Origin of the sequence: Dyadobacter sp. CY356 (genome assembly GCF_021440195.1) — a bacterium.
In the GTDB taxonomy this organism is placed as follows: Bacteria; Bacteroidota; Bacteroidia; order Cytophagales; family Spirosomataceae; genus Dyadobacter.
In genome coordinates, this window is sequence record NZ_JAJTSZ010000001.1 from 1,038,088 (window position 1) to 1,095,758 (window position 57,671).

The 57,671-nt window shown below is 40.7% G+C and carries 50 protein-coding genes (2 of these 50 only partly in view); 24 read left to right on the forward strand and 26 right to left on the reverse strand.

The genetic code is table 11. From position 1 onward, the window contains the following. From xth to LXL81_RS04375, 7 genes are all read left to right on the forward strand, one after another. Window positions 1-128: the 3' portion of an exodeoxyribonuclease III gene (xth, locus tag LXL81_RS04345; RefSeq protein WP_234645481.1), read on the forward strand. The gene continues 643 nt to the left of window position 1, outside the view; 128 of the gene's 771 nt are visible here — the last part of the coding sequence; its start codon lies off the left edge, out of view; its stop codon occupies window positions 126-128. Window positions 129-257: 129 nt separating this feature from the next. Further along, on the forward strand, window positions 258-515 hold the full coding sequence (locus LXL81_RS04350) for a hypothetical protein (RefSeq protein WP_234645482.1): 258 nt from the start codon (window positions 258-260) through the stop codon (window positions 513-515). Continuing rightward, window positions 515-799, forward strand: coding sequence for a hypothetical protein (locus LXL81_RS04355; RefSeq protein ID WP_234645483.1), 285 nt, complete (start codon window positions 515-517; stop codon window positions 797-799). Before LXL81_RS04350 ends, LXL81_RS04355 begins: the two co-directional genes overlap by 1 nt. Before the next feature lie 39 nt (window positions 800-838). Beyond that, a complete protein-coding gene (locus LXL81_RS04360; protein ID WP_234645484.1) occupies window positions 839-1,141 on the forward strand; it encodes a hypothetical protein in 303 nt (100 codons plus the stop codon). 380 nt (window positions 1,142-1,521) lie between these two features. Continuing rightward, window positions 1,522-1,812 (forward strand): hypothetical protein, encoded by a 291-nt coding sequence (locus tag LXL81_RS04365; RefSeq protein ID WP_234645485.1) that lies wholly within the window; start codon window positions 1,522-1,524, stop codon window positions 1,810-1,812. Between the two features lie 123 nt (window positions 1,813-1,935). Continuing rightward, window positions 1,936-2,409 carry an Hsp20/alpha crystallin family protein gene (locus tag LXL81_RS04370; RefSeq protein ID WP_234645486.1) on the forward strand — a complete coding sequence of 158 codons (474 nt, stop codon included), beginning with the start codon at window positions 1,936-1,938 and terminating at the stop codon, window positions 2,407-2,409. Between the two features lie 476 nt (window positions 2,410-2,885). Beyond that, window positions 2,886-4,094, forward strand: a complete 1,209-nt coding sequence (locus LXL81_RS04375) for an inositol-3-phosphate synthase (protein WP_234645487.1) — start codon at window positions 2,886-2,888, stop codon at window positions 4,092-4,094. 207 nt (window positions 4,095-4,301) lie between these two features. Here the strand turns inward: LXL81_RS04375 and LXL81_RS04380 are convergent, their stop codons facing one another. Together LXL81_RS04380 and LXL81_RS04385 are read right to left on the reverse strand one after the other, a co-directional pair. Continuing rightward, on the reverse strand, window positions 4,302-4,745 hold the full coding sequence (locus LXL81_RS04380) for a response regulator (protein ID WP_234645488.1): 444 nt from the start codon (window positions 4,743-4,745) through the stop codon (window positions 4,302-4,304). Window positions 4,746-4,928: 183 nt separating this feature from the next. Further along, window positions 4,929-5,729: an MOSC domain-containing protein gene (locus LXL81_RS04385; protein WP_234645489.1), complete on the reverse strand. Its 801-nt coding sequence runs from the start codon at window positions 5,727-5,729 to the stop codon at window positions 4,929-4,931. A 119-nt stretch (window positions 5,730-5,848) separates the two neighbouring features. Here LXL81_RS04385 and LXL81_RS04390 point away from each other — a divergent pair, with 119 nt between their 5' ends. Continuing rightward, window positions 5,849-7,570 (forward strand): FAD/NAD(P)-binding protein, encoded by a 1,722-nt coding sequence (locus LXL81_RS04390; RefSeq protein ID WP_234645490.1) that lies wholly within the window; start codon window positions 5,849-5,851, stop codon window positions 7,568-7,570. Window positions 7,571-7,646: 76 nt separating this feature from the next. Here LXL81_RS04390 and LXL81_RS04395 read toward each other — a convergent pair whose 3' ends face one another. Further along, complete coding sequence (locus LXL81_RS04395) at window positions 7,647-7,853, reverse strand: hypothetical protein (protein WP_234645491.1); 207 nt, start codon at window positions 7,851-7,853, stop codon at window positions 7,647-7,649. Between the two features lie 276 nt (window positions 7,854-8,129). On the opposite strand from LXL81_RS04395, the gene LXL81_RS04400 reads away from it, so the two are divergent. Together LXL81_RS04400 and LXL81_RS04405 are read left to right on the forward strand one after the other, a co-directional pair. Further along, on the forward strand, window positions 8,130-8,906 hold the full coding sequence (locus LXL81_RS04400; protein WP_234645492.1) for a response regulator: 777 nt from the start codon (window positions 8,130-8,132) through the stop codon (window positions 8,904-8,906). Between the two features lie 62 nt (window positions 8,907-8,968). Further along, entirely contained in the window at window positions 8,969-10,819 is a 1,851-nt protein-coding gene (locus LXL81_RS04405) for a histidine kinase dimerization/phosphoacceptor domain -containing protein (protein WP_234645493.1), read from the forward strand. A 43-nt stretch (window positions 10,820-10,862) separates the two neighbouring features. On the opposite strand, the gene LXL81_RS04410 is transcribed toward LXL81_RS04405, so the two are convergent. Then, window positions 10,863-11,591: an ankyrin repeat domain-containing protein gene (locus LXL81_RS04410; protein WP_234645494.1), complete on the reverse strand. Its 729-nt coding sequence runs from the start codon at window positions 11,589-11,591 to the stop codon at window positions 10,863-10,865. A 119-nt stretch (window positions 11,592-11,710) separates the two neighbouring features. Continuing rightward, window positions 11,711-12,619: a ThuA domain-containing protein gene (locus LXL81_RS04415; RefSeq protein WP_234645495.1), complete on the reverse strand. Its 909-nt coding sequence runs from the start codon at window positions 12,617-12,619 to the stop codon at window positions 11,711-11,713. Window positions 12,620-12,802: 183 nt separating this feature from the next. Here LXL81_RS04415 and LXL81_RS04420 point away from each other — a divergent pair, with 183 nt between their 5' ends. From LXL81_RS04420 to LXL81_RS04430, 3 genes are all read left to right on the forward strand, one after another. After that, entirely contained in the window at window positions 12,803-13,558 is a 756-nt protein-coding gene (locus tag LXL81_RS04420) for an MBL fold metallo-hydrolase (RefSeq protein ID WP_234645496.1), read from the forward strand. A gap of 195 nt (window positions 13,559-13,753) precedes the next feature. Next, window positions 13,754-14,509 (forward strand): oxygenase MpaB family protein, encoded by a 756-nt coding sequence (locus tag LXL81_RS04425; RefSeq protein WP_234645497.1) that lies wholly within the window; start codon window positions 13,754-13,756, stop codon window positions 14,507-14,509. 128 nt (window positions 14,510-14,637) lie between these two features. After that, window positions 14,638-15,324, forward strand: a complete 687-nt coding sequence (locus LXL81_RS04430) for a hypothetical protein (RefSeq protein WP_234645498.1) — start codon at window positions 14,638-14,640, stop codon at window positions 15,322-15,324. Between the two features lie 194 nt (window positions 15,325-15,518). Here the strand turns inward: LXL81_RS04430 and LXL81_RS04435 are convergent, their stop codons facing one another. Together LXL81_RS04435 and LXL81_RS04440 are read right to left on the reverse strand one after the other, a co-directional pair. Then, window positions 15,519-15,785: a hypothetical protein gene (locus LXL81_RS04435; RefSeq protein ID WP_234645499.1), complete on the reverse strand. Its 267-nt coding sequence runs from the start codon at window positions 15,783-15,785 to the stop codon at window positions 15,519-15,521. A 188-nt stretch (window positions 15,786-15,973) separates the two neighbouring features. Further along, window positions 15,974-17,320, reverse strand: a complete 1,347-nt coding sequence (locus LXL81_RS04440) for a Gfo/Idh/MocA family protein (protein WP_234645500.1) — start codon at window positions 17,318-17,320, stop codon at window positions 15,974-15,976. Window positions 17,321-17,587: 267 nt separating this feature from the next. Here LXL81_RS04440 and LXL81_RS04445 point away from each other — a divergent pair, with 267 nt between their 5' ends. After that, window positions 17,588-19,462 carry a M1 family metallopeptidase gene (locus tag LXL81_RS04445; protein WP_234645501.1) on the forward strand — a complete coding sequence of 625 codons (1,875 nt, stop codon included), beginning with the start codon at window positions 17,588-17,590 and terminating at the stop codon, window positions 19,460-19,462. Between the two features lie 140 nt (window positions 19,463-19,602). Here the strand turns inward: LXL81_RS04445 and LXL81_RS04450 are convergent, their stop codons facing one another. The 6 genes from LXL81_RS04450 to LXL81_RS04475 form a co-directional block, all read right to left on the reverse strand. Further along, window positions 19,603-20,034 (reverse strand): hypothetical protein, encoded by a 432-nt coding sequence (locus tag LXL81_RS04450; RefSeq protein WP_234645502.1) that lies wholly within the window; start codon window positions 20,032-20,034, stop codon window positions 19,603-19,605. 759 nt (window positions 20,035-20,793) lie between these two features. Continuing rightward, window positions 20,794-22,779: a M1 family metallopeptidase gene (locus LXL81_RS04455; protein WP_234645503.1), complete on the reverse strand. Its 1,986-nt coding sequence runs from the start codon at window positions 22,777-22,779 to the stop codon at window positions 20,794-20,796. A gap of 165 nt (window positions 22,780-22,944) precedes the next feature. Continuing rightward, complete coding sequence (locus LXL81_RS04460) at window positions 22,945-24,405, reverse strand: SusD/RagB family nutrient-binding outer membrane lipoprotein (RefSeq protein WP_234645504.1); 1,461 nt, start codon at window positions 24,403-24,405, stop codon at window positions 22,945-22,947. Between the two features lie 5 nt (window positions 24,406-24,410). Continuing rightward, window positions 24,411-27,734, reverse strand: coding sequence for a SusC/RagA family TonB-linked outer membrane protein (locus LXL81_RS04465; RefSeq protein WP_234645505.1), 3,324 nt, complete (start codon window positions 27,732-27,734; stop codon window positions 24,411-24,413). A 458-nt stretch (window positions 27,735-28,192) separates the two neighbouring features. After that, window positions 28,193-28,891, reverse strand: coding sequence for a LytTR family DNA-binding domain-containing protein (locus tag LXL81_RS04470; RefSeq protein WP_234645506.1), 699 nt, complete (start codon window positions 28,889-28,891; stop codon window positions 28,193-28,195). Then, window positions 28,888-30,555: a histidine kinase gene (locus LXL81_RS04475; RefSeq protein ID WP_234645507.1), complete on the reverse strand. Its 1,668-nt coding sequence runs from the start codon at window positions 30,553-30,555 to the stop codon at window positions 28,888-28,890. Before LXL81_RS04475 ends, LXL81_RS04470 begins: the two co-directional genes overlap by 4 nt. 109 nt (window positions 30,556-30,664) lie before the next feature. Between LXL81_RS04475 and LXL81_RS04480 the strand changes: the two genes are divergently transcribed. The 3 genes from LXL81_RS04480 (at window position 30,665) to LXL81_RS04490 (ending at window position 34,151) form a co-directional block, all read left to right on the forward strand. Continuing rightward, window positions 30,665-33,067, forward strand: a complete 2,403-nt coding sequence (locus LXL81_RS04480) for an outer membrane beta-barrel family protein (protein WP_234645508.1) — start codon at window positions 30,665-30,667, stop codon at window positions 33,065-33,067. A gap of 95 nt (window positions 33,068-33,162) precedes the next feature. Next, entirely contained in the window at window positions 33,163-33,654 is a 492-nt protein-coding gene (locus tag LXL81_RS04485) for a DUF6922 domain-containing protein (RefSeq protein ID WP_234645509.1), read from the forward strand. An 89-nt stretch (window positions 33,655-33,743) separates the two neighbouring features. Next, window positions 33,744-34,151: a hypothetical protein gene (locus LXL81_RS04490; protein ID WP_234645510.1), complete on the forward strand. Its 408-nt coding sequence runs from the start codon at window positions 33,744-33,746 to the stop codon at window positions 34,149-34,151. Window positions 34,152-34,250: 99 nt separating this feature from the next. Here the strand turns inward: LXL81_RS04490 and LXL81_RS04495 are convergent, their stop codons facing one another. The 3 genes from LXL81_RS04495 to LXL81_RS04505 form a co-directional block, all read right to left on the reverse strand. Further along, window positions 34,251-35,513 carry a M48 family metallopeptidase gene (locus tag LXL81_RS04495; protein WP_234645511.1) on the reverse strand — a complete coding sequence of 421 codons (1,263 nt, stop codon included), beginning with the start codon at window positions 35,511-35,513 and terminating at the stop codon, window positions 34,251-34,253. 126 nt (window positions 35,514-35,639) lie between these two features. Then, the gene (locus LXL81_RS04500) at window positions 35,640-36,221 is read right to left on the reverse strand and encodes a WD40 repeat domain-containing protein (RefSeq protein WP_234645512.1); all 582 of its coding nucleotides are present in this window, start codon (window positions 36,219-36,221) and stop codon (window positions 35,640-35,642) included. Between the two features lie 72 nt (window positions 36,222-36,293). Beyond that, window positions 36,294-36,644, reverse strand: coding sequence for a DUF6970 domain-containing protein (locus LXL81_RS04505; RefSeq protein ID WP_234645513.1), 351 nt, complete (start codon window positions 36,642-36,644; stop codon window positions 36,294-36,296). 334 nt (window positions 36,645-36,978) lie between these two features. Here LXL81_RS04505 and LXL81_RS04510 point away from each other — a divergent pair, with 334 nt between their 5' ends. Together LXL81_RS04510 and LXL81_RS04515 are read left to right on the forward strand one after the other, a co-directional pair. After that, window positions 36,979-40,155 carry a chemotaxis protein CheB gene (locus LXL81_RS04510; protein WP_234645514.1) on the forward strand — a complete coding sequence of 1,059 codons (3,177 nt, stop codon included), beginning with the start codon at window positions 36,979-36,981 and terminating at the stop codon, window positions 40,153-40,155. A 1-nt stretch (window position 40,156) separates the two neighbouring features. Further along, entirely contained in the window at window positions 40,157-41,170 is a 1,014-nt protein-coding gene (locus tag LXL81_RS04515) for a chemotaxis protein CheB (protein WP_234645515.1), read from the forward strand. Window positions 41,171-41,241: 71 nt separating this feature from the next. On the opposite strand, the gene LXL81_RS04520 is transcribed toward LXL81_RS04515, so the two are convergent. Further along, complete coding sequence (locus tag LXL81_RS04520; protein WP_234645516.1) at window positions 41,242-41,457, reverse strand: DUF6965 family protein; 216 nt, start codon at window positions 41,455-41,457, stop codon at window positions 41,242-41,244. 237 nt (window positions 41,458-41,694) lie between these two features. Here LXL81_RS04520 and LXL81_RS04525 point away from each other — a divergent pair, with 237 nt between their 5' ends. Beyond that, window positions 41,695-41,883: a hypothetical protein gene (locus LXL81_RS04525; protein ID WP_234645517.1), complete on the forward strand. Its 189-nt coding sequence runs from the start codon at window positions 41,695-41,697 to the stop codon at window positions 41,881-41,883. A gap of 135 nt (window positions 41,884-42,018) precedes the next feature. Here LXL81_RS04525 and LXL81_RS04530 read toward each other — a convergent pair whose 3' ends face one another. Next, window positions 42,019-42,642: a hypothetical protein gene (locus LXL81_RS04530; RefSeq protein ID WP_234645518.1), complete on the reverse strand. Its 624-nt coding sequence runs from the start codon at window positions 42,640-42,642 to the stop codon at window positions 42,019-42,021. Between the two features lie 517 nt (window positions 42,643-43,159). Here LXL81_RS04530 and LXL81_RS04535 point away from each other — a divergent pair. Together LXL81_RS04535 and LXL81_RS04540 are read left to right on the forward strand one after the other, a co-directional pair. Further along, the gene (locus tag LXL81_RS04535) at window positions 43,160-46,993 is read left to right on the forward strand and encodes a DUF748 domain-containing protein (protein WP_234645519.1); all 3,834 of its coding nucleotides are present in this window, start codon (window positions 43,160-43,162) and stop codon (window positions 46,991-46,993) included. Window positions 46,994-47,069: 76 nt separating this feature from the next. Next, complete coding sequence (locus LXL81_RS04540; RefSeq protein WP_234645520.1) at window positions 47,070-47,918, forward strand: sialate O-acetylesterase; 849 nt, start codon at window positions 47,070-47,072, stop codon at window positions 47,916-47,918. Window positions 47,919-47,935: 17 nt separating this feature from the next. Here LXL81_RS04540 and LXL81_RS04545 read toward each other — a convergent pair whose 3' ends face one another. Then, complete coding sequence (locus tag LXL81_RS04545; protein ID WP_234645521.1) at window positions 47,936-48,460, reverse strand: DUF4833 domain-containing protein; 525 nt, start codon at window positions 48,458-48,460, stop codon at window positions 47,936-47,938. A gap of 380 nt (window positions 48,461-48,840) precedes the next feature. Then, window positions 48,841-50,478 (reverse strand): carboxylesterase/lipase family protein, encoded by a 1,638-nt coding sequence (locus LXL81_RS04550; protein WP_234645522.1) that lies wholly within the window; start codon window positions 50,476-50,478, stop codon window positions 48,841-48,843. A 140-nt stretch (window positions 50,479-50,618) separates the two neighbouring features. Between LXL81_RS04550 and LXL81_RS04555 the strand changes: the two genes are divergently transcribed. Then, window positions 50,619-51,356 (forward strand): NrtR DNA-binding winged helix domain-containing protein, encoded by a 738-nt coding sequence (locus LXL81_RS04555; RefSeq protein WP_234645523.1) that lies wholly within the window; start codon window positions 50,619-50,621, stop codon window positions 51,354-51,356. 81 nt (window positions 51,357-51,437) lie between these two features. On the opposite strand, the gene LXL81_RS04560 is transcribed toward LXL81_RS04555, so the two are convergent. The 3 genes from LXL81_RS04560 to LXL81_RS04570 all read right to left on the reverse strand — a co-directional run bounded on the left by LXL81_RS04560 (window position 51,438) and on the right by LXL81_RS04570 (window position 54,730). Then, on the reverse strand, window positions 51,438-52,811 hold the full coding sequence (locus LXL81_RS04560; protein WP_234645524.1) for an exonuclease domain-containing protein: 1,374 nt from the start codon (window positions 52,809-52,811) through the stop codon (window positions 51,438-51,440). 36 nt (window positions 52,812-52,847) lie between these two features. Further along, window positions 52,848-53,273, reverse strand: coding sequence for a hypothetical protein (locus LXL81_RS04565; RefSeq protein WP_234645525.1), 426 nt, complete (start codon window positions 53,271-53,273; stop codon window positions 52,848-52,850). A gap of 371 nt (window positions 53,274-53,644) precedes the next feature. Next, on the reverse strand, window positions 53,645-54,730 hold the full coding sequence (locus LXL81_RS04570; RefSeq protein WP_234645526.1) for an imelysin family protein: 1,086 nt from the start codon (window positions 54,728-54,730) through the stop codon (window positions 53,645-53,647). A gap of 89 nt (window positions 54,731-54,819) precedes the next feature. On the opposite strand from LXL81_RS04570, the gene LXL81_RS04575 reads away from it, so the two are divergent. Continuing rightward, the gene (locus LXL81_RS04575; protein WP_234645527.1) at window positions 54,820-55,440 is read left to right on the forward strand and encodes a hypothetical protein; all 621 of its coding nucleotides are present in this window, start codon (window positions 54,820-54,822) and stop codon (window positions 55,438-55,440) included. A gap of 137 nt (window positions 55,441-55,577) precedes the next feature. Here LXL81_RS04575 and LXL81_RS04580 read toward each other — a convergent pair whose 3' ends face one another. The 3 genes from LXL81_RS04580 to LXL81_RS04590 form a co-directional block, all read right to left on the reverse strand. Next, window positions 55,578-55,979 carry a VOC family protein gene (locus tag LXL81_RS04580; RefSeq protein WP_234645528.1) on the reverse strand — a complete coding sequence of 134 codons (402 nt, stop codon included), beginning with the start codon at window positions 55,977-55,979 and terminating at the stop codon, window positions 55,578-55,580. Between the two features lie 87 nt (window positions 55,980-56,066). Further along, window positions 56,067-56,993 carry an AraC family transcriptional regulator gene (locus LXL81_RS04585; protein ID WP_234645529.1) on the reverse strand — a complete coding sequence of 309 codons (927 nt, stop codon included), beginning with the start codon at window positions 56,991-56,993 and terminating at the stop codon, window positions 56,067-56,069. A gap of 12 nt (window positions 56,994-57,005) precedes the next feature. After that, window positions 57,006-57,671: the 3' portion of an SDR family oxidoreductase gene (locus LXL81_RS04590; protein ID WP_234645530.1), read on the reverse strand. The gene runs 252 nt beyond the window's last position; 666 of the gene's 918 nt are visible here — the last part of the coding sequence; the start codon falls outside the window, past its right edge; its stop codon occupies window positions 57,006-57,008.

A 57,671-nucleotide genomic window follows, 5' to 3' on the forward strand; every position in this document is an offset into this window, starting at 1 on the left:
TTAGGATTGACCATTTTCTCCTGAGTCCGCAGGTTTTAGACCGTTTGGTTTCAGCTGGTGTTGATAAAGAAGTACGTGGCTGGGAAAAAACCAGTGACCACGCTCCGGTATGGATCGAGCTGAACTAAATACGAGCAATACCTATCTGGCTTTTTTTACCGCAGCTTTTAGTTCTTCCATAAAGTTTTCGGCATCCTGTGTTAGCCAATTTTGTGATAAATTTTGAGTATATTTGAGTTGTAATTACTACGATAACTATGCAAACCATCCGATATAATATTCGTAAGACAGTAGGCAATGCACTGACAGAACTACGGAAGCAAAAGCATCAGTCCGGATATCCTTTTATGGTTATTGATAAATTAGCTCTTCCTGATAGTCAAGCCTTTATGGAGTATCAGGATGGCAAAGTAGAGATCGTGGAATTCACAGGTGATTATAATGATTATCATCTGGTTGAAATACTTAATGAGCAGGAAGCGGTTGATTTCAGGTTAAAATACAATCTGGATTAATGCCCGATTTGTTTGTCATAACAGTAGCAAACGGGGCCGGGAAATCGACACTTGCCAAAGCACTTCTTCCTATTGAACTCTCAGAACTTGACGTATTTAATGGAGATAAATTCTTCGTTCAAAGACTGGCAGAGATTTTTCCTGCTAAATCTAAATCTCCAAAATATGCGCGGGATCTGGCGTTTGATGAAACTGTTCAGGCATTTGAGTCGCTCGTTGAAAACTCACTGACGAAAGTTGAATCTTTTGCATATGAAGGTCATTTCAGTTCGCCGGCTCCATGACGAACCATTGTCAGATTTAAAGAAAATAAGTATCGTATTGTGATGGTTCTTCTGATGGTTGAAGATTTATCTACATCGCTTAAAAGGGTTTCTGAAAGAGTAAAAACAGGAGGTCATTATGTAACCGCCCAAGAAGTAGAAAAAAACTATTTTGGCAATCTTCAACAAATAAATTTTCACCTTGAATTATTGGATGAGTTGATTGTAATTGATAACTCAACATCTATCTGGCCGGATCTCATAGCACATATTGCAGATGGTCAGTGCATATATAAAAACGCAAGGTTGCCGCAGTGGCTACTCAGAAACCTGGATAATTTGCATAAGTTGATTTCTTCTTAAAGTTCATCGCCTATGTCTGATAACAGTTTGATCCGTATCACAACGATTTATTCGAAATACGCTGTTCTAATTCAAAAAATTTAAACTTCTGCCAGACTTTAAATAAAATTCACATAAAGGTCTGGCTTAATAATGTATTTGACAATCATCTGTTGTGATTGATATCAATATCCCCAATATCATTCTCAAATCCCGGAAATCCTGATCCGAAATATTTTTTCAAAACTTTAAAGTAAAACGGGTCCCAGGATCGTCTACCATTTTAGAAAGGCAGAAAAGTTAAAAAATGCTGAGACATGAATTTACGCACTGCTGCCTTTCAGTAACTATAAGTCTAAAATTTCATTTTAAATCAAACATCAATTTTAAAAGTTAAGAACATGAAAAATAACTTTCGTTTCATATTCCCACGTCTTATTGGCGCCACGTTAGTCGTTGGTCTGGCTGCATTCGTCGTCACTACGCTATTCAAATTAATGCTGGGTGTTGTACTGATTGGCGGCGTAGTTGCCATGATTAAACGCGCCACAGGCAGACATCGAATGATGCCGGCTCACATTCGGAATGGCCAGTTCGGACACAACGAAATGATCAACATTGAAGGCGGAAATCCTTGGGAAGTACGGGCAAATGCAGTTCATAACACTGCTACAATCGTACCAATTAATTAATCAACAAACCAAAGTTCAATTCTCTTATGCCAGATTCCTGTGAGGAATCGAACGTGAAAGTATTGCCCTTTGGAAGAAAACAAAGACAATTTAATCAGATCAAAAAACTTAAAAATAAAAACCATGTTTAATCAACAATCAACAACAGATTCACAGAATCAACAGGGATTTGGCCCGGGACATCAAAGATGCGGCGGTCCTTTCAAAAAATTTGCAAACAAATTTGGTGGTAAATCACCATGGGAAAATGTTTTTAACGGTTCGTTCGGAAACCGTAAGGCAGTAAATATAGAAGAAAAGGAGTCATCCTTTATCATATCGCTTTACGCAGCCGGACTTGTTAAAAGCAATTTCAAAATATCATTTACAGGCGACATACTCAATATTTCATACACTGCACCAAAGGAAGATTCCCAAAATCAGAGTACGTACACTTACCAGGAATATGAACCGGGCTCCTTTGAGCGTTCATTCCAGTTGAATGGAAAAGTGCTGACCGAAAATATCAGTGCTTCCTACACGGATGGTGTGCTGGTTGTCACACTTCCTAAAAATCCTGAAACAAACAAACCGGGTCAGGAAATTAACGTAAACTAAGACCATTGATCTGCCGAAGGTGTAACAGAAATGTTATGCCTTCGGCAGATCAGTATAAAATATAAAATCAACGTATAATGGTAATGGTTACTCATTATAGAATTTTGAGTGAGCTATTTCTATATTGTTGGCTGTAAGTTTTAATGCAAAGAGCTTCGTGAATATAACAACTATCCCACTACATAGCAGTTCTATTCTCAGACTAATTTCTAATAAGCATCCCAAAAGTACAAAAACTAGCCTGAAAGTAAATTTTAAAATTTATTTTCAGGCTAGTCATCTTATTATCAGTTGTATAGGTTTAATTTTAAATGTTTGACAAAAACAAATTAAATTTTATGCAAACGTTTGCAATAATTTTTTGTTGATTGCATAATGATAGAAGAAGTGACAATTTTTAAACATATCATTTTTAAATCCGTCAGTTTCGTCAGATTTAATATTTGTAAAAATTTAAGAAAACGTAAGTAAAATTTATGCAGAATCAAGCCGGAAAAATAAGAGTTGCTATTTTAGGAGTAGGTAATTGCGCCAGTTCACTGGTGCAGGGTGTTGAATATTATACCACATTTTCTGACAAAACATCGGGTTTGATGGCTGATGACATTGGAGGTTATAAAGCAGAAAATATTGAATTTGTTTGTGGCTTTGACATTGATGAAAGAAAGATCGGATTACCTCTTGCTGAGGCAATTTTTGCCAGACCGAATTGTACCATGATTCTAAATTCCGAAATCAAGTCACATGCACCCGTTTATCGCTCTCCGGTCATTGATGGTGTTTCTCCACAAATGGCTGTCTATCCTGCCGAAAACCGTTTTGTAATAAAAGATGAACTTAAAACGTCTGATATCTTACTAGATCCTTCGTGTTATGATGAAGAGCTGGTCAGCAAGATGCGAACCGAAATTATTGAACACCTGAAAAGTCATAAGGCTGAGATTCTGATCAATTATTTGCCCGTCGGCTCCCAGCTCGCTACGGAGTTTTATGCCGGAATTTGTCTCGAACTTGGCATCTCACTTGTAAATTGTATTCCTGTTTTTATCGCATCTGATCCTGTATGGGAACAAAAATTTATAGACGCCGGAATCCCGATCATCGGTGATGATATGAGAAGCCAGTTTGGTGCCAGCATCGTTTCACAAATGTTGCAGGAACTAGCCTTCGAGCGTGGCCATCACGTAAAAGCGCATATTCAGAGGAACGTGGGCGGCAATACCGACTTCCTGAACATGGAGGATAAAAACCGTCTTAAATCAAAAAAAATATCGAAGGAAAATGTTATCCGCGCGCAAAACGACATTAGAGGAATCGCCACCGACGACACTTTTTTACATGCCGGACCTTCCGAATATATTGCTTATTACGGTGATAATAAGGTAGCTAATTTCCGTCTTGAACTGGAAGGATTTATGGGAGCACCAGTTATTCTGGATGCGCAGTTGTCGGTACAGGATTCACCCAATTCTGCGGGTGTTGTCATTGATGCGATCAGATATGTATACGTCGCACGGGAGCTGGGGTTGGTTGGCGCATTAAGAGGCCCTTCTGCTTCAACACAAAAAACGCCACCGCAACAAATGATGTTCAGCGACGCGATTTATGAATGTCACGCACTGGCTAAACGTGAGTTAACTGAATCCACGAGAAAGCAGTTGATGAAGGTTGATTTACAGGTTTAAGCTTATAAAGGAAAATATAATTTAATGGGGAAAGTTGATTTCTATCGCCATTTTTCCGTTAAGTTTTAGTCAAAGATTAATGCCTGATCATTTGGGTTTGGCATTAATCTATTTTTAAATCTGGATCTTTAATAAATCAAAATCTCTGATTAATTACCGTAAGCTCTTAACCATATCATCCTTCCAATATCAATCCTGAAAAAAATGTTAGAATGAAGAATCCTGTCCTGCAATAAACTGATCTACAAAACATATTTTAATTCCACGGGCAATATCCTCGTAACCATCCATCGTGGTGGGTTTCGTAATAAAGGTACTGATTCCAAGCTGGTAAGCTTGCTTTTTAAGTGACGCGTCCTGTGAGGTGGAAACCATAAGCGCAGGAATGTTTTTCAGTTCAGGTTTGGATTTAATGATACTGATCGCCTCCAGCCCGTTAAGCCTTGGCATATTCATATCAACAAGAATCAATGTCAGGTTTCTGCTTTCATTTTTTCTGCTGATCAGGTCCACCAGATCCTGGCCGTCCATAGCTTCAATAATCGTTATTCCCGGAATTATGGAAGTAATTGCTTCTCTTAAAAACAAGCGATCATCTTCATCGTCATCAGCCAGATAAATTTCAACCTGCCTCATTAAAAATTCATTCACTATTGATTCGACAAGTTTAAAGGCGGTGCTGCATTCCCTATTATGTTTGTAAATGTAAATTATACCCAAAAGGTTTCCACTTCATCAAAGTATTTCGACGATTATAAGCGAATTTCCCGATCTTTTCCGGAATTGCGATCCATCCTGAGTTCTACCAGTCTTTTTGGTGAGGAACTTCCAGGATTAAGGTTCAGTAATGACAAGTTCATCTCCCTCTTGCAAAAGCCCGTTTTCTCTACTAACTAAATTTTGTCCAAAGAAAATATTTTTGCCAACTTTCCGGTATGAACTTAATGTTTTTAATGGCTCTGAACCTTTCTGGCCCGTAACAGGATCTATGCCCACTAAAATACAGCGCTCGCAAGGTTTGGCAACGATAAATTCCACTTGCCCAATCCTGACTTTTTTCCAGGAATCCTCTGCGAAAGGTTCAGTGCCGGAAATGATGAAATTGGGGCGGAAGCGTCTCATGGTTACAGGCTGAGCCAGCCGGCTGTTAAGGTCCTGCAAGGAGCCTTCTGAAATTAAAAGATATGGAAAATCATCCGCAAAGCTGACCAGCGATTCTTTTCCGGAATAAGCCGGGTCCATCTTTCTTTTTGTTTGTTCCGACATTTCTACAATCCGGACACTTTTCCCAAGCTGTCTGGTTAGCCAGGCATCAGCCTTATCACAGATGGTTCGTGCCAAAACCGTGTCCTCCCATACCTTTACCTGAATTGTTTGATTCGAATTTGCTTCAAAAGGAACAAGTATCTGATTGTCAGTTTGAAATCTACGGGAGATTATAAGGCCGTCTGTATGGATTTCTACATCAAGCAGGGCCATATTTGGATTTACACGCTGCGTTAAAAACTTGCCGTTTTCATCTACAATCATCCAGCGCCGGTCATATTGCAATCCTTTTTCTTCTACCACTGCCTGAGTCTGACGTATTCCGCCAAGTGATTTTACCGGATAAATCCATATTTCTGATAAAAACATAAACAGTTTTAGGGTTGATTTCTACAAACTTCTAAAAAACCATTCCCTGACACATCTGGTATAATTATTTATCATCTGATAAATCTCATCTATCACTTTTTGAATATTATCAATTTACAATGACAAGCAAACCAGTAATAAGTCGTATAGCTATTTTGGGAGGTGGTCCCAGCGCATTATTTGTTTTTAAAAGATTTGTTGAAGCCGGAGATCCTAACCATGAAATTCACATTTTTGAAACTAAAAAGCTGCTGGGTGCAGGTATGCCTTACAGTTATGAAGGTGCTAACAAAGAGCATGTTACCAATGTGTCCGATAATGAAATACCGGAAATTGTAACCTCTATTGAAACCTGGATTCAGACGCTTTCAACAGAAAGTCTTGCAAATTTTAACATCAAGAAAGAAAAATTTAACGAGTATAAGGTTTTGCCCCGCTTGCTGTTTGGACAATATCTCTCCGCACAATTCAGTTTGCTGCTTGATAAGGCAAAATCAGATGGGTTAAAGACGATCGTTCATTTAGGAAGTAAGGTGATTGATATCGTGGATAAACCTGAAAATGGCAAAGTTGAAGTTGAAACTGCGGAAAAAGAGATTCTGGAATTTGATAAAGTGATAATCTGCACCGGGCATAAGTGGCCGGTAAAAAATGAGGGTAAAGTGGCCGGTTATTTTGATTCTCCATATCCGCCGGCCAAGCTTGAATTAAAGCTGAATCACACCATCGCGATCAAAGGTTCTTCACTTACAGCCGTTGACGCATTGCGAACACTTGCAAGGAATAACGGAACTTTTGAAACAGATGAAAACGGGAAGATCAGTTTTCTGGTTTCAAAAGACAGTCCCGATTTCAGACTTGTAATGCATTCCAGAAATGGTTTACTTCCGGCGGTGCGTTTTCATTTGGAAGATCCGCTGGTATCCAATGATGCATTGTTAAGTCCGGAAGAAATTGAGAAAAACAAAGCAGAAAATAATGGTTTCCTGTCGCTTGATTTTATGTTTGAAAAGGAATTTAAGGATATGTTTAAAGACAAAGACCCAAAATTCTATGCAAGCATAAAAGATCTGAGCATGGAGGAATTTGTTAATTCCATGATGGATCTCAGAGAAAAAGCAGAGCCGTTTACACTGTTTAAGAAAGAATATGAAGAAGCGGAAAAATCAATAAAAAGAAAGGAATCTATCTATTGGAAGGAAGTATTGGCGATCCTGAGTTTTGCGATGAATTATCCTGCAAAATATTTATCAGCTGAGGATATGCAAAGGTTACAAAAGGTATTGATGCCTTTAATTTCAGTTGTTATTGCGTTTGTTCCTCAAAGTTCATGTGAAGAACTGCTAGCCTTGCATGATGCCGGCAGGCTGGAAATCGTTTCGGTTGGGGAGACAGGCGAGGTAGAACCGGATGAAAACAAGGGTGGCATTACGTATCATTACACGGATGAAAATGGTGTAGAACATGGCAATTATTATCAGACTTTTGTTGATTGTGTCGGACAGCCGCACCTGAACTTTGAAGATTTTCCATTCCAGGGACTTTTTCAAAATAAAACCGTAAGTCCAGCCAGGATCAAATTCAGATCTCCTGAAAAGGCGCAATCTGCACTGGATGAGGGCAATAAAAATATCGAAAAAACGGATGATGGGTATTATCTGAAAGTGCCTGGAATTACGATCAATGACAATTTTCAGATCGTCGATTCCAGTGGAAAAGAAAACGACAGGATTTATATCATGGCCGTACCGTATATCGGTGGTTACAATCCCGATTATTCAGGACTGGATTTCTGTGAGCAGGCTTCGTCCAGCATTGTTGAAACGATACTTGAAATTTAGAGATTGATCTAAAAGCGATAAGGTTGTAACCGGGAAAATTTCTTCCGGTTACGACCTTATTTTTTGATTGATATTCTTAAAACAATCCGTGTATTTTTACAGAAAGAACCGGCATCCAGTGTTTGCCGGTACTAATAATGATCAATACCAGTATGACCAGATAATTCATTTTCCACCCTTTCTTTTCCGGTCGGCCCGGAGGGGCATAAATATTAATGAATAAGATTACAACGATCAAAGTTTGTATTAAAAACGGCAAAAGCGATAGCGTGTCTGGTATCATAATATTTGCTGGTTGTCAAGTGCCAATAAAAAGAAGAATCATTTACGTTGAGCATAATCAATAACACGTTTTAAATATATGGCAGTCATATTTTTGCTGCCGGGAAATGTATGTGAACGGAGGATCAAGCGTAGTAAGTATCGGCGATTTTGTAAGTGAAAAAATCGCATGATAAAAGGATTCACATGTATCATTAGAAACCATTTGTCAAAAAGCCAGCCCTTAAAGTTTGAAAGAATGCCCTGAATCCGTAATTTTCTGTCAAATGAATTTAAATTGGAAAATCAGGTACAAATTTTGATTGTCGAGGATGAGGCAGTGCTTGCTATGTATGTCAGTGATTTGCTTGAAGCTCAGGGATATACCATCGTGGATGTTGCCAATAATGGCCGGGAAGCATTATCGCTCTTTAAGGATAACCGGGTGGATCTGCTGCTTTGCGATATTAATTTGAAAGGCGACTGGGATGGAATTGAGACCGCCAGGCAGATCAATGCTTTTAAGCCCGTTCCAGTCATTTATCTTACTGCTTTTGCAGACAAACAAACAATCGAAAGAGCGAAGGAAACTTTTCCTGCCGCTTATTTGACCAAACCAGTAAGACCTGAAAATCTAAATATAGCTGTTGATCTCGCGCTTCATAATTTTGCCCAGGGAAAACTTTCTGCAAGAAATGAAGAACAAAAAAAGCCGGAACCTGCTGACAGGGAAACGGCGGGGAAAGAATCTATCTTACTCATTAATGATCAGGTATTTATAAAACATAACTATCAGTTTGTTCGCATAAATCTTGATGATATATTGATTCTGGAAGCCGACAATACATATACCAATATTTTAGTAAAAGGTCAAAAATATGCATTGCGGCTGACGCTTGGTAATACCCGGCAACGTCTGGGTTTTGATGCTCTTGTTCGCGTGCACAGATCATTTGTTGTCAACATTAACAAAATAACGGGTTTTAATGACCGGGAGATTTTCGTTGATTCCCTGACTATTCCATTGGGAGCGCAGTATAAGGATGAGTTTATGAAACAATTTCATGTGCGCTGAAACATAATTTTTTATTAAATAAGTAGGCTGAAGCTGAGTTTTTATTACTATACCCTTACGTTATGAATTTTTTTTTACTGCTATTAAGCCTACTCGCATGCTGCGGATCAGTGTCAATCGGACAGTCTGATACCGGGTTCAACTTGACCTTACTGGAAAGTCGGTTTGAAGGATTATCAGATTCAACCCGTTTTGAAAAGGTAAGTATGTACTGTGACTCATTGGTAGAAAAAGGTAAATTTCCCGAAGCAATGACAGCAACTGCCTATCTGATGCAGATTGCGCAGAAGTTTTCTGACAGGACTTACACCGGCCGCGCATATATGTCTGCGGCCTATGTTGATAAAAACCAGAATAAATCTAATGTCGCAATAAAACAATATCAAAAGGCATTTGAAGAATTTACAGCCGCCGCCAATGTTAAAAAGCAGGTCCGTGTATTACAAATGATCGCCGGAATCTATCTGGATTTGAACGAGCTGAAAATGTCTGAGCATTATTGCAGGAGAGCCCTGGCAATTATTGACAAGAATAATTTGCAGGCGCTCAAAGCAGGAGTTTATACAGACCTGGCCACGATTGAAGATATACGAAAGAATTTCGATAAGGCGCTGGAATATAGTTCCGATGCAATCCGGATGTCAAAAGAGAACAAATTGTCTTATCTGGAAACATTGCTTAACCGGTGTATCATTTTAAAAAATGCGGGGCAGTATCAAAAATCAGCAGATACCTATCTGGAATGTCTGAAAGAGGCCAAAGCGCAGAAAGATGATTTTATAGAAGGAATTATTTATGTAAATCTTCCCAATACGCTTTTGGCACTGAACAAGGTTGGTGAGGCTGAAATGTTTGTCAATAAAGCACTTGACTGGGCAAAAAGTGTACGTGCCGGGTTTAATGTCATGGTCAGTATTTATGAAACGGTCACGATGATCAATGAAAAAAAAGGTGATTACAAACAGGCATTATTTTCTCAAAAGCAGTGGTTTGCGTACCGGGACAGTATTCTTAACGAAGAAAAAAGCAGGCAGTTAATAGAAACCGAAACAAAGTTTCAAACCCGGGAAAAACAGCAGCAGATTCAGCAACTTGATGAGGAAAATAACAATAAAAGGAAACAGTTGTTTTGGCTTGCGGGAGGCGTTTCCTTACTTCTGATTTTATTGGCTGTGGAGCTTTTTCAATACCGTAAAATTAAAAGTGTCAATCAAAAACTCAGTCAGACAAATCTTACGCTTGGCCAGGCGAACCAGCAGATCAGTGTTCAGTCGGTGCAGCTCAAACAGCTTATGCAGGAATTGCATCACCGGGTTAAAAACAATCTGGCCATAATTTCAAGTCTGTTGTACCTGCAGGCCAATCGGCTAGACGATAAAAAAGCTGTTCAGGCTGTTTTGGACGGACAACAACGCGTGGAGGCTATGTCGCTCATTCATCAGCAGCTTTATCAAACTGATAATGTTACACGCGTAGGAATGCAGGAATATATCGGGGATTTGGTAAATGGACTGATGCAATCTTTTCACTACCAGGAAAAACTGGATCTAACGCTTGAAATTGAAGATATTTCACTGGATGTCGAGCTGGCTGTTCCTCTGGGTTTAATAATTAATGAATTGGTTACCAATGTTTTCAAACACGCTTTTAATGCGGTTCAGCAACCTGAGCTTACAATTCGGTTATGGCAAACGGATTTTCTTTTTCTTGAAGTAAAGGATAACGGGCCCGGTGTGGATCCTGAAAACTGGAAAAAGGCAGGGCAGACATTTGGAAAAAGACTAGTCATTTCGCTGGCCAAACAAACTAGCGGAGTTTTAGAAGTCAACTCAGATCACGGAGCCAGGTTTTTGTTGACACTACCCGCAGTTTCAGAAAGTCTGCCGGATTTTCTGGCGGTTGCTAGTATGTAAAACTTAACGCAACGCGACGGTGACGTAAATTACATTGGCTCAATTATTCTGGTAAATATTCTCCCAATAAGTTCCAGTCCATACCGTTGCCCCAACCCTGTCCATGATCGCTGGTATTTTTGATCTTATGCGCTTCACCAATACGATGTTGACCGTAGGTTAGTAATGACAGAATAATGCCCGGTCTTAAATGTTCACTTGCCCAGCTTAATGGAGTATCTCCATTTACATCTTTTGCTTCTTTATCGGCCCCGCTTTCAATCAAAAATTGAATAGTTTGTTCGTCTGCATAAGCCGCAGCCCTGTGCAGCGGTGTTTCTCCTTTGGTCCTCACATCGCGCATAAAGGCACCTGTATCCATGCCCGGAATTGTTCTGGCATTCACATCAGCACCTTTTTCAATAAGGAGTTTTACAACATAAAAATAATAAGGCCGGCCAGCTTTGGAAAGTGCGCCATGCAGCGGAGTTTCATTTGTTTTTTCGACTTTTGCATTTACATCTGCACCATGATTGATCAGAAAATCACAAACTTTCCAATGTCCGAAATAAGCGGCATGACCTAATTCCTGATTCAGATTTATACTATCCAGATTTCCTCCCGCAGATAAAACTGCCCGAAGTCCGGTTGTATCGTTGTAATAAACCAGCCATTGCAAAGGCTTAATTTGCCCTTTCAGAAGAATCTTCTGCCAATCAGTTTTTTTGATCAGTTCAATGATTAGATCTGTTCGTCCCTGGCTGATTGATTCCAGTATTCTTTCAACTTCCATGACTGAATCATCTTTAAGTGATGTCCAACAAGTTATTGAAATTTATGATGAAGGTCAATTATTGGAAAAAATTAGTGTTTATTTTAAATTATCACAAATCAAAATATGACAATATTTTGTTATTCAGCCGGTTTGGTTAATCTATTTAGTTCCTCCGGTGCAGGCGTTTTGGTGACAATTCCATTTTTTGGAACTTGTATCTGAGCAGTCCAGACAATGGCATTCAATACCAGTTTACGAAAATCATCATTTTTCCAGTTCGCATGGGTATGTCCGCCCGTGAAGCCAAAACCTCTTCCTCCGCCTGGCCGTTCATAGGCCCAGGCAATGGTTTGTGGCTCCTTATTTTTTAAAACCGCTTGCCTGACAAATGGATTATTTGTATGTGTCCCCTCAGGTCGGCTGAGCGTGGAATCGGGTGGGAGCGCTTCTAAAATGGGTGTAATGTTTTTGATGTCCTTCACAAAACGCAGGTGATAATACCATTCGTCCTGAACAGCAAAAGGGCTCACTCCGTTTGTGACTGGATGACGAGGCAGTTTTTTAATTTCCGGTATCCAGAAAGGATTCACGGACCAGTCGGTTTCAAAACAACCGCCAACAAGATTCCGCATTTTATCTGCGTCGGGGCCTTTTGGGATATCCAGCGTAAAATGTATCATAACAATACCGGTTCCATTATTCATCAGATTTTCAATTTTTGACAGGTGAGGAATCATGATGTGATCCTGAGCGCCTTCGCAAAAAAGGATAATGGTACTTGCACCTGTTAAAGCATCCGGATCTTTTGGCCAGCCTTTGTGAAAGACAGCGGTGTCAATCTCAGGCATAGCCTCATTCAATTTCTGGGCAAGAAAACTGATGCCGCCGTTATACTCATGCTGACCTTTGGGATGACTATCAAGACTGGCAATAAAAACCACTTTTTTCCGCTTTTCTGATACAGCAGTTTTCTGTGCGCAGACATCAAAACCAGACAGGGCAAAAATCGATATCAGAGATATAAATATGTTTTTCAGTAGTATCATAATAGTCGTTTATTTCCGGATCAGTAAGCAATATATCGGATATGAAATGATGATAAAACCGGGCCAAATTTAATATCTGTTAAAATTTTATTAAATCGGGCAAATAGAAATCAAATAAATAGAAGAATGCAATGCGGGAAAGAGACGCTTGATATATCTTTGAATAAACAAACCACTTAAAACATGAAAATCAAACTTACCCTGTTATCTCTGTTCATCTGCGCAGCTTCATGGGCGCAGCTTCCGGCAGCGGATGACATTAAAACTTCAAAAGGACCTCTGAAAATCCAGCCACTTAACCATGCAACGCTGGCATTGACCTGGAACGGAAAAACAATTTATGCTGATCCTTATGAAGGAGCAAAAACATTTGAAAGCATTGCAGCACCGGACCTGATTTTGATCACAGACATTCATGGAGATCATTTCGATCCTGCTACGCTGGAAGCGCTGGATTTGAGCCATGCCATACTGGTTGTTCCACAGGCAGTGGCCGATAAAATGTCCGATAAAATTAAATCAAAGGCGGTAATTATTGGTAATGGACAAACGATCAGCAAACTGGATATTTCCATTACGGCCATTCCGATGTATAACCTTCCGGAAGCGGCAGATGCGAAACATACCAAAGGAAGAGGTAATGGTTATGTTTTAAAAATGGGCGGTAAAACAGTTTACATCAGCGGTGATACAGCCGGAATTCCGGAAATGAGAAGTCTGAAAAATATTGATGTGGCGTTTGTTTGTATGAACCTGCCTTACACGATGGATGTTCCGGAAGCTGCTTCTGCGGTTCTTGATTTTAAACCAAAAATAGTTTATCCATATCATTACCGTGGTGCAAACGGAATGAGCGATACGGAGGCCTTCAAAAAACTTGTTAATGACGGCAACAAATCGATTGACGTGCGGTTAAGGAATTGGTATTCAAAAAAATAATATCAGAAAAAACATTTAAAAAATCCCCGGTTGTCATAGTTCGCTGTGAAAACCGGGGATTTTGTTTTGCTAAAATTCACGTTGTATACATTTTTATTAATACACTTTGCAATTCAAAGTACTTTTTATAAATTTATGTTTTAGTTCTTTTGTCTTATTGTTTGAAGATTATTAATTAGTTTTTTACATGAGTATATGAAGTATTTTGTTGAAAAATCATCGGTTGTGCGGGAAATCTGGGGTAAGGCCGATTACATACTTTTTATTTTTGCAGGTGCATCCGCTGAATTTGCGCTTAATAAGGCTGTTGACTGGCTTTATTTTACGGGCCGTCTTCCTGCCGATCCGCTTGGCCGTCTTTTTTCAACTGTTGCTTACGCACGCCAAATTGTTTTTTCAGAATATGAAGAAGCCATGGTTGCCATTGATAAAATAACGGCTATTCATCAGGGTGTTGAACAGCAGCGTGGCGCAAAAATTCCTGATTGGGCATACCGGGATGTTTTATTTATGCTGATCGATTATTCAATTCGTTCTTTTGAACTTTTGGAGCGTAAATTGACGGAGTCAGAAAAAGACGAATTGTTTCAGACTTTCTTACGGGTAGGATTAAGAATGAAAATTTCCGGACTGCCTGAAAATTTTGCTGCCTGGAGAACCATGAGGGAGCAGCAGCTTATGGAAGATCTTGTCAATGGAAATTTTACGATTGATCTGTACAAACAATATAAAAAACATCTGGGCATTTTTCGGTATCACATGCTGATGCAGGTGCAGGTCATGATTGTTCCGCAGCGCGTCAACAAGCTATTACTGCTTGGGAGAATACCCTGGCTGGTTCCGGTAATCAGTGCTTATAAATTGACAAGGTTATTAGGTTTTGAGAAACTGATACGCAACGCAATACTTCCGGCAGATTATAAAGCTCAGGTAATAGCGCTGGACAAATAACTATTTTATTTCAAGAGAATGTCTCGTGATGTTATGTAAAATGTGAGTTTTTGACTTTAAAAATCAGGTCTGCGGTTACAACCAAATCATTAGTATGGTGTCTTCTTGTTAACTAAACCATATTAGTCATGAAAAAAGTTACAACCGGATTTCTTTTTGCTGTCATTATAACTGCTGTCGGCTGTCAGATGGACATTCCAAATGAGAATGTCGAGCCAATAGTCGATCCGCCACCTATCGTAGTAATTTCCCGCGATAGTATTTCTTCGGGAAACTATCTCGGACTGGCGATTGACGAAAAAGCTGAAAATGTTTACTCAGCGGTACAGTCACTTCAAAAATCAAAAGGTGTAACATATCTGAATGTCGTCAGCAATTTTTCGACTCAATTTACCGATTTACAAAATCGTCTCGCTTTATATCAATATATTTTGCTTGATGAAAGTGAGGGAACTGATTCTGGCGTTCAAATCAATCTTGAATCCGGCAAAGTCAAAAGTATCTATCTTAACAGCGGAAAACAGCTCACACAGTGGCCTGAAAAACTCAGTGATCAATCATCCGTCCGCGTGGGCGATCTGGCTGGCCAACTTTATGAGAAATTTGTCAATATTCAGAGCAAAAACCAGTATGCACCAAAATTTGAAAGAATTTTGCTGGCAACCAAAGACATATCCTTACCCTACGATCCATTTATGGCTAAATCCCCGCAGTGGTATTTTGCTTATACTGTTTCAGCAGATGTACATGAAATGGTCCAAATAAATTTTCGTGACGGCAGGGTAAGTCATCTTATTGTTGAACGGTATAAATAGCAGAACGTCGTTATAAAAAAAGTTTCCCTGGCTCTGATTCCGGTCAAAAGCTGAAAAAGGTTAGGGAAACTTTTTTGTTATTTGATTTAAATAATCAGGTTTTAAAAGTAATAATTGTTACAACTTGAAATATTTCATACCCATCCATCCGTAACGACTTCTACCTTACCCATTTCGTTACTTATATTGAAAAATCAATCCTGATAGCGAATTGCCCTTATTAACCGGATGTTGTTATATTCTTCAATGGTGATCGTATCACTTTCTGGTACAATGCCGCGTTTTATCCAGTTACTTACAGTCTGCGTATTAGCTATATCAAACCTTTTGCAGTATTCCGCAATTGTCACCCAATCCTGGGTAGGATATTTTTTTCCATTTACAAATAAATAATCTTCCAGTGCTTTTTGACTATCGCTTAACAGCTGAGATAGTTCTGGATTTATTACTGCTATTGCCATTGGTTGATTCGTTTGGTTGGCGATTGATTTTTTAAATATTATTACTTAAAATTTAAATTTCTATTTTCTTCTAATGCTTTAATAATTTTAGTGACGCCAATTTAAAGCACGGCATATCTGTTTTATATCGATGTGATCCTGAATTTAGGTCACGTTGCCATTTTAGTACTTACTAAATAAAAATTATGCTAAACAACCGGTTTCCAGCCTTTCTCATATTCCCGCGACCATAATTTTTCAGCCTCCGAATCGCCTATGATATGGCCATTTTTTGGATCGATTTTTAAATCACGTCCTACACGCCAGGCTATATTTCCAAGCTGCATCGCTACAACACTTTTAAATCCGATTTCAACATCACAGTTTGGTTTACGGTTATTTTTGATCGCATCCAGAAAATCCATGACGTGCAGATTATCCATACCCAGGCTTGGACTTGCCGTATTGCGGCCCTGTATATCAGCCGCCTGATCAGTCGCTTTCACTTCCCTGATTTTTTTACCATCAAGATCATAAACCGTGTAGCTATCTCCGCCGGTATCCAGACTTCCGTTTTCACCGTAAAAAATAATTCCCCTGTCAAGCCCTTCAATTTTTCTTCCGTTTGAACTTCTGGATTCCCAAAGTAATGATACGCGGCCAGGATAATCCATCGCTACAACTTGTGTATCAGGTGTTTCCCAATCATCCTTGAATTCGTATCTTCCCCCAACCGAGCTAACCCTGGTTGGAAAATCTACACCGAGTCCCCAGCGAGCGACATCTACTTCGTGCGTACCATTGTTCAGTGCCTCGCCTGTGCCCCAATGCCAGAACCAATGCCAGTTGTAGTGGATCAGACCTTCTTTATAGGTCATTCTTGGCGCAGGCCCCTGCCATAAATCATAATCCAGCCAGGATGGAACGGTTCCTGGTTTGAGAAAAGTCGATTTTCTGTTGTTGGTATACCAGGTTTTGGCAAGATAAACACGGCCAATAATTCCCTCATGAAGTTCTTTAATGCCTTGTGTCAAAACCGGCGCTGAACGGCGCTGAGCACCCATTTGTACCACGCGTTTGTATTTTCTTGCAGCCTCGACGGCCAGCTCACCTTCTCTTGGGTTATGGCTCAGCGGTTTTTCTACATAAACATGTTTTCCTGCCTGGCAACCCATGATCGTCAGTGGCGCATGCCAATGGTCAGGCGTGGCGATATAGATTGCATCAATGGATTTATCTTCCAGTACTTTTCTGCAATCTTTTTCAGATTTAGGGGTTGCATTGGGTTTAACTTTTTTTATTTCTTCAATCGCCAATGGAATTGCTCTGGAATCCACATCGCAAACTGTACCAACTTCTGCATTTTTCTGTCCTGCAAATGTGGCTGACATACTTTTTCCACGGCTGTTAACGCCAATTGTTGCCACGCGAATAAGTTCGTTGGCACCAATGATCCTGTTATAGCTTTTTGCACTAAATCCAAATGCGGAGCCACCTATGGCTATACCTGTGGAAGCCACCGTTATTTTTTTCAGGAAATCCCTTCTATGTTCCATAAAATGGTTTGAAATACGTTTGAATAAAATCTTAAACCATATGCTCAGGAAAGAATATATTCCCGAATCGCTATTTCAAATGAAGTCGGTTTTGATATAAATTTACTTGGAAGCGGTGACTGGAATTTTTATTTGTGTAAGATCTAAGAACATGGGTAATCCTGAACGATAAGATAACAGTCCTGTTTTTTTGCATCTCAGAACAATTCAGATCGAATCATGGCGTTTCTGCTGATAATTAATGTGACTTTGTAAACCCCCAACGTAATGAACAGAACCTTCAAAACTCTTTTTTTTATTAGTACATTTCTTTATCAAAACATCAGTGCGCAAATAGTTTTACCCGTAGCCTCCAGTATCAAAAAGTCGTATGTAAAACAGCAGCGTGATCCGGGCGGTGCGCCTGGAAAAAACTACTGGCAAAACAGGTCGGATTATGAAATAAAAGTAAGTTTTGATCCGCTGACGGCGAAGTTAAAGGGCGTCGTAAATATTCAGTATGTCAACAATAGTCCTGATACACTGACCAAAGTTGTTTTTAAACTATATCCCAATATCTATCAGAAAGAAGCAATTCGGGTCGTTCCTGTAAAATCACAGGATTTAACAGATGGTGTCGTGATTGAAAAATTCAGCTTTAACAGCAACGAACTCGATACAAAACAATATACGATCAGAGGCACAAATATGACAGCGCGCGTTGGTAAAATTTTACCAAAACAAACAGTGCATTTTGACATAACTTATTCCTATGATCTGAACCGTAATTCCTTTATACGGGGCGGGCAGATTGATTCCGGTGCTTTTTTTATTGCTTACTTTTTCCCGCGTATAACCGTATACGATGATATTGACGGATGGAATGAGTATCCCTACACTGGTCAATATGAATTTTATAACGATTTTGGTCAGTTTAAAACTGAAATAACAGTTCCAGGCGACTATCAGGTTTGGGCAACGGGTGAATTGAAAAACGCCGTTGAAGTTTTGAAACCGAAATTTATCAGTCTGATTGATAAGGCAAATAAAAGTGACCGGGTTGTTGAAATAATCAGCGAGGCTGATATTAAGAACGGCCCGGTATCCAACGGGAAAGATGTTAAAACCTGGAAATTTCAGGCTGACAATGTTACGGATTTTGCTTTTGGTATCAGTAATCATTATGTGTGGAAAGCATCAAGTTTAGTAGTGGATCAAACAACGGGCAGGCGCACCAGGATTGATGCGGTTTTTGATCCGAAACATCAAGATTATCAGCCCATTGTAAATTATGGACATAAAACGATTGATTTAATTAGCACCAGATTTCCGGCAGTGCCGTTTCCTTTTTCACATGAAACCATATTTGACGGACCAACGGAAATGGAATATCCTATGATGGTCGTAAATAGTCCTCTGGAAAAGCCACAGGAAGCAATTGAGCTTACAGCGCATGAAATTTTTCATAGTATTTTTCCTTTTTATGTGGGTGTAAACGAAACAAAGTATTCATTTATGGATGAAGGTTTTGCCACGCTTTCTGAATTCTTACTGCATCCGCTAATTGATTCTACGGTCAAACTTGACTACGACATAAGTGATGCTAACGCAGTTGTTGGATCTGAGCAGGAATTACCTGTGATGACTTTAACGCCCCAGCTTGCAGGACCGGCCAGATATGTTGCCAAAAACCTGAAACCTGCACTTGGATATTTGTACGTAAAAGAAATGCTTGGGGATGCCTTGTTTAACAAAGCGATGCAGTATTATATGGATCAGTGGAAGGGCAAACATCCGACGCCTCATGATTTTTTTAATTGTATCAATACAGGTTCTGGTGTAAATCTGAACTGGTTTTGGAAAAGCTGGTTTTTTGAAAAAGGTGTGCCGGATCTGGCAATAAGTAAAGTGCAGAGTACCCTGAAAAAACATGAGATTACGATCTCAAATTCAGGAAATCTGGCTGTGCCCGTTCATCTGACGGTATATTTTAAGGATGGCAGCCAGAAATCCATAGGATCAAGCATCGCCTGCTGGTCGAAGGGAAATAAAACCACGAAGATTAGTGTGAATGCAGCTAAACCTTTGAAAAAAATAATTTTAGGTACTGCATTTGATCTTGATGTGCAGCCTGAAAACAATGTTTGGATATCACCCCGTTAATGGAGATTACCTGCAATTCTGACAAACAGATTACAAACAATAGGAAATGCCTGCGCATAAATAAACACGCAGACATTTCTATATTCAAGAAATCTGGCTTAGACTATCCTCGACATTTTTCAATTAAAATCGTCAGATACTCAGGCAAAGAAACTTGGTTTTTGAAGGTAACCAGGCTGCCAGCTCGAATCCCTGCGGCGAAGCGCACGGGAGATTGTCAGGATTTCTTCAAGACGGCTATTCTGATCGATAGTTGAATCCTGGCTATGAAAATATTGTCCGATAATTTCCCATTCAAACGTGTCTGTTTTTTCATCATAAATACCCACCGGGATCCGGTTTCCATCAGTCATCAAAAGTCCTAATACCGATTGTGCCTCTGCCTGAGAAGAGCAGCCGATATGGTGGTATTGCGATTTCAGAGTATACAATACTGAATAACGGTTTTCAGAAACAACATTTTCTTCACCTTTTGCTTTATCTTTTTTTGTATAAGCGGAAAGGAAATTTTGAAATGAGTTTTTAAGATCCGATAACGGAGATTTGGCTGTATATTTTAGTTCTTGTGTCATAATCTTAATGGTTTAAAAACTGAATCAGTACATCAATGGAATTGCCGATCATTTAAAGCTTTCTGGTGTAGAAAATATTGTAAAATTGTTATAGTACAATTTTGATTTTAAATGTCACATCAGGAATGAAATGTTAACCTGAATTTTGATACGCTGTCTCAATCTATTCGTTATTAAAATAGTTATGTGATTGGTTGAATAAATTACTTGAAAATTAAATTAGTATATTTTCATTAATTAGTAAACGTGTATTGTTAATCAATAGTTTACGAATTATTTCATTAATACAAAATATCTTTAAATCTTAAAGCCTTTTTATTTGAATAGTACTATATATGGAAGATGTGGAGATGAATTTAGCATCACTTTCTGAATTGAAAATTTAAGTAGTCCTGATGGGTATGAAAGATCTGTATAATGAAATAGTTATATATTTACATTATTGGTGGAAAGAAGTTATGCATAATTTGTCTTATGGATTACGGCTTCAATTGTAAATTCCCCCGGTCTGGTCTGGGAAATTATTTACTTTTAAACTGTCAGCGGGCTTGTAGAAGTAAGGCTTAATCTTGCTTTAAAAATGGATTGCCTTTCCCGGTTTTTAGATAGGTTTTCCAGGCTTGCAAGAAATGTATTCCAGCCAAATTTTAATAAAAAATACATTTAGAAATGAAGTCACTATTGGTTTTAGGCATTATTATACTTTTGTGGTATTGTGTAAAGGAATCTAAAAACAAACAGATATATGGTGAAATGCTTTCACTTACCGGATCTTGGTTTAAGTTTTTGTCGATTTAATGCCCAAACATTATTGTCAGTTTTAATATCAGGAAACACACCTTCAGGATCAATAACGACCTTAGTGACAACGCCATCTGAATCAGGAACAAACGAATAGGAGTAACCCTGCTGCCAGATTTCTACCGGAAACTTGTGCGATTCTTTATCTCCATTTTCAAAGGTTATTTCCACATATAAAGGCATTGCAGCCTTTTCGATATTTTCAATGAAAATCTTTGCTTTTGATGATTTGTCTTTGGGGTTTATCACGTTTGCTATTTTCTGATCAAGCTTGTAATTTTCCAAAAACATAGCTTTCCAAAACCAGTTCAGATCTTCTCCCGTCGAATTGTTGATGCTGCTGAAAAAATCCCGGGGCGTTGGATGTTTGTATGCCCAGTCGCGGATATATTTCCGGAATGCAGTATCAAATCGCTCTTTTCCTAAAATCTGCTCTCTTAACAAAGTGAGTAAATAAGCCACTTTTTGATATTGAATTGTATAAACCTGATTTCCCGGGATGACATCTGGTCTGGTCATGATCGCGACCAGTGAATCAACGAAAAGTGCTTTTACGGGAACATCAATTTCGGGATAGCCGATAAATTCACCACCGTTAAAATCTTTGGTCGCCATATTATCCATAAATGCATTAAAACCCTCATCCATCCAGGCATGTTTTCTTTCGTTGCTACCCACGATCATCGGAAACCAGGTATGCCCGAGTTCATGGTTGACTACCGCCCAGAACATATTTCCTTTGTCTTTTGCCGAACAGAATACCAACCCCGGATATTCCATTCCATCCAGATTTGATGCAACATTAACCGCCTTGTTATACGGATATTCGTACCATTGTTTTGAGAAATACTGCAAAGTAAACCTGATATATTCTCCCGAACGCTCCCAGCTATCCGTATGCTTTGATTCGACCGGGTATAGCGAACTTCCTAAAACTTTTTTACCACTCGCTAAAACAATTTCCTGACCTTCCCATACGAATGATTTTGATGCGGTCCAGGCAAAATCCCTGGCAGAATTTAATTTGAATTTCCAGGTACAAAATGCTTTGGAAGGCCTGGACGAAGGATCTGTAACTTCATCAGCCGTGCGGATAACTAGCTTTTCAGATGAAGATTTAGCTTTTTTCCAGCGTTCCAACTGAACATTTGTCAGAACTTCTTCTGGGTTTAAAAGATCGCCAGAGGCTTCCACAATATAGGCTGACGGAAGGGTGATATTAACATCGAAATTCCCATATTCCAGATAAAATTCGCCGTTACCCAGATAGGGGAGCGCGTTCCATCCGCTGACGTCATCAAGCACGCAAAGACGTGGGTACCATTGTGCAACCGAATAAATATCTCCGTTTCTGGTAGGCAGAATATCTGTTCTGTTTACGTTGAAATCAGCATTTCTGAAATTTCTTGGAAACTGGTAACTGTATTTTATTTGAAAGGTAATCTTTTGTCCGGAAGGAAGCGGTTCGGTCAGTTCGATCCGCATTCTGGTATCATGTATGTAAAAATCTGCTTTGTCATGGTTATTTAAAAGAATGGATTCAATTGCAAAACCTCCTGTAAATGAAGGAGCTACTTCCTTATAACTTAAATATAATTTCGCGTCCAGTCCTTTTGAATGTTTTTTGTAAACATTCTGATCCATTTGTATCCATAAAAACGTGAGTGCTTTTGGACTATTATTTGAATAAGTGATCGTTTCAATTCCCGAAATTATATCAGTCTTATCGTCCAGCGAAACATCAATTTTATAATCCACCTGATTTTGCCAGTAATCCGGACCTGGCTCACCGGTTGCCAGTCGAAACGAATTACCAGAAGGCAAAAACGATGATGAAGGAAACAGTTCAGAAGCTATATATTTTGATCTGGGCTTTTCTGTCAGCTGAGCAAAAACAGACGGATAGGCAAGAATTAAAAAAAATAACGGGAGAAAATGCTTCATAAATATTTTCAGGACAGCTGAGTGGGTTAATAATCCAAGATAAGAATTTAATCTAAAAAGCACAGGATTTATCAATCGGTTCAGCCACGGGTTTAAACATAAAAAAGAGACAATATTGTAAACGAAAGTCTCAATACTGTCTCTTTTTATTTGATATTAAATCAATTAATTGGTGACAGTACGCGTGTCCCACCACATTTTTTTACCCCAGAAATTGTCTTTGATTTCTGCAATAAATGAAGCACTGTTACCGGCATTTAAAGTCGTCTCTGTCGGTGGATAAGGATAGCGGAATGGCGGTCGGGTATGTCCTGTGAATGGTGAGCCTGTTGCCGCCGGCATCACAGGAATGTCAGTCCGTCTGGATTCTGCCCATGCTTCGTTTCCGTTTTTGTAAAGCGACAGCCATTTTTGGGTATACAGTTTTGTTGTGGTATTATCCCATTTCACGTCCGAACCCGCAAGATAAGTACTGATAACGGTTGCATCCGTGATTCCGTTTTCGTTTAAAGAAGCAGTTATCCCAGAATTGTATAAACTTTCAGCGGTACTTGAACCAGTTTTCCAGCCTTTCTGAGCCGCTTCGGACAGGATGAAAAGTACTTCACTATACCGCATCATCGGCGAAAATCCTGTTGGGTCTTCACGGAATTTCACACCGATCCTTGAATAATTGGAAATGACAGGAGAAGTTGGCGGGCCAATTTCCACACCTCTGTATTCTCCATCGATTGGTGCCGGTTTGGCATATACTGCCAGACGTGGATCTTTTAGTTGTTTAAGGGAATTGATCAGAATATTACTCGGGCCGTGATCATCGCGCGTCATGAAGTTGCTGTTCCACGGCTCAATGTATGGGCTTGATCCGGTCCATTTTAAAAAAGCGTTATCCGTATTGGCTGCCATTACAGGATAGGTTGCCGGGGCAGAAGTAATCTCTTCAATAATGGGCTTGGCAGTTGCCGGACTAACATTTGAAATTCTGATCGCTACACGCAGTCTCAAAGAGTTGCAAAGTTTTTGCCATTTTTTAACATCGCCGCCATAAAGCAGATCACCTTCTCCCAAAACATCGGTTCCGCCTGCGGCAAACAAATCGGCTGCGGTTTTTAATTGGGTGATTAAGGCCGGATAAATCGTTTCCTGCGTATCATATTTCGGGGTAATAAAACCTGCATCACCTTTGAAAGCTTCGGTAAAAGGCACATCTCTCCAACGGTCTGTGGCAATCTGTAAGATGAAAGCCTGCAAGGTCAGACCCGTTGCCTTCATATTTTTGGAACCCGATTTGTCTGCCTGGTCAATGATCGCCTGGGCATTTTTCAGGTCGCGGTAAATGACCGTCCAAAGTGTATTGATATTCGTGGAGGTGAACATATACCGCGAATCATCAATGTATTGCAGTTTTCCTAAATGACCCGCATAGGTGGATGGCTCGTTCATATCACCCAAAACACCGAAATAATTTGTGGCGAAATCTGTGAGTACATAACCAAGTACATTGGTAATCGGCGCTTCAACGGGGCTGTTTGGATTTGTATTTATTTCCTCAAAATCGTCGGTACATGACTGTCCGGTGAATGCCAGAAGGAAAAGAATTAGTAAACTGGTTGATATATTTTTCATATGGATCAGAATTTCACATTTAATTTAACACCTATGCTTCTGTTGGAAGGAATCTGGTATTGCTCAATCCCCAACCCGTCGTTTCCAACCCCGAATCCGGTTTCAGGATCAATATGGGCCACGTTGCTTTTTGAAGTGTAAAGCAATGCCACATTACGGGCAAACAGCGAAATACCCGCTCCTTTAAGCCATGGATATCTGGAAATGAAGGCCGAAGGCAACTGATAACCTAGTTCGATCTGGCGTAGTTTTACAAAACTTCCGTCAACAATCGCCGTTTCTCTGCCACCCCAAAGGCTTTGGAAGTAATCTCTCGCTCCAACACGAATGGTGTTTGGCGTTCCGTCAGCCATCGTCACTTTTTCATTTTTAAGAACATCCTGTCCAACGATCAAACCGTTTTCGCGGATTCCACCTTCCACCGTTGGCGCAGTAACACCCGACTGCAAGCCGAACCACTGCGTAACACTGAAAACGTCACCGCCTTTTCTCATATCCAGCAGAAAGTTGAAATTGAAATTCTTGTAAGTAAAGCTGTTGGTAACACCTCCAACCCAGTCGGGCATAACATTTCCAACTGCTGTTGGTGTAGAATTGTAAGTCGGCAAACCGTTGCTTCCGATGATGATCGCGCCTGTTGAGGCATCCCTTGCAAAAGTTGATCCCCTCATCACACCATAAGCCTGGCCCGGAACCGCGTCTACTGTAAGTCCCCAAACGGAAGTAATTGTGTAGGCTTCCAGTTTCTGGCCCGTTGTTGGATCCTGATAAAGCTCGTTCACCATACTTTTGTTTTTGGCCCAGTTGGCGCTGATGTCCCAGTTAAACCCACCCGGATTGCGGATAATGCCGGCTGTCAATTGCAATTCAACGCCCTTGTTCTGGATTTCACCAGCGTTCAGCTGCATGGTGCTATAACCGGAAGCTCCGGAAATATTGACCTGCATGATCTGGTTCGTTGTGATCTTGTTATAGTAAGTTGCATCCAGACCGATACGGCGGTTCAGGAATTGTAATTCGAAACCAACTTCTGTACTTTTTGCTTTTTCAGGTTTAAGGTTAAGCGGAGGTAAGGTGCTTGAAATACTGTAAAGTGTCACCCCATTAAACGGCGTGGAATTCGCGATATAAGAAGACTGCAGCTGATAAGGACTTCCGCCGTTTCCAACACTTGCCCAGCTCGCGCGAAGTTTACCAAAACTCAGTATGTCCGAATTGACCGGAATCACGTTCGTAAATACCCAGCTAAGACTTGCAGATGGATAAAAGTATGACCAGTTCCCTCTTGGCAATGTAGAACTCCAGTCGTTTCTTGCTGTAAGATCCAGATACAGATAATCCTTAAATCCCAGTGATGCCTGACCATAAACACTGTTGGTTCTCAACTTGTTGGTTGTCATAGCCGTTGTCGGGCTGCCTTTTGCATTGCTGATAGTGAACAGGTCAGGAACGGTCAGCTGAGCGGCGCCCAGTGAGCTGTAATTGTAATTATAGTTTCTGTAATTGGCTCCGGCTGTGTAACTTAACGTCAGGTCTTTTGCCTGATTTCCGTGGCCTGTCAAAATAAGATCGGCATTAATTTCATTGATATTATATTTTGATTCAGTGAATTTTCCACCGCCCCAGGTTTTGTCGGCCATACTGGTCAACGTCTCATTCGACTTGTTATGGATCACTTCCATACGTCGCTCAGCCGACCAGTCTGTTCCGATCCTGGTCATGGCGCTCAGCCATTCGCCAAATTTATAAGTGGCACTAACATTGCCAAAAACACGGTCTTTGTAACGTGAATGTGTATTGTTGTTTACATTGAAGTAAGGGTTATCGTGGAAATTGTTGTTCCAGTTATAGGGCATTCCATCCGCAAAAGTTTCGTTATAATGTGCTTTCAAATCGGCCATATCCACCTGACGGCCAAACCAGCCACCAATCGATTGCATCGGGTTATTGGAATGATATCCCTGGCCAACCAGATTGTCATTTGCCGTACGGACATAATTGATCAATGCATTCGTTTTCAGCCTTTTGGTAATATTCTGCGTCGTGTTAAGCTGGATCGTATAACGTTTTTGATCTGTGTTCGGAATGGTACCGATCTGCTTTTGCTGACCAAATGATAAACGTGTATCGCCAGCTTCGGAGCTGGATGCAATGGCTACGGAATTATCAATGGTATAACCAGTCTGGAAGAAATCCTTTACGTTATTTGGATGTGAAACCCAGGGTGTCGCCGTGCGGTTTCCGTTGGCATCCAGCGGGCTGTTATATTGGGGAATAAGCAGACCTGCGTCCAGTCTTGGTCCCCAGCTTTCATCCACACCATCGTTGATGCCATTGCCTAAACCGTCCTTGTATGAAAAGCCAGTTGAGGTTGCATAATCCTGGTAAGACTTGCCATTTCCATTCTTTTTCCACATATACTCTTCACCATATACGCCTTGTCCGTACTGGTTCTGATACTTGGGAAGGATGTATGGTTTCTCATAAGAAAATCCTCCTGAATAAGTGACCGAAGTACCTTTGCCTGCCCCTCTACCATTTTTTGTTGTGATCAAAATTACACCATTTGCGGCCTGATAACCATACAAAGCTGCGGCATTGGCACCTTTCAATACTGACATGGAAGCGATATTGTTCGGGTCGATTTCTGCAACAGCGTTACCATAATCCACGCCACCGCCCGAAGTTGTGTTGGTGGAAAAGTTGCTGATCGGAACGCCGTCGACAACAAAAAGCGGCTGGTTGTTTCCAAATGAATTATTACCACGGAGAACAATTCGGGTACCCGAGCCAACCGCGCCGCTACCTGCTGTAATCTGCACACCGGCCACTTTTCCCGAAAGTGAATTCAGTACGTTCTGTTCGTTGCTGCGGGTAAGTTCTGCTCCCTTTACTTCCTGGATGGAGTAACCAAGCGATTTTTTCTCTCTTGTAACACCCAGTGCCGTTACCACAACCTCATTCAAAAGTCTGTGGTCAGCAACCAGCGTCAGGTTAATTATGTTTTTTCCGGCTACGGGCATTTCCTGTGTTATGTAGCCGATAAAGCTGACAATCAGGATGCTGTTTTCGGTGGCTTTCAAACGGAATTTTCCATTTTCATCGGTCGTGGTACCGCTGTTTAAATCACCTTTCACCATGACGGACGCACCGGGTAGGGGACTGCCGTCTTCTTTCGAGGTAATCACACCGGAGATTTCAATTTCTGCTACCCTGGAAATCTGCTTTGCACGTTCCGCCCTGGCGGTATTATTTGCCGGGAGACAAAAAAATACAGTGCCCGCGACCAACATGGTGCGCATGGTAAATTTTAAGATAGGTCGTTTCATACTTAGTTGTAGATAGGTTGTAGTAATTAAAATCCATGAAAATATTGTTACAATCCGAGTAAGATTTCGGGCAGTCAATTTGAAAAAGTTGTGAAACCTCCGGTTGCGTTTTTAACCGATGGTCTGTGTAGTTTTTGAGGAAATCAAAGAATCAGTCATATAGAATTTGTTTGCGATTATGGTCCTAACATTACACTGTAATTCCTATCTGTAAAATTAGTGGTCGCCAATTCTAATTTCTTCGTGGTAATTGCCGGATAGTTTACCAATATTAGCAATCTCTTCAACTAATTTTGGTAAATCTGGATTATGTAGTGATTTCTATGGAGTTTTTATAAATCAGACAAATTTAAATTCTGATTCAGATTATACGGCAGTCTAATTGTCTGAAAGGTGACAATTATTATAAATAAAATTTTACAAATAATAATAACAAACGACATTCGTCGTGTCCGACATTATATCATTTTCTCTTTTAAATCTTTGTAGCGCGACCTTCCCACAGGCAGTACTTCTCCGTTTTTGAGCAAAAGTCCATAACGGCCGCCGGGCTGTATTAAAATTCTTTCTGCCTGGACAAGCGAAATCAGGTAGGATTTATGGATGCGTTCAAAGGTATCCGGTAGTAATTGTTGCAGTTTTTCGAGCGATTTGTCGTGTAGTTCCTGTCTGCCGTTTCGAAGATGTAATTCACTGTAAATTCCGGCACCTTTGATATAGTGGAGCTCACTGATGTCAATGAGCCGAACGGTGCCTGCTTTTTTCACTGCAAGGAAATTTATATTTTTTTCAATACTTTTTGTAGTAGTTGTAATACGCTTGAAAGCAGTCTCCAATCTTTCCTGATCAAAGGGTTTTGGAACAAAATCAAGCACGCCATAACTGAAAGCCGTGATGGCTTTTTCTGTGTAAGCCGAAACAATAATGGTATGAAAAGATCCGGCCACAACGGATTCAAGTACGTCAAACCCGTTCTCTCCGTTAAGATTCAGATCAAGTAATAACAGATCAATCGGATTATTTTCAATATAACTCAGTCCTTTTTGTAATGAATCACAAATCGTGATGGCCGACAGGTTTTCTTCAAAATAACTGCGCGTTATCCTTTCCAGTCGGTTGGCAATTCTGGCTTCATCTTCGATGATCAGTACTTTCATTTTGTGTAAATCTTAACAGTCGACATCCAGCCGTTAGGAGTGGCTTCCGAGGTGAATTCCCATTTGTCACCATAACTTTCAGTCAAACGCGCCTGGATATACCGGAAACCTGTCCCGCCCTTCCTGGTCCTGGATGGTATCCGGTTTTCAGCAATCGTTTCAAAAGTATATTGACGATAAGTATTCGTTTTTAAAAACTGTAAACAGAAACGGATTCCATGCCCAGCTATCGGAATACTATGCGTAATACCATTTTCCAGGATGGTGTGAATAAGCGCGGGCGGAATAAACTCTGCATCATCAATGCCCTTGTCTTCCCAATGATACTGAATTTCTTTCCTGAATTGCATGACGGTAAGATGCACTTTGCAAAGCTCAATTTCCTGTCTGATTGGAATCTGGACTTCTTCGGAAATAGTATTCATGATATCGAATTCCGCCGCCAGGGCATGAATGAATTCTGCACCTTGCTTGGGTGATTCTTCCACCCAGTCGATCAGTGAAGTCAGTGTATTTTTTAGAAAATGTGGCTGGATATTCTTTTTGACCAGTTCAAGCTGCAACCGCGACGAGAGCAGTAGTGAAGAATGATACTCATCTTCAATTACCCGGCTGCGGATCGTATGCAAATAAAGCATACATAATACGATGATGGTGAAACTGATAAATAATCCGAAATCATATACAACATATTTGTTGACCACGATGCTACATAATAATCCGGATAATACCAGAAGTGCACCTTTTTCTTTTTGAAGTATGGCGTTTAGTACGATGACTGTTGAAGCAATCCACATACACATGCTGTAATACTGTGCGTTACGATCATAGTGCCGGTAATTGAAAATGTAAATACCAATTAATGAGATACCTAAAATCACCAATAGCACTTTTTTCCATTGAAAATTAAACTGAATGGTAAAATAAAGAGGTACCAGTATTGCAATAATGATTGTCAGTATACCAATCGCTTCCAGCCGGAAATAAAATTTTGTGTAGGGGATTTCAATATAAAATTTTATGTATTCAAGGATCAGCAATGTGAAAAACAGCAGACAGATAACGGCAAAGATCAGGATTGTCTGTTGGCGTTTACTGCTGTTAAAATATAGAAAGAAATAATATAATGAAGCGATCAGAAAAGCGCCGGACATGATATTCATCACCGAGGTTATGACCAGCGGCAGTGTCAACAAACTTTTGTATGAATCCAATTCAACATAAAATCCGCGTTTTTCCTTTGGAAGATAAGACTGTGATGCCCGGAAGGAAAGTATATGCATGCCCGCTCCGGATAATGAATCCGGTACATTGTAAACAGTTGCTTCGGTTCCTGGAATTTCCAGGATGTTTTTTTGAAATATTCTGCCATTTGATCCAATACGTACACTGTCCCAGTATACTTCAAAAGCTCCGAAAGCATTGACCTTGATACCCGGCATCGCATCCGGGTTTTTCAGAATATTGATATGTGTCCGCACCCAGAAAACAGAATCTGCATTTGATGTTTGGTTGGCACTCCAGTCTGAGTCATTATAATGTTTTCCAGCCCATAAAATATTGTCACCGTTTTTATATAAAACCGGATATTCCTCATAAACCATATCGGATTTACAGGAAACAAAAAAGGGTAGCAGGAATAGAAGAAAAAGGAGGCGTTTCATAAAACAAAGGTATGAGGAAGATGAATCACAAAAGTGCATTTCAAAAGGATATAATGCTGTTGAAATGATTTTTGATTTCGCAGCGCCTCTCGCACGCTAAACTTGCTGCATGGAAAAACGATACAAACTCTGCATATTTCTCTTTTTGTGCTGTCTTCAAGGTATGGCGCAACAGTCTGTGGTAACGAAAACTTCGGGATTGATTTTTGGTTTTGCGGTGGATTCACTGTTAAAAACTCCCTTGCCATTTGTGACGGTCAGTATATCCGATCAGTCATCAAAAATCCTTACTGCCTCAGTAACGGATGAAAAAGGTTACTTTGAATTCGCCAATGCCGGGGAAGGAGAAATGATTATCCGGCTCAGTTTCGTCGGGTATAAAACGCTTTCGAAATCATTTATAATAACAAATTCCGCCAAGTCTTTTGATTTAGGTACGATCAGATTGCAGCAGGATCTCATTCAGTTAAAAGAAGTGGCAGTGACCGGCCAGAAAGCCTCAGTAAGCCTGGATCTGGACAAAAAGATCTTTGAGGTCGGAAAAGATATTTTGTCACAAACCGGGTCTGCGACAGAACTTTTGAATGGGGTTCCTTCGGTAAGTGTGGGACCTTCGGGGGTGATAAGTCTGCGTGGCAACAGCAATGTTTTGGTTCTGATCAACGGTCGGCGCAGCGGACTCACGCAGGCTAACGCACTGGAACAAATCCCGGCAGATCAGATTGAACGGGTTGAGGTCATTACAAATCCATCATCCCGGTATGACGCAGCAGGATCTGCCGGTATCATCAATATTGTTTTGAAGAAAAATAAAAAGGCAGGTTTTAACGGACAATTGCGGCTTGTTGGCGGCATTCCGAATGACAACAGAATCAGCCCGAGCCTTAATTTTAAATCTGAAAAAGTAAATCTGTTTGCGACACTGGGTATCCGGTATTCGGATTATGTAGGTCTATACAAAACTAACCAGGTTACAAAAGATAACGATGTCAGTACTTTTTTAAACCAGCGGCAGGACGAGAAACGCCACGATGACGGAAAACTTTTATACGTCGGGGCAGATTATCTTTTAAATAAAAAGAATACCATTACCGCTGCTTTTCTCAAAAATGCTACAAAGGATCACGACAAAACTGAATTGTTATACCAGTATGCCAGTAATACAAAAACAGACAGCACCTTGCTCAGAAATGGCGAATCCTGGGAAAAAAGAGATTACAACCAGCTGGAATTTAATTATACAAAACTCTTTGACCGGAAAGGGAAAAAGTACAGTGTGGATATGCAATACGACTTCTGGAACAGTGACAAAGATTGGTATCTGACAACCAAAAAGTTATTACCAACAGAGCAGCCACCTGCCTTTATCCGAACAGGTTCGATCGGTTCAAGCAAAGATTTTTTGCTGCAGACGGATCTTATTCAGCCTTTGGATAGTAATGCGGTTCTGGAATTTGGATTGAAGGTTGAAAAAAGAAATGTTACTTCTTTATTTAAAGCTGAACAGCAAATTGATAATAGGTGGGCAATCATTGACAACATCGACAATGATCTGATTTATGATGAGCTGATCGGCAGCGGATATGTGCAATTAAAAAGTAAAGTCGGCAATCTGGCTTACCAATTGGGTATGCGGACAGAATATACCAGAATTGAAATTGAAGACAGAGATCACATTTATGACCGGTCAAGAAGTTATACCCGTTTTTTTCCAACCGTACATCTGACCTATCAGCTGACTCCAAACGCGACTTTTCAGGGAAATTACAGCAAAAGAATAAACCGGCCGTCACTGGCTTTATTATATCCTTTCAACGAGCTGACAGATTTTAATGCGCGTTATGTCGGAAATCCGCAATTAAATCCTTCCTATGCGGATGTGTTTGAATTTGGGTTTTTGAAAACCGGTAACGTGCTGACTGTGAATCCATCGGTCTATTATCAGAATAATGCCGGTATCATTCAGGATTACACTTTCCGAAACGGGCAGGGGATTTTTATCACTTCTCCTGTCAATATTGACCGTGAAACCCGTAGTGGTGTGGAGTTGTCTGTTTTATATAACCCGCTGAAAATATTACAGCTCAATGCAGAACTAAATGCCTACCGGTTTAAGCAGACAGGTTGGTTTCAGGAGCATGATTTTGATTATCTGGGTAATGCACTGACAAGCCGTATCAGTGCGCAGCTCAAACTTGCACATCAGCTTGGTTTTCAGTTTCGCTATAATTTGATCAGTGCTCAAAGCAACGCTCAGAGACATACCGCAGCCATCCAGAATATTGATTTTGGAATTAGTAAAAACCTGCTAAAAAATACAGCTACGGTCGTTTTTGATATTACCAACCTGTTTAATCTGCGGGATTTTAAAACAACCACCACAGGAAATAATTACCTGCAAACGCAAATAATCCGGCCTAATGCTTCAAGATACAGACTCACGTTTTTGTATAGATTGAATGGTATGGGGAACCAGGCGGTAAGGCAGGCAAAGAGAGGGAATCGGGAGTAGGTTGCTGAAATTTCTTTGTTTACTTGTATAAAAGTTTTCGGCGATCATCGCCGAAAACTTTTGTTTTGATAAATAAGTTTATTTACAATTACTGTATGGAAAAGCGATTTGAAAAGTATAAAGGAATTCATCCGGGAATTGTTCTTGAACGGGAATTGAAGAAACGATCGCTGAAGCAGCGACCTTTTGCCCTTTCAATTTCTGAACATCCGCAAACATTCAATGCAATTACAAAAGGAAAGCGAAATTTGAATACTGCACTTGCGCTAAAAATTGAAAAAGAATTAAACCTGGAAGAAGGTACATTCGTTTTTTTGCAGGTTTATTATGACATCAGAGAAGAAAAGATTAAACAGGAGAATTTAACCCCGGATTTATCTTTATTAAGAAGTTCTCTTTTCTGGGATACAGATATTAACCGGATTGACTGGTCGCGACAATATATTGCAGTGATTGAGAGAATATTTGAGCGTGGGAATACTCAGGAAAAGGCGGAGATTAACCGTTTTTATGGTGAAGAGAAAGTTCATGATGTACTTACAGCTCAGGGGAAAAAGCTTTCTTCAATTCATGATGATAATTTGTAAAATGGCTACATTATAATACAATACTGTAAGTGGCTGATAATTTTCCCCATGGAATAATATTTGCAATCTCTTCCCAAAAACTAAAACCAATGAAAGAGAAAGACATCAAAAAAACAGCAAGAATTATTCTGGGAGCAGGCCTGGTTTTTGCTGGAATCAGCCATCTCACCTTTGCCAGAAGAGATTTCCGTGCTCAGGTGCCAGACTTTGTTCCTCTGAAGAAAGACGATACTGTGGTTTATTCGGGCATCGCAGAAATTGCACTGGGAGGTGCGCTAATCCTGGCAAATAAAAAACAGAAGGAAACAGTTGGGAAAGTTGCTGCTGCATTTTTCACCGCTGTTTTCCCCGGCAATATTGCGCAGTTTGTCAATAAAAGAAGTGCTTTCGGGTTGGATACAGACGGAAAGCGATTTGCAAGGTTATTTTTTCAGCCGGCTCTGGTTTATTGGGCACTAAAAAGTACCAGCAAAAAGAGCAAGGAAATTGTTAGTTAATCAGATATTAATAAGAAGGTCAATGCCGAAACCTGACATCTTTCAAAATCAAAAGATGTCAGGTTTATTTTTATCTGAGCTGATTTCAAGATCAACAAACTACTTCAATTTAAGCTCTTTCCGCACCTTTTCAAAATTGACATTTTTAATTCCTGACCTTTCAAATTCTTTGATATCCCGGGTCAGGCTTTCTTTAAATTTACGCTTATCCGGTAATTTCTCATTCTTATGAGCGCGGTAAATTTCCATTGCCTGGTCGTATTGGCCGGTTAGCAAATAATAATTCCCAAGGTTTTTAAGCAGATATAAATCTTGCGGATCTTTGCCAAGTCCAAGGGTAATGTACTTTTTCGCTTCCTGATATTCCTGCTGGCAAAGCAAATTGAAGGCCAGGCCATTGTATACCTGCGGCGTTGTAATGCCCAATGAGATCAGTTCACTGTAAGATACCTGAAGTCCTGTCAAATCCTTTGTAATCTTCTGTCCTTCAATTAATTTAAATATTTCGTTAATCCTAACCTCTTTTTCTGACAAGCCATCTAATCCCATTTTCCGGGTACAGGTTCGGATATTGTCTCTGATAATTTTGTCTTTTTCAATATTGGAAAGACTCACATAGGATGAAGGCACATAGGCGGTCTTGATCTGATTTTTTGCACATTCACAAATCTTTTCACTGGCTGAATCTTTGATACTAAACTTCGAAAGACAGTCAGCATAGAGTGTTTCCAGGTTTTTTGCAGACCAGATTTCTCTGTATTCTTTACTTGAAATAATGGCAACTACGTCCAAAGAAACAGCTACACCTTCCGTCACACTTGGATTTCTTAAACAAATAGAAAGATCTTTTCGCACGATAGGTATCTGAAAAACACCGTTCCGGCTATTTTGGGCTGTTCCTTCCTTGTAAAAAACGGGAACGTCATAACTATGCAACCCGACAAGATTCGTTTTCTCAAATTGTTTTTGTCCGTTGGCATCGGTAAGATAAATATCAACAGCTCCGCTTCCGGAAGGTTTAATAAGCTGCGCGACAACATTAGTGACCAATCCGGCTCCAATCAGACTGAGCGCGCCATCCGAAATAAGCCGTGCGATCTGCATTTCCAGACCGGAACTTTGCACCCGCTGTTTCTCATTACTTGTTGTGACGGTAGCGAAGGAATAATACCAGGCTACTGTATTGGCCGGCAGTGTAACAGGAATTACCAGCCGGTTCTTTCCGCCAATCCGGGCTTTACTGTTCAGATAAATCGTTTGTCCTTTTATCAGGCTTTTTTCCTTTAAAACAGTGGTTGTTGACTGCGCTGATAAAGAATTGATATTGATCAATAAAAGAAAAAAAAGTAAGGTTTTATTCATTTTTGTGACATAGAATGGTACCACAAAGTGAATCAATATTTTCCATTTTATCAGAAATTATTGCGTTTTGAACTGAAATAGTGGTGGTTAAATCAGTATTGCTAGGGTGTTAAGTTCTGTATATTTTCAAAATGGTACTACATCCCACTTCATGACACCACCATATGTGCCCGTTGCCATAACTTTCCCATCCGGCGAAATAGCGATGATGTCCGGTGTTTCATTGCGTATTTTCAACGGATAATCTTTGAAGGCACCGCTGTTAAGATTCCAGACCCGGACTGCGCCAAAAATACCGGCAGCAATCCATTTTCCATCAGGCGAAAAATAAATCCGGCGGGCCGTATCATTCCGGATTTTGTTGGGATAATCAGTGAAATCAGTTGAATTAAGTTTCCAGACCCTGACCGCTCCCCAAATACCAGCTGCGATCTGGGTGCCATCCGGCGAAAAACTTACATATACCGGCGTTTCGTTTCTTACTTTTGCAGGGTAATCTTTATAGGAGTCTGAGCTTAGATCCCAGACCCTGGCCGCGCCATAAACGCCGGCAGCAATCAGATTACCATCAGGAGAAAACATAACAGAAGTTGGCGTTTCATTGATTACTTTACCAGGCAGTGATGGTTTTGTTGCTTGGCATGAAATCAATAAAATCAGGCTAAAAAAAGAAATCAGGCAGGAATTATAAAGATTTTTAGTTCTCATATCGAAACTTTGAACATGATTTTCCCTGATGACAACTGTAATTTTATCTACCCCCATCCCGGAAAGCAAAATCTACTTTCTGTCATCACTCCAGACCAGTTTTTCATTAGAAATGTTCTTTCTGAAATCCGGACATCTGCCATCTCCGCCTCCGGTTATTCCACCATCCGGGCTGCAAAGCAGATTGCAGTTTTCATCCAGTAGCTCACTAAATGCATCACAGCAGCTTGGCGGAATGTAATAAACAGTTGACCCATTATAGGTCATACTGAAAACCTTGGCCGGAGGATTTCGTACGGTTTCTTTTTTAATTGTATTAATTCTTTCCACGATACAGTCCGGTGCATTGATCTTTTCAACTTCTTTGTTTTCGCAGCCGGTAACGCAGAAAGTAAATAGAATGATAGAGAGAATATTTTTCATGGGCCGGTAATTTAGACAAATCAAATTTACAATATAATTTTAATGTAATCGGATTGACCGGTTTAATCGATTACTTTCTTACCTTACGATGCGTATACACATAATAGCCACAACTTTCAGGAATACGTTGCAGTTCATTTTCATCCTGAATCCGGTTTTTTTTTAATTTTGTTAAAAGATCTATTGAACCTTTGGCATAATTTTAGTCGCATTATCAGCCGTCTAATAGAAGTACTCGCATGTTAAATTCTTATTATCAGAATATTATTTCCTAATTACCGATATAGGTAAAATATTATCACTACCATATTGGTGTCACTTACCTCCTAAACCTATGTTTGCAGCAGAACCGCATCACATCATTGCAATTGGCGCATCGGCTGGTGGCCTTGATGAGCTCAATACATTTTTTGACCATACTCCTTCTGACGGCATATCTTACGTAATTGTCCAGCATTTATCTGCCGAATTTAAAAGTCACATGGTTGCACTGCTTACCAGGCATAGCAAACTGGTGGTGCAGGAAGCAGAAGATGGCATGTCCATTTTAGGAAATCAGGTATATATCATCCCAAATGACAAATTTATGACCGTTCGCGGCCATAGTTTGTACCTGACAGACAAAACCGATGACCGCGGCCCCCATATGACGATCAATACTTTCTTCAGTTCACTGGCAGCGGAATATGGTCCAAAAGCAATTGCCGTTGTGCTATCAGGGCTTGGATCTGACGGTACGGATGGGGTGAAAGCTATAAAAAAAGCAGGTGGACTTGTAATTGTGAGGGAACCTGAGGGGACAGAATTTCAAAGTATGCCTGCTAATGCGATAGCCACCGGTATGGTTGACTTTATCATCGAGCCGGAAGCGATGCCCGGTGTAATTGAAGACTATGTATTGCGTGAGCTTGAATTGCAGGCATCGGGTGTGGATGATGAAAAACATGTCGCAGAAATTATTGAACTCATTAATACGGAATTACCACTTGATTTTTCTGATTACAAACATTCTACTATTTTAAGAAGAATAAAAAGAAGGGTAGCATCCAATAACTTTGGTGAGTTAGGAAGTTACGTTCAATTTATCAAAGCCAATCCGGGGGAACTGGAAATTTTGGCGAAGGACTTTCTGATTAGTGTAACAGGTTTTTTCCGGGATACCGAATCGTTTAAGTTTATTGAATTTAATGTAATTCCTGAAATTATTGAAAGGCTCGCCCCACAGCAGGAAATCAGAATGTGGGTAACCGGATGCGCCACTGGCGAAGAGGCCTATTCGATGGCGATGCTTATCAGTGAACAACTGGGAGATAAGATCAAGGAGCATGTTGTGAAGATTTTTGCAACTGATATTGATAGTGCGGCACTGCTGCATGCCGGGAAAGGTATATACAAAAGGGCTGTCCTGTCAAATATGTCAGAGCAGCGTATGAGCAGATTTTTCCAGCAGGAAGGTGAAGATTTCAAGGTCAAGCCGGCCTTGCGTAAAATGGTTATTTTTGCCCAGCATGATCTGGTAAAAAATCCGCCTTACTGCAATATGCATTTCATAAGCTGCCGGAATGTTTTGATCTATATGACACCGGCGTTGCAAAAGAAGATTTATCTGATGCTTCTTTTTGGTCTCAGATCAAATGGGTACCTTTTTTTAGGTTCGAGCGAAAACCCTTTGCCGATCATGCAAAGCCTCAGAGTGATCAGTAAAAAATTTAAAGTTTATAAAAACGAGGGAGCCAACCACCAGGTGAGGTTTGAATCATTTTCACTTCCCGAAGTCTCCTATAAAAAACATATCGATACACCCCATCCAAAAGAACAAAATTATAAAGTTCCGGACCGGACACTCGGCGATGCGGTCAATGAGACCTTGATGAAAGATCTGGGTCAGCTGGTGATCTGCATTGACCAGAACGAACGGATACTGAAATTTTATGGAGACACAACAAAATTTCTGTTGCAGAAGATCATGACGACAGAATTTACGGAGCTGCTTCCAGGCCCGTTGTTGGTTGCTTACAATGCAATTATCGGTAATGTTGTGCAAAATGGTGAAGCGTCTTCGGTGACGGGTATTAAAATAAAACAAGGGGACCAGATCGTAGACGTCACATTATCTGTTACTCCGATGATCTACAAGGGCCGGACTAATGGTTTTTTAGTGGTGCGTATTTACGAGGAAGGTTTAACGGAAATCTCATCAAACAGTGAGCTCATTTTTGATGAGGGGGTTTATTTAAACCAATATACCCAAAATCTGGAACAGGAGGTGAAGGATCTCAAAGAAAAACTCATGGCCTCGAATGAGAAATTGTATTCGCTGGACGAAAACATGCAGTCATTTAACGAAGAACTTCTTTCAGCAAACGAAGAGATGCAGAGTACCAGTGAAGAAATGCAGTCAATAAATGAAGAACTTCATACGATCAATTCTGATTATCAGCTAAAAAATAAAGAGCTTTTGGAGCTCAACGACGATCTGAATAATTATTTCAGAAGTAACGTAAACGGCCAGCTCTTTCTTGATGACCAGCTGCGTCTGATAAAATTTTCACCAGGTGCGGTAAAATTGATAAACCTGCTTGATAGCGATATTGGCCGCGCACTCAGCAGCATCTCAACAAATTTTAAAGTTGAAACAATTATTGAAGATATCAACCAGGTTTTAACCACTGAGGAGCTTATCACCAAAGAAATTCAGACCAAGGATGGCAGATGGTACCAGGTTATGACCATGCCCTATGTTAGACAGATTGATAATAAGACCTCGGGAGCTATCATTACTTTCAATGATATTACCAAACTTAAAACCATTCAGGAACAACTCGACAAAAAAAATGAAGTCCTGACACGTATCAATGCCGACCTTGACAATTTTGTTCACACCGCTTCCCATGATTTGCTTGACCCTTTAAACAGCATAGAAGGAACCCTATCGCTGATTACTTCGATCGATACGAGTGATCCTGAAATAAAAGAAGTGTTACCGATCATTAGCGGTTCGGTAAAAAAATTCCGTTCGCTGATCAGTGAAATTGCCGTTGTTGCTAAAATTGAAAACAACGCGCTGGAAACAGAAGCTGTCGATCTGGATGAGCTATTGGATAATATTGAGTGGAGCCTGAGTGAGCGGATAAAGTCCAGCGGGGCGATAATAAAACGGGATGTGCAGGTGAAAAATGTAGTTTTTTCAAAAAAGAACCTGCGTAGTATATTGTATAATCTTATTTCTAACGGAATAAAATACCGGTCTGAGAAAATGCCGGTTATTGATGTACGGATTTTTGAAGAAGAAAATCATACTTTACTTTCTGTTCAGGACAATGGAAAAGGGATTGAAAAGCGCCATCTGGAAACCATTTTTGATAAATATACCAGGCTGCAAACGGATGGGGATGGCTTTGGTATAGGACTATATCTGACCAGTAAAATAGTCCATGCTTCCGGTGGCAGGATTGAAGTTGAAAGTGAGCCGGGCAAGGGCAGTAAGTTCACAATATTCCTGAATAAATAATATGGCTAATCGCCCCAGGTTTTTAGTAGTAATAGGTGCGTCGGCTGGTGGATTAAATGCACTCGTGGAAATGGTCCGGACACTGCCGGTTGAACTGGATGCCGCTTTTTGTATCGTCCTTCATTTGTCGCGCAAAGGAATTGGTGATTTTGTTGTGCATCGCCTGGGAAAGGTAACTTCCCTAAATTGCAGTATGGCCGTTAATGGTGCCGACCTTGAAAAGGGGCATATTTATGTTGCGCCTCCTAATCAGCATTTACTGGTTAAAGAAGGAAAAATCTTATTAGGGTCAGGCCCTCAGGAGAATCGTTTCAGGCCATCAATTGATGTGCTTTTCCGTTCCGCGGCTGTGGCATATACCTCAAATGCTATTGGTATTATATTGAGCGGGATGCTTGATGATGGTACGTCTGGTATGTGGGCCATTAAAAGAAGTGGTGGCATTTGTATTGTTCAGGATCCGAATCAGGCTGAATATCCCGACATGCCGCTTTCAGTGATAAACAACATGGAAGTTGACCACGTTAGTGAACTTAGTGATATTGGAGAACTTCTTAGTCATATAGGAAGTCAGGACCGCAAGTTGGAAATATCTGCTCCTCAGGAGGTTATTCTCGAATCACAGATCGCTGAGAAAACTGCTGTGGGCATAGATGCTGTGGAACAAATTGCAGATAAAAGTGTCTTTGCCTGCCCGGATTGTGGCGGCAATCTCTGGAAAGTAAAGGGCGATATCATTAACCGGTACCGATGTCACATCGGCCATGCCTACACAGAGCGCGACCTTGTGGTCAAGCAGGCAGAAACGGCCAGTTCAACCTTGTGGGTAGCCCTCAGGATGATGGAAGAACGTAAACATTTGCTGCGTAAACTGGAAGTTGACTATGCCAGTAAAGGTTACAATTCATTATCTCAGGATCATCTTGAGAGAAAAGATGAAATGCAGCGGCATATTGATACCCTTAAAAATATGCTTTCGGATTTGCAAAGCCAGGAAACGGCTGTTCCCTATTAAGTTTATCTACACAATCTGTTTTTGCTTTTCAGATTAGGAATAATTCATTTGCCCGGATCGGGTTACCAGATCTATGCATATGAGTTATTTTCCAGCCATTGTTTAAATTCCATAATTCGTAAATAGGCACTTGTTTTTTGATAGGTCTGCGGTTCTCTGGTGATGATCGCCATTTGAGCCGCAACAAAAACATCAGACTCTTCAATAGTGGCAAATCCGTTAATTTTGACTGGTTTTTCCGGCAGCTTCACAGTTGCAAAGTAATCTTCAAGTTCTTGGATGCTCATCGTATCGGAAGTAAATTTTGGTTTGCTAATATAAAATCAGTCTTACGGGGCAACGCAGCTGAGGCTGTTTAAAGTTTCATTATTTCCTTTATATTGTAGTAATAATTCCGCAAAGCTGTTAATGATTTGTGTGCTGTTTGACCTGATCTGCGCATAATTAGCTGCAATTTGGCACAGGCAAAACGGGCATGATTTTATTTAAGATCCGGTTATTCATCAACATAATTAAAAAGTATAATGGAATCAAGAAATAACATCAGCCATACCGCAAACCGTGATTCAGTAAATTTTCTGAATCAGTCATTTGAAAATACCAATCCGTTTAATAGTCCTTCGAAAACCACAAACCAGCCATCACATCCGGTCGCAAAAGCAGGGAAAAGGCCACGCATCATGCGGCCGTTGTATTCGGCAAGATTGTCGTGAACTGTTCTTTCTACAATGATCGAAAAATAATAAGCAATCCTTCGCCGATATGAGCTGGGGATTGCTTGTTTGTTTTTAGGATCTTAATTTTATCAGCTTTTTCCAGTAAGTGATTTGTGATCATTGATCAACCTTTTACAAAGTATAGCCCAGTTTAAGCGTCATATAGTCCCGGTTATAATATACCTTTTCATCAATCAAATTCATCTCAAACGAAATTGAAAATGAATGAAGGTTTACCCCAATCCTGGGAGAAACCCCAAAACGCGTTCCCAGATTTTCTCTCCGGGCGGCCACAGTCTCAGAGCCCGGAAGTTGACCTGCTGGAAGCTGGCCATAACCAAGGCGGTAGAATCCAGCTCCGATACCGATAAATGGTGCGGATTTATGGTTCCAGAGTTTTATGATATCTGCGGTAGCCGACAATGAGCCAATCGGGTCTGCTTTGATTCTGCCCACTTCACTGACATAAGAATTCATAAAAGTATACTCTCCGCGAAGCCCGACAGCGATATAGTTGGTCAGCCGGTAGGAAGGTTCAGCGGATATTGACAGCACTGATGTATTAAGAAAAGTTGCTTTGGTTCGGTAGGTTGATCCCACACCAGCACTGATTTTAAGATTCCATCGGTCTCTGTATTGCAGAAAGTCCGGAGAACTTTGATCATAGGTTAAAGGGCGGAGTATTTCTGTATTATTCTGCGCCTTAGTGGCCTGAAATATAAAAAACGCGGATAGCGTAAACAAAAACTTTTTCATTAATTAGCTGAGTTAACTTGACTTGATTTGGGAAGTTTTTCTGAAAGGGGCAGGGAGAATTTGCGTTTACAAAAAAATGTATGCCAGATCAACCATTGGTTACAATTAGATTGATTAGAAAACTGATGGCTACCGGAAAAATGCAATTAGTCCTATTTCCATGCTGATTATCTGCAAATGAAAAGGGGACTGACTGAGGAAAGATTTGAGCAAAATATATAAAACAAGTCGGGTTTAATGAGATTTATAAGCTTACACTTTCACAGAATTTTATCATATCAGATAACAAATCCAACAAAAATTGTCGTAAGATCTGGTTGGGAATAAATTCTCTGCGTCGCGTTAATTTGTTGAAAAATGCAACACTTTAAGCTAAAAGATGTTTTCCCTTGGTATCTATTTTACCTCAACTCTAAGGTAGTTTTTGGATTTATTTTGAAGAAAAATGGTTGTAACTGATAACAGCACATGTATTATGAAAATCAAGTGATTTCATTGCCTGTTATGTTGGTATCGAATGAGGCACCTTTTCAAAAACATATTCAGATTTGCAGGATTTAGCATTGCTTTTTTTGCTATCGTGTTGTTATGTATTCACTTTTGGTTCAAATACAATTCTGAAAGAACCATTGAACAGCTGATCAGTTGGGGCTCGCGGGGACAGCTCAAATGTTCCATTGAAAAGATCGAAACCAATTATTTTCATAATGCAATCCATGTGCAGGGGATCAGTATTTTTACGGTCAATTCTTCCAGACAAGCAACCAGTTATAAATTCAATGTTAAGGATTTCCATTTCCGGACACGTTCCAGATGGGACCTTTTTGTACACAGGCAGTTGCTGATTGATTCTATCGTTTTCAACAACCCGGAAATCATCATTGGAAAAAGGAAGTCCTTGCAAACAGACAGTACCAATAAAATTGCTTTACTGGACGATCTTGAAAAACTGTACAGCTCCATCTATAAATCGCTGGATGTGCTTAATCTTCAATTGTTTAAGATCAATGATGGCAAGCTCCTCGTTAGGGATGAAGATAAATTTTCCAGATCTCCGCTTATCGTAAACCACATTCATTTTTCCATCCATAAAATGAAAATTGGTTCGGCACACGAACAAGATTCTTCCCGGTTTATATTTTCTGAACGGGTCAAGCTCCGCATTGCAGACCAGAAAATTATTCTTCCTGATAATAAAGGCAATATCACTTTCAAGGAGCTTCTGATCGATTCAAAAGAAAAGCTGGTGCGACTTTCCGGAGCAACAGTCCGTATTTTGCCTTCCATGGGTCAAAAAAATAGCCTGGATCTTAAAGCAAAGAAACTAAGTTTTCTGGGTTTGGATTTTAATTTATTATACCAGAAACAGATCGTGAAGGCCGATTCTGTTTTTCTTGAAAATCCGGTTATTACTTCTGAACTTTTTGTTGGAGGAAAAGCAAGAAAAAGTGAAAATGACAAAAAGGCTTTGTTTGATAGTACTTTAAACCAGTTGCCGGTCGCTTTTAATATTGGCCATGTAGTGATGCAAAATGGCGGTATGGATCTGATTCTGCATCAGGCAGGAAAAATAACACGGTTTTCTGCGAATAATGACAATGTCAGTATTTCCGGTTTTCATCTGAATGATTCCGGCAAAAAAGAGCTGAGTATCGGTGGCTTTCATTATACGATCAGGAACTACAACGGTTTTTTACCCGATAGTATTCTTCAACTGAAATTTGACAGTCTTCAATTTATCAATGATAAAATTGTCCTTCATAATCTGGTCGCTGCAACGCCGCGTAACGGGCGCAACAAAGTCTTAAGAAATTATCTTATACCGCGTTTTGAGATCACAGGGATGGACTGGCTCACTTTTATTTTCCAGAATAATTTCAAAGCGCGTGAGGCTGTAATGTATCAGCCCATTCTTCGATCGGTGCAAAATGATCTTTTGAATTCAGCATCTGTACGCAGTTCAAAACGATCTGTATATCAAAATCTGTCGCTGATGGATAAGATTATTGATCTTGAAAAACTAAGGATTGTAGATGGTGATGTAAGCTTAAAACGCGGCGGTGTGCTGGACTTGCGACTTCAAAAACTGAATCTGAGCTTTCATGTAGGAAAACTGGGTAAAGCAAGAACACCCGATGAATTGGTTGGTTCTGTCAGGCAACTGTCATTTGGAACTGCCGCGGTCTCTACGCCCTCCGTGATCGTTACTACGGGCCCGTCCGTCTTTAATGAAATTGGACAAAAACTTGTTTTTGACAGTATTAAGGTTGATACAAAAAATGGCGATATCGGCGGGATATTTAAGAAGGTTGAGGTTCAGGATTTTTCTTATGAAAATAATCAGCTCGATATAAGCAGGTTACAGTGGGAGGAGGGCTCGGTATCTATGGATGTTACAGGTTCCGGGGCGGCACCGGAGGTGAAATCAAGCCGGACGCTTTGGTTTTTTATTGAACAAATGAGCGGAAACAATACAAAGCTGTTTTTTACGGGAAAAGGCATGAAGGCCGAAGTCAATCTGGAAAATCTTTCTGCAAACAAAATTTCAAGAGAAAAAGGCAGTTCGCTGCAAACAGAAGGTCTTCGTGCCCTGGGAATCAATGCCAGTGTCGACACGCCTGGAGGGCATTTGCAGCTGGGTATTTTTGACATAAGGGATCAGGAAAATTCAACGGTTCGTGACATTGTTTATCACCGTCAAAATCCGGAGGATAGTTTACTTGTCAATATTCCGGTTCTTGGTTTTAAGCCATATCTGGAACAGACGATTCTGAGCAAAAAGCTGACAATTGATTCAGTTAATGTGGTTGAGCCACATGTTGTATTTTCCACCCGGAATGTTGACCGGAAAGACTTATTAAATTCCAGGCCAATTGCTTTACCTCATTTGAATATCAATGCAATTGCTGTCCATGATGGGAATTTTCAGGCACAAATGGCCGGCGACAGTATCTTGGTTAATCATATTTCTATTTCTTCCAAAAATATAAAAACACAGCAGGATAAATCCCTTCTGGCTGACAGGATCCGGGTGGAGACGAATGCTGTTTTGCTTACTAAAAGCAGTGGTGAGCGGGCATTTACAGACGGGAATTTATCAGCTGATCTGGATCATTTTAAATACGATCCGGTACTTAAATCCTGGGCTACGCAGCTTGATAAACTTGAAACGGACCGCATTTATTTCAGCAAAAATGATGCTGATAAATACATACGGATGTCGGCGGAAAAATTAAAACTTGAAGATCTTGCTGCAAACCAGTATGATTTTGATGAAGGTTTGTCCTGGATAGTCAACCGCTCCGGTGCCCGTTTGCAAGTGGGATCAGTGGATCTGCAAACAGAAAAAACTTTTATTGGATTAGACGGACTGAGTTTTGACGGGAAAAAGCACAAGGCTATAATACAATCATTTTCATTAAATCCGGCAGTAAGCAGGTCGGATTTTTATGCCAACCGGGTATACCGCAAGATTTATCTGACAACAAAAACCGGCGAAATCCGCATGGAAGGTTTGGAGCTTAGAAAACAGGGACTGCAAATCGCTTATGCCGGCGTTGATCACGCCGCAATGACAATTTATGCTGACAAAATGAAAAAGTTTGATCCCTCCGTGATCCAGCCTTTACCCATAGCTGCTCTGACCAAAATAGGTTTCCCGTTTCATATTGATCAGGTTCAGCTTCAAAATGCCCGGGTTCATTACACAGAGCTGAATCCAGTTTCGAAAGATACCGGAAGTGTAAATTTTTCCAATGTCAATGCCAGCATCAATCATGTTTCCTCATACACAACAGCTGGGCAGGATAGTCTGCATGCAGCGGTTTCGGCTTTGTTTTTAGATAAAATGCAATTGAAGGTGATGATGAGCCAGTCGTACCAGGACACGTTGGGTGGCCTTCGGCTGGATGTTGAACTTGGCCCGGGAAAACTTACTGAGCTCAATCCATTTCTCGCTCCGCTGCTTTCTGCCAGGGTCAGATCAGGTGTTCTTGACTCTTTGCAAATGACTGCTTTTGGAAATGATTATGTTTCAAAGGGTAGTATGAAACTGCATTACCATCATCTGAAAGCAGATCTGCTGGATTCTGGTAGGGTGGACCAGCAAAGATTCCGCACGCGGCTGATCGGTTTTGTTGCCAATAAAATTGCGATAAGAAATAAAAATACAAAGAAAGAAGCATCATTTATTTTTGTCAGAAACAGACAAAAACCAGTGATCGTCTATTTCCTGCGTATGGTGGTAGGTGGAAGCGCAGGCGTCATTGCGCCGGTCACCAATATTATTTTTAAAAAACAGTACAAAAAGAAAATTCAGGATGTACCCGGGAATGCGGTGTTGGTTTTGTAAAAAAATATTTTTTCAAACTGATAAAAGTAAACCCTGGTTATTAAAGTTACATTCAATTATTACCTTTTTTAGATCGATGATACATTCTTTTCTAATGATAGGGCAGTCCAATATGGCGGGACGTGGTTACCTAAAAGATGTGGCCCCTATATATGATGAACACATTAAAGTGCTGATTAATGGGCGCTGGCAAACCATGACAGAACCTGTAAGCCATGACAGGCCGATGTCAGGTGTTAGTCTGGCCGCTACATTTGCAGGAGCTTTTCGCCTTCAAAATCCTGAGCAGCAAATTGGATTAATTCCCTGCGCCGATGGTGGCACAAGCCTTGATGACTGGGCAGTAGAAGGTGCGCTTTTTGAAAATGCTGTTTCCCAGGCTAAGCTTGCCCAGCGCGAAAGTAAGTTGGCTGGTATTTTATGGCATCAGGGAGAAAATGACAGTTTTTCGGGTCTTTCGGGCCAATATTATCAGAAGTTAAGTGTAATTGTGGACGCACTGCGCCTCGCGCTAAATGCCGGTGATATTCCATTCATTGCCGGAGGTTTGGGTGATTTTCTGAGCGGGGGCAGATATGGCCAATATTTTACTGAATATCAGAAGGTAAACCAGGCACTTTTGCATTTCGCTGATACAAAGCCAAACTGCTATTTTGTATCCGCAGCCGGGCTGGGCGCCAATCCTGACGATCTTCATTTCAATGCAGATTCACTTCGAATATTTGGTTTTCGTTATTTTGAAGCATGGCAGCATCAGAAAAATGTATTGACAGAACTTCCGGATGAAAAAGCTATTGTTAGTACCATCGTCAGCAGGCCGCTGACAAAAAATGAAAAGATTGCTTTACTGAAAAACAGCTTTGCCGGCGGTGTATTGTCGGAAGATGATTTTGAATCGGAGATGAAAAAGTTAGAACAGTTATGATACGATCCGGCAGAATTTTACCATTCTGCCGACTTTTCATTCAGATTCTGTCCTGAACTGAAATCCTTGCCAATAAACAGGGCGTACTCCAGGTTGATTCCCATCCCGACTGTGCCCTCTTTCAACTTTAAGAAAATTCTTTCCAGATACATCTTCTTGCCGTTGACAGTGGTGTAAACCTTCGGTTTTCCAGCCTTGTCAAGCATCATGTAAAACTTCACTTTTTTCGAAGCTGCCAGCTCCATTTCATAAAAGTTTAGTGATAACTCTGTGGTTTTCATACCAAACGCAAGTGCTTTTTGTATGCTCGTAAGAGGCATCTTCTCACCGCCATCGGCGTAGGCAATTTTGAAAATGTCCACAGGTTCTTCCGCAACAATCGCACCATTTTTCAGATTGGCATTGTAAACAAACGTATTATGATTGTCGCTATGCTGAATAAAAAACAAACGTTTTTCATCGGGTGCCGGAACGGGATATCCTTTTTGAGCATATGCGCCGGTCCAGCCGGTTAGCAAAATTATAAGTAGTACATATTTCATCGGTTCATTTTTTTATATAATTCCATGGCTTGCTACTAAAAAACTCCCACGGTTCTCTAACGGGAGTTGCCCCTAATTTACAAATAAAATTTTCGAACAAAGTTATTTTTTGAATGGCTTATTTTTTATGCTGCTTGTGTTATAAAGACGGATTAAATAGTGCTTTGAATAATAACTGGCACCTTGACGAAGGAGATTTTTATTAAGATTGTCATCAAAATTAAAGCAGGGTAAATTAAATATTCGGATGATTTTTTTAAGTTACAATTTACTAAAATCGAGAAGATCATCGTGATAGTATTTAAGCTTCCCTGGTCCTCTTAAAATAAAAAATGGCTCTTTCGAGCAAGTCGAAAGAGCCATTTCATGATATAGTCAGGTTAGTTTTTTGCAGCCATTGCATCCATCAGCACATAACGCCCTCTGTGTTTTTCAGTTTCCAGGCGGCTGTTTACATCCAGATACATGTAGTGGGCATCACCTTCGCCTTTCACCGGCAACCATTCCGGCAGGCCTTTGCCATTAGGATTTGTTGTTTTAATAAAATTGGCAAAATATGCCTGCATCGTTTCGGACACTTTGTGATCTTCCGGAGTCCAGGCGTACACTTTATTCAATGATAGATTTCCCATTGCATATTCAATTTCCGCAGAATGTACCGCACCTTTTGGCAATGGAGCTTTTGCAGCCGCAGGTTCTGTACTTTTGGAAACTCCGCCGGCAAGGTTGGCTGATATATTTCCCATTTCAGCATTCATAGCAGGGCGGGGACGGCCGTATAAATACCGGTAAACTGGCTTTCCACCTCCGGTTTTGCTCTGCATATCGATCCATTTCCAGGTACCGAAACCAATGAAACGGTCGCCGGCAAGGTCAGTGGCTACCTGCTCAACTTCCGCATCAGAGGAAGCAGCATATTCTTTTAAAACTTTATCTGCCTGCTCTCCAAACATTTTCTGCACTGCTTTCGTATAATTTTCAAGTGTTGGTGCTTCCTTGCCCAGTATCATTCTGTAATTCATTTCTTCTGAATTCCATCCGGCCAGTAGAGGTACCTGCGATTGTTTGCCAGCCTGAAATGTTTTCAAAGGAGGCTCTGTGAAAAAGTAGCCATCCACTGCGGAAAGAAATCTGGAAACACCCGCGCCTGCTGTTGCTTTTAACAGATCTTCCGAAGATATCGCCCGCATTTCTGCGAGCGTTTTTTTGCCAACCTGTTCGTTGAATTTTGCACCGGCATGTTCAGCTTGCGCCAATGGCACCGGAGGAAGCGTACCCAGAACAGATCCACTTTCACCGATAGCAGCTGAAAATAAATTTTTGGAAAGCGGCGAAGCCATTAATGCACTCACTGAAAGTGATCCGGCAGATTCTCCTGCGATTGTAACTCTTTCAGGATCACCGCCAAAAGCTGCAATATTTTGTTTCACCCAGGCCAGTGCCGCAGCCTGATCCAGATATCCGTAGTTTCCAGAAGCATGGTGCGGGGATTCTTTGGTAAGATCTTCTGATGCATAAAAACCAAATACGCCCAGACGATAGTTCACAGTCAGAGTTACGATACCTTTTGTGGCCATACTTTCTCCATCATAACGGCCCTCAGAACCGTCGCCGGCCACAAAACCACCGCCATAAAAGTAAACCAGGACGGGAAGTTTTTCGCTGGCCGACTTGGCAGGCGTCCAGACGTTCAGGTAAAGACAATCTTCACTCATACCATCCGAACGAAAACCCATATCGCCAAAAACAGGATTCTGCATGGCGCGCGGACCAAACTTGTCGGCTTTGCGAACGCCCTGCCAGTTCCTAACAGGCTGCGGTTCGCGCCAGCGGAACTGGCCAACCGGAGGAGCTGCAAAGGGAATTCCCTTAAATGCCCTGATGCCTGTGGATTCGGTTACACCTTCAAGGGTTCCATGAATGGTTTTGGCCTGGGGGGCCGCCGTTTTTTTAGATTGCGCCGTCGCGGCCTGCATGATTTGCAGGGCAAGCAGCATGGTGATAAAAATTGTTTTCATTTCCGGAATTGCATATTTATATACATGTTAGGTAAGACAATCTGATCAATAAAATCTATATTGTCTCATTATGGAACAATAATAAAAAATTATTTTGACAATCTTTCTTTTTTCTAACTTGCACATCAAATTTTAATATAATGACCGAGGAAAAAGTCAGATTAGAGCAGAATTCAGAAGGAGCCGGTTATTTGCCCGGACTAGCCATGGATTTTGTAATTTTTGGATTTGATCAATACCAGCTGAAAATTTTGCTGCTTGAATACCGCAATACCAGTCTTTTTGCTCTGCCCGGCGGATTTGTAAAAGAAAACGAAAATATGAATGATGCTGCGCGGCGCGTGCTTAGAGAGCGGACGGGACTTTCGGATATATACCTGGATCAATTTTACACATTCGGAGATCTGGCACGTTACGATCAGGCTCCGCTGCGAACAATCATGCAGGCAAAAGGTATGAATCCTACCGATGATCACTGGCTTTTAAGACGTTTTGTTTCTGTGGGTTATTATGCGCTGATCGATTTTAGCAAGGCAGCCCCAACCCCTGATCCACTTGCTGATACATGCATCTGGTACACGCTGGAAAATCTGCCAGCGCTGATGCTCGACCATAATACAATTGTGCATAAAGCATTGCAAACTTTAAGAGCTGATCTTGACCGAAAACTGGGCGGTTATGATAGCTGGGCCGCGCCGCTGCTACCCAAGGCCTTCACGATGGCCGAACTGCAAAAATTGTATGAAACCATACTTGGACAACAGCTGCGAAGGTCAGGTTTTCAACGCAAAATGCTCAGTCTTGATATTTTGGAAAGGCTTGAAAAACAATATAGCGGTGGTGCTCATAAAGCACCCTATTTATATCAGTTTAAATAGCTGGATTTTTCAAAATAATGACGCTTACTTTTTTCATTGACTAAGTCAATATTTGTAATCGATTATCTGATCAGCGTCATTTCAATGAAGCAATTTTACTTTCGAGGGATTTTTTGCGGCAAAATTAAAAATCATCTGCATCATATAGTGATTGGCAAAGATGGGTTTCAGGTTTTGACTAAGCGGATCAACATTTTCAATTTCAGTTTCTGCCGGAACATAACCAATACCCGTGAGCCTTCCTTTCTGCACCCAGATACAGCCAATTTCATCCGGATTTCTGCCGGTATCTACAATCACAAATCCGGCCAGACCTTCGCTGAAAGAGTGTAAAGCCTTCATGACCAAATGATTGTATTCTTCTGCCGGAATATTTTCAAACGCATCGCGAAGCTGGCTGAGTTCAGGTGATTCCTGGCTAAACAAAGGGTAATGGCTGTAAGCGCATTTATCAGGATTAAGCTTGAAATCAATCACCAGCTGGCGCAGCATTCTGATGCCATCCGCCTCTTTATCAAAGATGTGTACTGCCTTATGCAATTTGCTTTGTTTCCCAATAATGAGCCTTAAAAAGCCTTCTCCGTCTTCGTAAGTGTATAATGCAAAACGGAATTCGGGCCGCTTTAATGCCCTGTTATACTGAGGCCAGAGCCGCTTGATTTCGGATGCTTCCAGGATCAGTGCCATCAGTTCACTGCCACAAGGCTCGCAGCTGACAGAATATATATTTCGAAGAAAATGTTGACGTTGAGAATTGGTGTTGTGGCCTGTGAAATGCTGTGTGACACGCTTTTTGATATCAGCCGCTTTCCCAACGTAAATCTCCTTTCCTGTATGATCTTTGAAATAATATACACCGGGGCAAGAGGGCAGCGCCATAAATTCATCTTTGTCAAGATTTGGCGGAAGAAGCTGCTCTTTGGAAGTCTTTTTAAGCATCGAACCTATATGCCCCTGGTCATCGGCGGCGATCAGTTTTTCAAAAAGTATGGCCGTGGCGTCCACATCACCGCCAGCCCGGTGACGGTTTTCAATAGCGATTCCCAGCGAATCACAAAGTTTGCCAAGGCTGTATGAGGCCTTCCCGGGTATGAGCTTTCTGCTAAGTCTGACCGTGCATAGTTTGGGGGCATTAAATGCAAAACCGGCCAGTCCAAGATGATGTTTCACAAAGGAATAATCGAAATTGACATTGTGGGCCACAAAAATGCAGCCTGAAAGTATCTGGTAAATTTTAGCCGCCTGCTCTTCAAAAGTCGGGCTGTCCTGAACCATTTCAGGATTAATACCGGTAAGAGCCTGAATTGAAAGTGGTATTGGTCTGCCCGGATTCAAAAGCGTTTCAAAACTGTCGATCACAGCGTTACCATCATGGATCCTGATCGCTATTTCAGTAATTCCACTTGCAGCTGCATGGCCCCCGGTCGTTTCTATATCTACTATGGCGTAGTTCATTTTGCACTTTTTAGCCTTCTTCTTTTATGCTGATTATTACAACGATTCGGCCAGCTGGGCAAAACCGATATAGTCAGAATAGATAAAATCTACAATCGCATCGATTTGTTTTGATTTCATCCTGATTTGTTCAAAACGGTTTTCTACAACTGATTCAGTATCTTCTGCGCTTAGAAATATCTGTTTTTCAAAAAATATCATATCTGCATCCAGATCGAAAAACTGCAAAACAACGGGCAGATTCTTTACATCAGGCCAAACGCCAATTTTTTTGAAGTTGACTGGCACAGCGAGAATTTCCCCGGACTCCATTAGCTTAAAGATCACAATAGGGATATCACAAAGTGAGCGTAGCTCAAAACGCACATCGCTATGCAGACGGCTACCATCTATTGGTTGCTTGCGGAATATCCTTATGACTACTTGCTTTTTCGCCGGAATAATTTTGACAGATTCTCTCATATTTAATGCATTTTGGAAATCATTTCAGCCAGCCTTGCCTGAATCTTAGAATTGTAATAGGCAGAAAGACAAGGATATTTAATAGATTGATATTTTCAGTATCAACTTATTGATCCAATAAGCATCAATGATAGAATAATTTCTTCAAAATGGCAAACGATTTTTTATATCGATGCTAAGTTTAGCTACAAAGATTGGTAGCAGGGGATTGGGTGGGAGGTTTTTGTAAGCCTGACAAAAGCATAATTTTGACCAAACTATTTGCTGGTCCTGAAAGTTGCCTGCTTTTTGGATGTTGATACAAAAAATCTGATCACATAACCGGATTCGAATATGTTTTTAGATATGTTGATGGCTTATGAATGCGGTGATTAATCCTGGAATTTTAGACTTGTAACCATATCGTTTTGAACCAGTAATTGCAATTTTGAAAGCGATTCATAAAAGTCGGCCACTTGCTTTGGATTGCTAACCACCGCCTGTTCAAGTGGGCTTTTTATCAGGTCAAGTTTAGAAAAAATATCCGCAAACTGGGCCTCTATTATAGAGCTTAATTTTACATCACCGGATTTAGCATTATCCTGATCCAGTAACCAGTATAGGGCGTTAATACCAACTTTATTTGTCCTCTTTCCCGAAAAGATTTGTTCAATGCCTTGCAGTTCGGCGCGTATGAAGTTAATAGATTGTCCTCCATATTTTGACTCTACCAATTCAGGTTGGCTTTTTCCTTGATTTATTCCCAGAGGCAACCCGACACGTTCGTCTTTGATTATTGAAATCGTAGAGATAATGTTGTCCGTCAACACACCAAGAGACTCGCTCCGTGCATTACCACCAGAAGCCATGAACTTATTAATATAAGCATCTCCTGCAATGCTCCAATGATACATTAACTGATCACTTTGCTGTTTTAAATCCTGGCAAAGAGCCCGAAGAAAACTGCCCCGACGCGACCCGGTAGCGTTAAAAGCTGATATCACAGATTCATCATCACCCTGATTGGTGCCATAAATCAGGTACTCTATCGCCGCCAGACCGGTAGCGTTCTCAGGAAGTGCTTGTACATAGGCAAGATCAATTTTTGAGGTGTCTGAGGAGATAACTTTTTCTATCGCTGTTATATTTGCGGCGGGGTAAAACGCGGCCGATTTAATGTCTTCGCTTAATTTTCCTTTAAGAAATATGGATGATAATTTCCATGAAATTACTGTATTAGTCCATTCTCTTCTTAGTGTATATAGCTTTTCGGTATTTGTTGAATCGTAGACGTAAGAGGTTGCAAATTCATTTAGTGTATTTACAGAGTTTTGAAGGTCAAGAAAGCTCCTGATAATTACTGCGTTGCCGATACCTTGTACAGCAAACTGACGATCTGAAACGGCAGTGGGTTCAGGCTGTTTTTCCCTGGAACAGGCCAGAGAAATCAACAAAGAAAAACATAGAAAATATTTCATATCTATTTTTGAGACTATGGCTTACTATTGTTGCCTGATTTTCGTTGTAACTGTAAGTAAATCAATGGTTATATGAAAACCGCATAGTGATGAATAAAATTGTATGTTATCTTATGTTTTTTTGTCTGTCGGTGATTTTATGGGATTGTAAAAAAAAGAGCCCGAAGCCGGACAATAATGACCCATTTGAAAGATGGAATTTACAAGGAGAATCTGGCGACAGGCCCGGCCCGGGATTTTCCTGGCGGCTATCAACCGATAATCAGACGGATGGATATTTTGATCTTGCCGGAGACCGATTGTTTTACCTAAGCAATTCCAGTGAGCACAGCAGAGAGGTAGTGCTGACAGTTACCAAACTAGATGAATCGTTCATCGATCCGACATTTAGAATTTACGGTCGTTTCGAGCAGTGTCTGCTTATGTCAAAACCGACAATATCATCAGGTGCTTTCAAAGAATCAGGGACCTTTCAGGGCAATGGAATTGGTAGCGGCGTTCAGTACTCAGGAATTACCTGGACGCCAACGCTATCAAAAAAAACTGTTAACAGCAAAGAAACCTTCAAATTCAAAGTGTATATAAATAGCAAAGACTCCTTATGCACCGAAGGTTTTGTGCAGGTTGATATGGTTGGTCCGGCTGCCATCAACAGTGAAGGAAGTTACCTGGATGGTGACCATTTGTATTTTATCAAAAAAAGTAAGTAATGCCCTGCACAATTCTTATTCAATATAAAATTTAAAATTCAGGCTTTTCAGAACCTTTTGATTTAAATAAATACAGAACTCATGAAACCAACAGACAAGCAATTATTGACATGTCTGTTGGCCTGGTGATCATGCATTTAGTTGGCGTTGGTTTTTGTTTCCGAAATTACTGGTGTAAAAAAATTTACAAGGTTGCCGTCCGGATCGCGGAACAACATGGAGCGGTTTCCCCAGGGCATTGTCGTTGGCATCTGAACTATATTTTCACCTAGATATTCTGCCAGCCGGTGGTAGGCTGCGTCAACATCATCAACGCGAAACTCCAGGATCACAGAGCGGTTTGATTCCGGTGTGGCCAGATGGGATCCGCCAAAAAGCTGAAGCGTCCTGACGCTGCCAATTGCCAACACGATTGATTCGGTGTGTAGTTCTGCGAAATCCTCAGTATACTGAATGGTTGACAAGCCGCTGATATGTTCGTAAAACCGGACTAAGGGCTTAATGTTGTTGGTGATGATGCGGATGGATACAAATTTCATAAGCGTATATATTTTTAATTTTCCAAAAATATATGGCGGTAATGACAACGGTGTGTCAGCAGCTTTTTAGAAATATGAACGCAATTCCTAATTAAATGCTTCTCTGAAAGCCAGAGGAGATTGTTTGGTTTTAGATTTAAACAATTTGCTAAATGATTGAGGGTGTTCAAACCCTAACTGGTAGGCGATCTCACTAACGGACAGGCTGGTGGTTGAGAGTTGCTGTTTGGCTTTCTCAATAAGCTTTTCATGAATATGCTGCTGGGTTGTCTGGCCGGTAAGCGTTTTAAGAAGTCCGCTCAGATAATCAGGCGATACATGCAGCTGTCCTGCAAGATAACCAACAGACGGTAAGCCCTTTTGCATAGTATTCACATCATCGAAATAGGCAATAAGTTCATGATTAAGCCGGTCAAGCAACTGATGATTCGTTATTCTGCGCGTCATGAACTGGCGCTGGTAAAAGCGGTCAGCGTAGTTAAGCAGAGAGTCCAGCTGTGAAATAATGATGTCATGGCTGAAATGATCCATGTTGTTATGATATTCCTGACTGATATTAGAAATAATCTGTGTAAGCACAACTTCTTCTTTATCAGAAAGAAACAAAGCTTCATTGACCGAATAATCAAAAAACCTATATTGTCTGATCTTTTTGGCAAGTATTGTATTCCATAAAAAATCCGGATGGATCAAAAGCATCCAGCCGGATTGCTCAGGGCTACTGTATTTCTGCGGCTGAAATACGGTGATCTGACCAGGCGACATAAAACTTAGTACACCTTCATCAAAATCGTAAGTCTGTTGTCCGTATTTGATTTTTACCGGAGCCTTAAAGTTTTTTTTAAGAGAAATATTGTAGAAGCCATTCATAATATTCTCTTGTATTTCCGAAGGCAACTGCGCAACGGGTTTTATTTCAATGACGCTGATCAAAGGGTGCTTTGGCTTAGGCAAGCCCAGCATCCTGTGAAATTCACTGACGGTTTTGATCAGGTAAGGCTGACTTTTTTCCATTACGCAAATTAGTTATTTTTTATACATCTTTAACGCCAGATCCACTGCCTGTTTGTAAGAAAGCGGTCTTCGTCCCAGCAGTGCTCGTATAGCAGACGAATCTCCGATCATATCCTGCCCGAGACTATCAAGTGCACCTTTAATTGCACCTTTTGGTGCTTTTGAAACTCGTTCGATAAGAGGCGCCGCCAAACGCAGCAATGCCAGTGAAATATGGATTTTCTTTGGATGAGGCCGGCCGGCTACCTCAGCCGCTATATCAATCAATTGGTCACTGCTCAAAATATCATCGCCACCAACCTGGTAGCACTGCCCATAAGACTTTGGTTCATTCAATATGCCGATCAAATCAAAAACCAGATCATCAATCGCAATGCAGCGAAATTGATTGTGGCCATTGCCTATCACAAATGCTAAACTTCTGTGGGCATTATCCAGCACCATATTAAAGCCCTGGCCGCCTGAACCAACAATCATGCCTGGCTGAATCACCGTAACATCAAGACCACTATTTAAAAGATATTGCTGTGTTTTCCACCTTCCGCGTGTCCAGGCATCTTTTGAATCAGAAGAGATACCGATGGATGTGACATAGATCAGCCTGCGTACTTTATGGACTTCACATGCCCTGACAATGTTTTGCAGACCGCTCATTTCTATGTCCATAAATCCCTGGTC

Excerpts from the sequence above, each read along its gene's own strand:
- LXL81_RS04350 (WP_234645482.1), top strand. The coding sequence starts at position 258 with ATGCAAACCATCCGATATAATATTCGTAAGACAGTAGGCAATGCACTG.
- LXL81_RS04355 (WP_234645483.1), top strand. The coding sequence starts at position 515 with ATGCCCGATTTGTTTGTCATAACAGTAGCAAACGGGGCCGGGAAATCG.
- LXL81_RS04365 (WP_234645485.1), top strand. The coding sequence starts at position 1,522 with ATGAAAAATAACTTTCGTTTCATATTCCCACGTCTTATTGGCGCCACG.
- LXL81_RS04370 (WP_234645486.1), top strand. The coding sequence starts at position 1,936 with ATGTTTAATCAACAATCAACAACAGATTCACAGAATCAACAGGGATTT.
- LXL81_RS04375 (WP_234645487.1), top strand. The coding sequence starts at position 2,886 with ATGCAGAATCAAGCCGGAAAAATAAGAGTTGCTATTTTAGGAGTAGGT.
- LXL81_RS04385 (WP_234645489.1), bottom strand. The coding sequence starts at position 5,729 with ATGTTTTTATCAGAAATATGGATTTATCCGGTAAAATCACTTGGCGGA.
- LXL81_RS04390 (WP_234645490.1), top strand. The coding sequence starts at position 5,849 with ATGACAAGCAAACCAGTAATAAGTCGTATAGCTATTTTGGGAGGTGGT.
- LXL81_RS04395 (WP_234645491.1), bottom strand. The coding sequence starts at position 7,853 with ATGATACCAGACACGCTATCGCTTTTGCCGTTTTTAATACAAACTTTG.
- LXL81_RS04405 (WP_234645493.1), top strand. The coding sequence starts at position 8,969 with ATGAATTTTTTTTTACTGCTATTAAGCCTACTCGCATGCTGCGGATCA.
- LXL81_RS04410 (WP_234645494.1), bottom strand. The coding sequence starts at position 11,591 with ATGGAAGTTGAAAGAATACTGGAATCAATCAGCCAGGGACGAACAGAT.
- LXL81_RS04415 (WP_234645495.1), bottom strand. The coding sequence starts at position 12,619 with ATGATACTACTGAAAAACATATTTATATCTCTGATATCGATTTTTGCC.
- LXL81_RS04420 (WP_234645496.1), top strand. The coding sequence starts at position 12,803 with ATGAAAATCAAACTTACCCTGTTATCTCTGTTCATCTGCGCAGCTTCA.
- LXL81_RS04425 (WP_234645497.1), top strand. The coding sequence starts at position 13,754 with ATGAAGTATTTTGTTGAAAAATCATCGGTTGTGCGGGAAATCTGGGGT.
- LXL81_RS04430 (WP_234645498.1), top strand. The coding sequence starts at position 14,638 with ATGAAAAAAGTTACAACCGGATTTCTTTTTGCTGTCATTATAACTGCT.
- LXL81_RS04435 (WP_234645499.1), bottom strand. The coding sequence starts at position 15,785 with ATGGCAATAGCAGTAATAAATCCAGAACTATCTCAGCTGTTAAGCGAT.
- LXL81_RS04440 (WP_234645500.1), bottom strand. The coding sequence starts at position 17,320 with ATGGAACATAGAAGGGATTTCCTGAAAAAAATAACGGTGGCTTCCACA.
- LXL81_RS04445 (WP_234645501.1), top strand. The coding sequence starts at position 17,588 with ATGAACAGAACCTTCAAAACTCTTTTTTTTATTAGTACATTTCTTTAT.
- LXL81_RS04450 (WP_234645502.1), bottom strand. The coding sequence starts at position 20,034 with ATGACACAAGAACTAAAATATACAGCCAAATCTCCGTTATCGGATCTT.
- LXL81_RS04455 (WP_234645503.1), bottom strand. The coding sequence starts at position 22,779 with ATGAAGCATTTTCTCCCGTTATTTTTTTTAATTCTTGCCTATCCGTCT.
- LXL81_RS04460 (WP_234645504.1), bottom strand. The coding sequence starts at position 24,405 with ATGAAAAATATATCAACCAGTTTACTAATTCTTTTCCTTCTGGCATTC.
- LXL81_RS04465 (WP_234645505.1), bottom strand. The coding sequence starts at position 27,734 with ATGAAACGACCTATCTTAAAATTTACCATGCGCACCATGTTGGTCGCG.
- LXL81_RS04470 (WP_234645506.1), bottom strand. The coding sequence starts at position 28,891 with ATGAAAGTACTGATCATCGAAGATGAAGCCAGAATTGCCAACCGACTG.
- LXL81_RS04475 (WP_234645507.1), bottom strand. The coding sequence starts at position 30,555 with ATGAAACGCCTCCTTTTTCTTCTATTCCTGCTACCCTTTTTTGTTTCC.
- LXL81_RS04480 (WP_234645508.1), top strand. The coding sequence starts at position 30,665 with ATGGAAAAACGATACAAACTCTGCATATTTCTCTTTTTGTGCTGTCTT.
- LXL81_RS04485 (WP_234645509.1), top strand. The coding sequence starts at position 33,163 with ATGGAAAAGCGATTTGAAAAGTATAAAGGAATTCATCCGGGAATTGTT.
- LXL81_RS04490 (WP_234645510.1), top strand. The coding sequence starts at position 33,744 with ATGAAAGAGAAAGACATCAAAAAAACAGCAAGAATTATTCTGGGAGCA.
- LXL81_RS04495 (WP_234645511.1), bottom strand. The coding sequence starts at position 35,513 with ATGAATAAAACCTTACTTTTTTTTCTTTTATTGATCAATATCAATTCT.
- LXL81_RS04500 (WP_234645512.1), bottom strand. The coding sequence starts at position 36,221 with ATGAGAACTAAAAATCTTTATAATTCCTGCCTGATTTCTTTTTTTAGC.
- LXL81_RS04505 (WP_234645513.1), bottom strand. The coding sequence starts at position 36,644 with ATGAAAAATATTCTCTCTATCATTCTATTTACTTTCTGCGTTACCGGC.
- LXL81_RS04510 (WP_234645514.1), top strand. The coding sequence starts at position 36,979 with ATGTTTGCAGCAGAACCGCATCACATCATTGCAATTGGCGCATCGGCT.
- LXL81_RS04515 (WP_234645515.1), top strand. The coding sequence starts at position 40,157 with ATGGCTAATCGCCCCAGGTTTTTAGTAGTAATAGGTGCGTCGGCTGGT.
- LXL81_RS04520 (WP_234645516.1), bottom strand. The coding sequence starts at position 41,457 with ATGAGCATCCAAGAACTTGAAGATTACTTTGCAACTGTGAAGCTGCCG.
- LXL81_RS04525 (WP_234645517.1), top strand. The coding sequence starts at position 41,695 with ATGGAATCAAGAAATAACATCAGCCATACCGCAAACCGTGATTCAGTA.
- LXL81_RS04530 (WP_234645518.1), bottom strand. The coding sequence starts at position 42,642 with ATGAAAAAGTTTTTGTTTACGCTATCCGCGTTTTTTATATTTCAGGCC.
- LXL81_RS04535 (WP_234645519.1), top strand. The coding sequence starts at position 43,160 with ATGAGGCACCTTTTCAAAAACATATTCAGATTTGCAGGATTTAGCATT.
- LXL81_RS04540 (WP_234645520.1), top strand. The coding sequence starts at position 47,070 with ATGATACATTCTTTTCTAATGATAGGGCAGTCCAATATGGCGGGACGT.
- LXL81_RS04545 (WP_234645521.1), bottom strand. The coding sequence starts at position 48,460 with ATGAAATATGTACTACTTATAATTTTGCTAACCGGCTGGACCGGCGCA.
- LXL81_RS04550 (WP_234645522.1), bottom strand. The coding sequence starts at position 50,478 with ATGAAAACAATTTTTATCACCATGCTGCTTGCCCTGCAAATCATGCAG.
- LXL81_RS04555 (WP_234645523.1), top strand. The coding sequence starts at position 50,619 with ATGACCGAGGAAAAAGTCAGATTAGAGCAGAATTCAGAAGGAGCCGGT.
- LXL81_RS04560 (WP_234645524.1), bottom strand. The coding sequence starts at position 52,811 with ATGAACTACGCCATAGTAGATATAGAAACGACCGGGGGCCATGCAGCT.
- LXL81_RS04565 (WP_234645525.1), bottom strand. The coding sequence starts at position 53,273 with ATGAGAGAATCTGTCAAAATTATTCCGGCGAAAAAGCAAGTAGTCATA.
- LXL81_RS04570 (WP_234645526.1), bottom strand. The coding sequence starts at position 54,730 with ATGAAATATTTTCTATGTTTTTCTTTGTTGATTTCTCTGGCCTGTTCC.
- LXL81_RS04575 (WP_234645527.1), top strand. The coding sequence starts at position 54,820 with ATGAATAAAATTGTATGTTATCTTATGTTTTTTTGTCTGTCGGTGATT.
- LXL81_RS04580 (WP_234645528.1), bottom strand. The coding sequence starts at position 55,979 with ATGAAATTTGTATCCATCCGCATCATCACCAACAACATTAAGCCCTTA.
- LXL81_RS04585 (WP_234645529.1), bottom strand. The coding sequence starts at position 56,993 with ATGGAAAAAAGTCAGCCTTACCTGATCAAAACCGTCAGTGAATTTCAC.